This is a genomic window from Metabacillus sp. 22489 (genome assembly GCF_052044855.1).
Classification (GTDB): domain Bacteria; phylum Bacillota; class Bacilli; order Bacillales; family Bacillaceae; genus Metabacillus; species Metabacillus niabensis.
In genome coordinates this window covers 1-46,462 of sequence record NZ_JBQENT010000043.1, presented here as the reverse complement: position 1 = coordinate 46,462, position 46,462 = coordinate 1, and the positions used below count along the sequence as shown (strand labels likewise).

Genomic DNA, 46,462 nt, shown 5'->3' with positions numbered 1-46,462 from the left:
AGAAGTTTCAAGCGTTTTAGAGCAAAGATTTTATTAACACATAAGTATAAAAAAGTGGGTGTTCATGTTGGATAAGGGAGAAGTAAGATTTACTTCACCCCAACATTTGACGTTGAACCCTTTTTTTATGATATCGACTGTAATTTATATGTAATGTCTGTCAATTGAACTAATTCTACTTTATTATTCAAACCTAGCTTTTTAATCTCACACATGCCTGTATTATAAATATAAATCACTTTATACATTTCATTCTTATAATATACTTTTGAACCAATTGTCAAGATCGATCCCTCCGTAATATCATTTCATAACACATATACCCAAAGCAACGAAAGGATAAACATGAAAATTCAAAAAACTTGTATCATTGTTTAAAAAACTCGTTAAACTACATAAATATCTTATTCTAGTTATTGGCTACAAAACAAATTCTCAAACTCTACCTCATTCAATGGTTGCGAGAATAAATACCCTTGTCCAAATTGACAATGAAATTCTTTCAATAAGGATAATTGCTCCTCTGTTTCGATACCTTCTGCAACAACATGAAGATTTAAATTCATCCCGAATTCAATAATCGTTTTTATCATGTATTGATCCTTTTTATCTATAATATTATCAATAAATGATTTATCGATTTTAATTGTATCAATCGGAAGCTCCTTTAACATATACAATGAAGAATAACCTGTGCCAAAATCATCAATGGATGCTTTTACCCCAAGCTCCTTTAGCTTCTTAAGAACTGTTATCGATTGCCCAATATCCTGCATAATGCTTTCTGTTATTTCCAGCTCTAAATAATGAGGGTTTAGCTTTGTTTCCTGTAATATCCCCTTTACAGTTTGACAGAAGTCTCCATGTTGAAATTGTTTAACGGAAACATTGACTGAGATGATTAATGGCGGGAAACCATTCTCATGCCAAATTTCTGCCTGTTTGCAGGCGTTCCTCAGCACCCATTCACCAATCACACCAATTTGCCCAGTTTCCTCAGCAATCGGTATAAACTCTGCTGGTGAAACATTGCCTAAAGTAGGATGCTCCCACCGAAGAAGTGCTTCCATTCCATATATCTCACGAGATTGAAGGATAACCTTTGGATGATAGACAATATGGAGTTCCTTATTTTGAATTGCACCTTTTAACCCGTTTTCAATAAGGATTTTCCGTTCGATCGTTTTACAAAGCTTTTTGTTAAAAAAACGGTAGTTATTCTTCCCTTTTTCCTTTGCTAAGTACATCGCTGCATCCGCATGTTTAAAAAGCGTATAACCATTATCACCGTTATCTGGATACATACTTATACCAATACTCGGGGTTACAGCTATTGAATATTCCTCAATTTGAAACGGTTTTGAAAACAGATGCAAAATCTTCTCTGCAACAATTGCACAATGGGTAGTAGAGGTTCCCGAGAGAGTAACAACAAATTCATCTCCTCCTAGTCGAAAGCATTTGTCCTCTTGATTAAGCGCCTTCATTAGTCGGTTAGCAACCTCAATTAAAAGCTTATCCCCAATGTGATGTCCAAGTGAATCATTAATGTTTTTAAATCGATCTAAATCGATTAAAATAACTCCGACTTGACTGTCTCGTTGCTTTGCATCCTCTAGCATGCTTTTTAAACTAGATTTAAATCTAGTCCGATTGTAAAGTCCTGTTAGTGAGTCAAGATAAGCCAAACCTTTGTACTTTTGCATGAGATGATAATTTTTCTGAAGTAAAAATAACTGTCTACTCACGACTAAAAGATAAATGACGAATAATCCAATAAAAAGACTATTCATTTCCCAGCGATGATAATCAATAAGTAATATCATTAATAACAGACTACTAAGATAAGGAAAGATAGATACATGATGATTCCATTTCTCTTCTGTTTTCCCACTAAACAATTGTGACGATTTTTTCATATCCTCAAAGCTTAAGCCTAACAAGCCGACACCAACGATCCAAAGCGGATCAATATAACCTGCTATTTCATATATCCCTAAGCCCTCTTGAAATAAGTAAATAAAATCTCCAATCGTTTTAATTGTAAACCCGATAAACATATAGTTTATTGAGTGGTTATCCAGTCCATTCGAGTATTTACTTAAATAAACGACACTTATAGCAGCTAACAACGTACTAAGACTTAAAATTGGATAAGCAAGGATAACAAGGGCAATAATGATTGAGTTTTCTGCTAGACTATATATTTTTTGTAATAAATAATGAGTACTAATTGTTACAGCTGATGCCATAAAAATGACAATGTTGAAAATAAACCGATTGGTTACTGCGGAAATCCTACAAATCATTTTCAACTTATAAAGAAGCGCAAAAAGATAGCAGATAAGTGATATATTCCAAACAATATTTACTTCATCTGAATAATAAGCACTCTTTAATACAATGATTTCATATAACCAAATACAGTTGAAAAGAATATAGAAAAACACACCTATATTCAGGATGAGCCAAAAATATCTTTGCGGATTTAAACGATTACAAAATACATGATAAATTCTCGTAAAACTGAAAGCACCGACTATAATCGAAACAACCGAAACCCCTAAAGCCCGCATCCAAGCATTCTCTCCAAATACCAAAATCCATCCATATAACAAAATTGTGATACCTAACAGGAACCATATTGCTAACCGTCTTGTTGTGTACATCCATTTTTCCTCACGTCGTATATATTTTTATTTAACTATTCAGGTATTTTATAGTTCTATATTACCATTACTTTTTATCTATATAAACTACTCTATTTTTCTTTTTTGCAAATTTTCCCCAGACCTCTTTACAGGGTAAAGAGCAATAAATAAAGGTATCCATCACCAAAATGCTTGTAATTTTTAGTAAAAATCACGTACGATTTAGAGGAAGCTCATTTCTCATAGAAAAGAAGGAGGTAAGTTCATGAATACAGTTTATGATTTCAAGGTAAAAATGGCGAATGGTGAAGAAAAGTCATTACAGGAATATGAAGGCAAACCTCTTATCATTGTCAATACAGCTAGCAAATGCGGGTTTACTCCACAATTCAACGGCTTACAGCAGTTATACGAAAAGTACCATGCACAAGGATTAGAAATCTTAGGTTTCCCCTGTGACCAATTCAATCATCAGGAATTTGATAATATTGAAGAAACGATGCAATTTTGTCAGGTAAACTACGGTGTGACATTTCCGATGTTTGCAAAGGTTGATGTCAACGGGGACAATGCGGATCCATTGTTTCAATTTTTAAAGCAACAGAAAAAAGGTGTATTAACGAAAAATATTAAATGGAATTTCACAAAATTCCTCATTGATCGAAATGGCCAAGTCGTTGAGCGATATGCGCCTACAACTGAGCCAGCGCAGCTTGAAAAGGATTTAGAAAAGGTTTTGTAAGCCTTTCTTCAACTAATTTTAATCTGAAAACAAAAAGAGAGCACAACCCTGCTCTCTTTTGTTATAAATTATACTAGTTTCCTACATTTATTAACGAATCGTTTCTAATAAATTGAATGCTTCTTCCTTTGATGCAATCTTTAGCAATTGCTCTCTAAATTCATCATCCATCAATTTTCGAGATAGCATTTGTAAAATTTTAAGATGTGCATCTCCTGCTGCATCCTCAGGTACTGCGATCATAAAAATTAATTTTGCATCAGTTCCGTCTAAGCTTTTCCAATCTACCCCATCACGTTTCATTCCAAAAGCTACAGCTGGACGCTTCACAGCATTTGATTTCCCATGCGGAATTGCGATGTTCATTCCTAAGCCTGTAGAGCTTTCTTCCTCACGTTTTAGAATCGCTTGCTTAAACTCATCTTTAGAATGCAATACACCATTCTGTTCAAATTTAGAAATTAACTCATCAATCACCTTATCGCGCGTCTCACCTTTTAAGTTTGTTTCAATTAAATCGACGTTTGTAATATCCGTTAATTTATTTAAATTTGTGTTAGGTGTTGCTTGCTTGATGATTTCTTCATTTTGTTGTACCTCTTCATTTTTTACAGGTGCTGACTCAACATCCTTCTTCAAAGCAGTTACCATTATTGCTGTCACAATAACCCCAGCAATGACCGCAACAAAGAACATAACGACATTATCTACTGCTCCTAAGACCGCAACAATCGGACCACCATGAGCAACCTTGTCTCCTACATTCGCTATCATCGCAATAACCGAACCAACCATTGATCCTACAACAATACTTGGAATAACACGCAACGGATCCTGAGCGGCAAATGGAATAGCCCCTTCAGTAATACCGAATAATCCCATTGTAAAGGAAGCTTTTCCCGCTTCTCTTTCATTTGGATGGAATTTACGCTTGTTTATAATTGTTGCTAAACCAAGGCCAACTGGCGGAATACAAATTGCAACAGCAATTGGACCCATAATGTAATAATTTCCTTCTGCAATCATTGCTGAACCAAATAGGAAGGCAACCTTGTTAAATGGACCACCCATATCAATCGCAATCATCGCTCCAAGAATTAGCGCTAAAACAATGGAGCTACTACCTTGCATTCCTGCAAGCCAAGTTGTTAATAATTCAAACACACTAGCAACCGGTGAACCAATAATATAAATAAAAGCTAAACCAACAATCACCGATGATAGAATTGGAATAAAAATAATTGGCATAACAGGTTGTACCGCTTTTGGTACTTTCATTTTCTTAATGCCTAATGCAACATAGCCCGCTAAGAAACCAGCGATAATTCCACCGATAAACCCAGCACCTGCATCACTGCCATAAAAGCTACCATTTGCCGCAATGTATCCGCCTATCATACCCGGAACTAATCCTGGACGATCAGCAATACTTACCGCAATAAAACCGGCTAATATTGGCACCATGAACATAAATGCTGTACTACCAAGGCTTTCAATTTGCTTCCAAATAGAGTCCTCGGGGATAACGATACCTCCTGGTGTTTGTACACCGCCAAGGGTTAATGCGAGGGCAATTAATAATCCCCCCACTACAATGAACGGAACCATATAGGAAACACCGTTCATTAAATGCTTATAAATTGGATTTTCCTTCTTCTTACGCTGTTTCTCTCCATTTTCGGAAGCAAGCTCTGGTTTATAAACTGGAACATCTCCAGTTTGAATCTTTTTGATAAGCTCCTCTGGTTTACGAATTCCCTCTTGCACACCAGTAACTAATAGCTTTTTACCGACAAAGCGGTCTTTTGCTACCTCTTTATCTGCTGCAATAATAATTCCATCTGCTTCTGCAATATCCTGCTCTGTAAGCCCATTTTCAATCCCGATAGAGCCTTGAGTTTCTACTTTAATCTCTACCCCTAATGTCTCGCCTGCTTTTTGTAAATTTTCAGCAGCCATATACGTATGTGCGATTCCGACTGGACAAGCAGTAACAGCTAATATCTTTGCCATTTTGTTTTCCTCCTTAGATGTAAGCGTATTAGCAATCGCTTTCTTATATCTTATAATGTGCTTGTCCATCTATTATTTTTTATTTTTACCAGAAGTTACGGTAAAAGCATGTTTATTTTTCATTACTATAAAATTAATTCTCAGAGAAAGTAAAATAGCTGAAAGGGTGTAGGGGAAAAATAGAGCTAGGCTTTACGCAATAACGGAGTGACTAAAGACTATTGATTTACCCGGATACGTTCTAGTTGAAGAATACAAATAATAGGCTATCTCAGGAAGCTTTTATACCTTGCTTTTGAGATAACCTCTTATAATATTTAGTTATAATAACCATTTAAACCATCTACCGTGTCCATCAGTTTCTGCAATAATTTGCTGAGTTTCGATTCCATTTAACATAAAATCAAGATGAAGATAGCGATCCCACATATTGTTATAGAGATGAAAGACATCCCGTGTTTTCCCAATCTTTTTAATTTGATTGATGAGCGTAAGCTTTACATCCTCTTCTAATTGATTTGCAACATGAGTATGAAAAATACAAATTACTGCATCATCTGGAGCTTGCTCAGTTATATTAGTCAGTAACGATATCCCGTCTCCTTCAATCAAGCTGCTATCATTTCGGTTTAAAAGTTCAGCTGCCTTTTCAAAGAGTTCTCGTCGTCCTTGATGCTCCGGCCAAATTAGTGATTTTAACCACATAAAGTCTTCCTCATCACCCAAATCGCTAATATGTAAATCAATCCCCCGACTAAAGGCAACTGGTGGGCTATTCTTTAAAAGAAGTGGTCTTTTCTCACCAATAATTTCCGATTGAATATGGACTGTTGACTGATTATTACCATAGATTTCGTCGCTTCCATATGAATATTTATATTGATCCCATAAAAGTTGAAGCCCTGCACTTGTGCCAATTTCGATTAATGCTAGCGGCTTCTTCACCATTTCATCTATATAGCAAAAGCTTGGGTAAAGATATGCACAGCGTCTTACCTCATTTGTTTGAACAAGCTTTCTAGAAATAAGAGAAATGATGTCCTCCCGATATAGACGGCAAAAATCCTTGAAATGCTCAAAGGACTTTTCCGGCTTTTGAGGATGTTCAACAATACTTTGGTAATATTCTTTTAAACTATGATTCTTGCCACTTAGTAAAAGAAAATGAACAGCACTTAAAAAAAGGTTAGGAACTGGTTGACCTGCTTTCGCATTTAAACATAGTTCGAGCAGTTCGCAGTCATTAGCAATTTTATGAGACAAACATTCATAAAGTTCACTTGAGCCATGACATTCATTGACAGCAAAGCGTTTAAAGCGGTGGGACAATTGAGTTATATCCATATTCATCTCCTTTATTTGGAATAATATGTAACTATTATACCATATTGATGAAGCCCGCTCATTGGTTTTATCCTATTACTATGATAGCTGTTTGAATGTCTAAAGGAACAGGTTTCACATCATAAATATGGGCAAACCGCTAAACGATTTGCCCATTAAAATCATTATTCCATCATACAAGGAACGTCTTATGCTTGAACATCTTCATCATTTTTCAAGTAACTGGAGAAAAATCTGGTAATCCTTTGTACGACTTAGCTCTTCAATTAATAACGGATTTTCACTAAGTGAAGCAATTTTCCCAATTACTTTGCGAATGTCTATTTGATGTTCCTTTGATATTGCTAGCATAAATACGATTGATACTCTTTCATTCTCCCACTCAAGCGATTCCTTTAATAACGCAATTGCTATTGCAGACTTATGAATTAGCTGTGGATTTCCATGTGGAATAGCAATCCCTCCGCCAATTGCTGTTGACGATTTCCGCTCCCGATTTACGGCACTATGAATGAACTCCTTTGTGACATAGCCTTTTTTATAAAGGAGAGTTGCGAGCATTTCAACAATTTCATAACGATGATCCTTTTGAACACCAAAGCAGACAAGTTCCTCTAGCATAAAGGTAGAAAAGAGCTGATAATCAGCTTCTTTCGGTCCCTTTTGTTCAATCATGTTAACAAATTGACTTAGTTTTTTCTTATCCTCTTGACTGAAAAGTGGCGAAATAATGACATTCTCCTTACCTTCACTTTCAAGTGGCACAGTCGAGATAATAAAGTCAATCTGATGGACACTTAAATAGGATGAAATATCTGATTTGCCGATACAAGCAACTATTTCAATATTTTTATATTGCTGCTCGATTTTTGCTTCTAATAAACGCGACATCCCGATTCCCATATGACAAACAATAAGTGCCTTTACCTTGCTTTCCTTCCTATTTTCCATCCGCTCAATCGAGGCTTGAAAATGAAGGACAATATAGGCGACTTCATCCTCGGGGATTTCTAAACGGTACATCTTCTTAATTTCTTCAAATGCTAAAATAACCATGTTAAACATATAAGGATACATTTTTTTAATATTCGATAGCAGTGGATTGGTTATTGGAAAACCAAATTTCACTCGATTAATAACAGAATGCAAATGGAAGATGAGACCGTTTTTTAAAAGTCCGTCAGCATCAAATTGATATAGCGTCAGCTTACTAATTTTCGCAACAAGAGTATCGACAATACTCGTTACTTCATCCTCATTTGTGACGGTATAATCTCTTTCCGTTCCCATTCGCTTACTGCTAATAAGATGCCATGTAAAATAGACCTTTTCCTCTTCTGGAAAGGCTAAACTGAACACAGACTCTAGCTGTTCAAAAAACCAAGTGGCGTATTGGAATTCTATTCTTTCCTGTGCCTGTTCCTTTTCTGCAGCTTGTACATATATCGGTTCTCTTTGTCTTATTCGTTTTATCATAATAAGGGCATGAACGACCAAGCTATCAAGTGCACCCTCTGCAAAAGCAATTGAAAATTTCCGTTGCATCATTTCTAATCCATTTTTTACCGTCATAATCTCGTAAGGTAGGAATAAATCGAGTACAACATTCTTTTCGCTCGAGGTAAACGGAATAATCCCTGATAAATGAGCCAAAGCGTTTCTTTTTTGTAATTCTGTTCCTTGTACGACATTCCCAAGCCGCTGCTTTGATACAAGCTCTAAATCAAAGCGTCCAAGCCATTTCGCAATCGTTTCAATATCCTTTTTGATCGTTGCTTTTGGCACATAGTACTGATGAGATAAATGCTGTAATGTTATTGGCTTATTGCTTGTTAATAGCTGGTATGCGATTTCAATAAGTCGTTCCTCATTTGTCTTAGGCTCATTTGAAAAAAGACTTTGCAAAATTTTCGAGCGTTCCCCTTTATCAATTTGAATCGAAATACCTAATCCAGGCTTTCGGATCAGGCTACCACTATCATAATTAAGGAGAAATTCTTCAATTTTGTCTAAATCATTTCGCACTGTTTTTTCAGCACAATCAAGCTTTTCCGATAGTTCTTTTATTTGTAGTACTCCTTCTACTTGAAGGAGCAATATTCTAAGTAATTCCTTCTGTCTATTATTCATGATGCACCTGCTCAAACTTTTGTATTATGACATCATTTTATGGCAAGATGCTTCCCTCCGCAAACTCACCAAAAAAAGCATTTATGCTAGTTTCACACTTTCCTGTAGCTTTTATCCGTTTCACAAGATGATACTATTGCCTTCCTTTGTTCAATTGTACTTTCATAAGAGAATATTCGTAAAATAATATCCTTCAACAAATAAAAGCTTTAAAGCAATAACTTTTTACCTACTGACATTTTAGCAAAACTTTAAACTATAAACCTTCTCTTTTTAATCAAAAGAAAATAATTTGTAAGAAAAAATAACAAAACCATTGATTTTTAAAGGGTTATTCTCCCGTGTATCGCCACGTCAAAATTACCTAGATAAGGAATAAAATTAGGAAAATATAACCTGTTTTAATTTTCAGAAAATAAAATTATCGAACTATTCATTATATTCATATAAAGATTATAATAGGTATGTAATTATATTATTTTTTAGTAGAAAAATTTTAGAAGATTCCTTCCAAAATTCTTCTATCTAAATGAAGGGGGATTAATGTGAGAAAATCAGGAAAAGGGAAAAAGAGTATGGATTTGATGAAGACCTTAAAGCTAACAACTAGCTCGGTTGTAATTGGCGGGCTCTTATTCGGTCCTTACATTTCGAGTCCTTCTAATGTACAAGCTGCAAGCCCAGTTCTTGAATCAGCTCCTATCGATTGGAACATCATTCCGGAAGAAAGATTAGCTAAATCATTAAAGGAGAAAGGAATCATCTCAAAAAAGGCAACTTCTTCTGAGGTAGAAAATGCTGTTAAGGCGTATGTAGAGGAAAAACAAGGGGACAAGCCTGGTAAGGTTTCGCAAAAGCAAGCAAATGAAATCATGATGGATAAAAAGACGAAGGATTTCCTTACAAAGCAAAAGGACAAGCTCGCAAAACAGCTTAACAAAGGGCATGAACATTATAAAAAAGGTAAACCAAACGGCCCTGTTAAAGTAAACGCTGCAAAGCAAGCTCCTTATAACGGAGAGGTCCGCACCGACAAAGTGCTTGTATTATTAACGGAATTTTCCGATGTAAAGCACAATGAAGTTGAGCAGGAAGAAGGCTACATGTATGCCGATGACTTTAACCGTGAGCATTATGAAAAGCTTATGTTTGGCGATGAGGAATTCACCTTATTTAACGGGGAAAAGGTAAAAACCTTTAAGCAATATTACGAGGAGCAATCTGGCGGAAGCTATACTGTTGATGGTACGGTTAGCGAATGGTTAACAGTACCAGGTACTGCGAAGGAATATGGGGATGACGATCCCGCGGGAGGTCATGATAACTTAAATCCAAAAGGACCGCGTGACCTTGTACAGGATGCGTTAAATGCTGCGGTTGCTTCCGGTATCGACTTAGCTGAATACGATGAATTTGATTTATACGATCTTGATGGTGATGGCAATCAAAATGAACCTGACGGACTTGTCGACCATCTAATGGTCATCCATGCTGGAACAGGACAAGAAGCTGGTGGTGGTGCTTTAGGTGATGATGCGATTTGGTCACACCGTTGGACTTTAAATGGTGTCTATCCTGTCCCAGGATCTGAGGCTGCTGTTGATTACTGGGGTGGTAACGTCGGTGCATTTGACTATACAATCCAGCCTGAAGATGGAGCTGTTGGTGTTTTTGCCCATGAGTTTGGACATGATTTAGGCTTACCTGATGAATATGATACACAATATACAGGTCACGGTGAACCAGTCGCTTCCTGGTCGATTATGAGTGGAGGAAGCTGGAATGGTAATATTGCCGGAACAGCCCCAACAAGCTTTTCTCCACAAAACAAGGAGTACTTCCAAACAGTAATGGGCGGAAACTGGGCTAATATCGTTGAGGTAGATTATGAGGAAATTACGAAAAATGGTGTTGCCTCCTTCATCGATCAAAGTGTAACGAAATCAAACAATCCCGGGATTGTAAAAGTGAACTTACCACAAAAAGATGTTAAAGGATTTATGCCCGCTGACAATGGTGGCGAAAACTATTATTACAGTCAAAAGGGCGATGACCTTCATACAACATTAGAAACACCAGAATTTGATTTAACAAACGCAACATCAGCACAATTTAATGCACTTCAATGGTTCGAGGTTGAAACAGATTATGATTATGTTTACGTAAATGCGGTAACGAGTGATGGAAAGTCAGTTGAGCTTGATATCATTGGCGATGAAAATACTGCAGAGGGTTTGGAAACAACAAACGGACAATGGGTTGAAAAGTCTTATGACTTAAGTCCATTCGCAGGACAAAAGGTTAAGCTTGTGTTTGAATATGTTACGGATGGCGGCTTAGCTCCTAATGGCTTTGCCCTTGATAATCTCTCGGTAACAGCTGACGGTAAAGAAGTTTTCACAGATAATGCTGAGGCAGATCCAAAAGTAACAATGGACGGATTTATTGTAACAAACGGTTATTCAAAAGCAAATAACTACTATTATCTTGAATGGCGGAACTATGCTGGTTCAGACAAAGCGTTAGCCTTCTCACGCGGTGCTAAATATAACACAGGTCTAGTCGTTTGGTACGCGGATGATAGCTTTACAGATAACTGGGTTGGCGTTCACCCAGGAGAAGGCTTCCTAGGTGTTGTTGATTCACACCCTGAAGCAGTCTTCGGACTACTAAATGGACAAAAAACGATTAATCAAAGCACAAACTACCAAGTGGCAGATGCTGCGTTTTCACTTGATAAAACACCGGCATTCTCTGTTTTCTCTCCAACACGAGGAGCATACGAGTTTACTAGTTTAAAAGGCAATAAAGTATTTGATGACTCCATGACATATATCAATAACGATATTCCAGACGCTGGTCGAATTGTCCCAAATCTTGGCTTAAAATTTGAAGTCATCGGTGAAGCTAAGGATAATTCTGCAGGAGCAGTTTGGATTCACAAATAAAAACATTGACAAAGAGCATCACTCAAGGGGATACTTTTCTAACAACATGGGGTAATTAAAAAACTCACTGCTATCCAATTTATGAAAAAAGGATGGCAGTGAGTTTTTCTTTCTTGTTCTCTATTTAACTAGATCATTATCATAGATAATAGCGAGAACTAGATGATGGCGAATAGGTTACATTATATTGATCCTTTAATTCATGCTTTACCTCTTCTGTTAAAAGCAGCCCCACTTGATTAAATTCCTTTTCTAGCTCAAGTCCATTCGCAAGGAGACTACCTTTGTTCCAATCAATCCATTTTCCATATGTTAATGCCCATCTGGATAGTTTGTCTTTTAGCTCAGCTGATACTGGACTTTCATCTAAATCAAGATTACACCCACAGTTCTTACACCAAATTGGATCTGCGCTAACATCACCTTCAATTTTTATTTCAGATGTTTTCCCGCTTTTACAGCAGCAGTCCATAAGCCTACCTCCTCTCCTTTACTCTGCTAACTCCACCAAAATGTGGATTAGCAATGTTATTCATCGTAAGACCACTCCTTTAATAAAGAACCACCTAAATAAACGATTAAGGCAGTGGATTTGTGACAAAAAAAGCCTAACAACTTACATTTAAACTATTAAGTTCAAAACAACTTAACTTATTACTGCCTAAACAAGGAACCTATGTCGGTTAAGAAACTATTAGAAAAGTAAAAGGAACAAGCACCGCTAATGAAATTCATCATTTATATAAAGCTTCATGCAGTCTTGCTATACCTTCTTTTATTTCCTCTTGGTTCAGATGACCATATCCCAAAATAAGTTGATTTTGATGTTTATCTTTTTCAATTGTATGCTCTTCAACTTGATATACCTTTACTCCACATTGTTCAATCTGTTTAAGCTTCTCTTTTGAAAAATGGAAGTTTGTCACTTCAACAATTAAGTGCAATCCTGTCGAATAACCGAAAACTTGTACCTCGTTGGAAAATGTTGTTTTTATACAGTGCATGAGATAATCTCTTCGCTTTTTATAAACCTTCTTCATCCTTGTTATATGTCGTTCCAAATAACCTTCATCAATAAACCGAGCAAGGATAAGCTGTTCTACAGAAGGGGTATGTAAATCGGAAAACCATTTAAGCCTGCGACTTTCTTCAATAAGCTGTAAAGGAAGAACTAAATATCCTATTCTTAGAGCCGGTGATAGAATTTTACTAAACGAGCCAACATATAATACACGTTCAGGCTCCAAGCCCTGTAGCGAACTTACAGGTGGACCTTCATATCGAAACTCACTATCATAATCATCCTCAACAAGATAGCAATTCGTTTTTCTTGAATATTGAATCAATTGAATCCGTCGTTGTATCGGCAACGTTCCACCTAAAGGAAACTGATGAGAAGGAGTAATAAAGATGAGCTTCGGTTTTTTATTTTCTGGTAGCAATGCTGTTTTTATTCCATATTCATCTACAGGTATTGGAAAAATGGTAGCACCCGTAGTTTTAAAAATCGTTTGAATATCGTTTGTAATAGGATCCTCCATTATTACCGTATCGTTCGGTGATAAAAGCAATCTAGATACAAGTGTTAAAGCTTGAGTTGCACCAGAAGTAATGACAATTTGTTCAGGATGACAAGCTACTCCTCGAGTTTTCAGTAAATAACGTGCTAGAGCTTTTCTTAGTTCCGGGCGCCCTTCTGGAAGATCATAACCAAACATTGAATGCGATGTATCATTCCAAATAGCATGAGACAATTTTGCCCATGTTTTGCGTGGAAATAAATCCAGGGCTGGTAACCCCGAACGAAAGTCGATGATGTTCGCATCATCCGTTTTATTCTCACGCCAATTTAAAGCATGATTTGGTACCACCCTTTTCTCTAAAAAGGTTCCTTTTGCAACAAATGTCCCTGAACCTCTACGTGTTACTAAAAACCCTTCGGCTATTAGTTGGTCATACGCTTCTAGAATCACATTCCTAGACACCTTTAACTCAAAAGCAAGTTCGCGTGTCGAAGGAAGCTTTTCTTCAGATTGTAAGTCACCATTTAAAATTCGTTCCCGGATTTGTTGATAGACCTGCCTAATTAATGGTATATCCAATGATCGGTCAATAGGTATCCAAAGCATCCTACATGCTCCCCTTAACATAATTGGTACTAGCAAAAATAACAATAAGTGGTACTAATACAAACTATTTTACCATGATATGGTTACTTCAAATAGGAAAAGGAGATGTATAAAGATGACGAACGATAAAGTTCAATTCACACGAGCTCTTAAAACAATTGCACGAAACGAGCAAATGAAATCCTACATTCAACAATCCAATGAACTGTACCCCTTATTATTAAAGGCAGCAAAACGATTTGTCATAGGAGAACATAGACAGGAGGCAATTGCAGCTGCAAAAGAATTAATCACAAAAGGGTATCTCATTTCATTAGACTACATAGGGGAAAATACAATAGACCTAAAGGAATGTCAAAAAGAAAAAAACGAGTATTTACATCTAATGGAGGAAATGAGTTCACTCTCAATGCAACAAACTGTTTCGCTTGATTTATCACATATTGGATTATCCTTTGATGCAGAAACAGCTCACCTCCATTTGCTTGAAATAGCCAAGGCAGCAAAGTTAAACAAGATGACAGTTATGATCGGTATGGAAGAATCATCGAAAACAGATGAAATCCTCACTATTTATAAAAAGGCAACTTCGCAATACGATAATATCGGAATCACAATCCAAACACATTTACTTCGCTCAAACAATGATATTCAGAATCTAGTACATTTACCTGGAAGGATTCGAATTGTTAAGGGAGCCTATCAGGAATCTTCTAAAGATGCTATACCAAGATCAAACGAATTAAGTAACCGTTATCTTCATTTTGTTGAACAATTAATAGAAGCTAACCACCCAGTATCAGTAGCTACACATGATGAAACTTTAATAAAAGAAATGGAGCAACGTGGGTATTTTCCTCATCAAAATTTAGAAATAGAAATGCTCTACGGAATACGTCCGGATTTGTTAAAGGCTTTAAAAGGCAAAGGGTATAATTGTAAAATATACTTGCCATACGGAAAAGACTGGTACTTGTATTTATGTCATCGAATCGCTGAGCATCCAGAAAATTTATATCGTGCCATAACCGAAATCATTGTTCCAGCTTTAACAGAAAGAAGTAAAGCATATTGAATGAGCATTTCGTTGCAAGTGTTAAAGTGATTCTAGCTATGATTATTGTAGGTAGTTCAGTCGTAGCCGGTAAACTGCTTGCGCAAAGTTTTCCTGTGTTTTTAGCTTCTGAATTACGATTTCTAGTCGCGACCATTATTATGATCCCAATACTCATTCGTATCGAGGGGTTTTCTTCGATTCAGAAGAGGGAAATGCTGATTCTGTTTTTACAAGGATTATTTGGCGTCTTTTTGTATAGTATTTTTATGTTATACGGACTGACCTTCACTACAGCCATTGATGCCGGAATCATTACAAGTACAATTCCAGCCGTTACTGGAGGTCTAGCTTTCCTTTTCTTAAAGGAAAAATTAACTAAAAGTGTTAGTGTCGGTATTCTGCTTGCCGTTTTAGGGACGCTTATCATCAATGTTGTCGGCTCTGCTTCGGATATTGAACGTGGTTCCTCACCTATCTTTGGAAATCTCCTCATTTTCGGTGCTGTGATTTGTGAAGCATTATTTATTATATTAGGGAAGTTTGTTTCACAACGGGTTAGTCCTCTTGCAATTTCAACAATTGTAAGTGTTTTAGGTACTATTTTATTTTTACCGCTTTCCCTTTATGAGGGGGCTAAGTTTAACTTTGAAGGAGTAACAATGGCTGAGTGGGGATTAATATTATATTTCGGTATTGTTGTAACTGTTATTGCTTTTATTCTCATGTACCAAGGGGTGTCTAAAGTTCCAGCAAGTACAGTTGGAGTATTGACAGGGGTACTACCAATTAGCAGTGTCATTCTTTCAGTACTTATTTTAGGTGAAAAAATCTCTTTCTTTCACTTTATAGGAATTAGTTTCACCTTAACAGCTATCCTTTTGAGTAATAAGCAGCCTGCGAAGAAATTAAATAGAACTAATTGTTAGTCTCAAAAACAATTGTTTTTGAGACTTTTTTATAATGGAAATTGAATTCTAAAAACTTAATTTTATTGGCGTTGAAAACTATTCTTTTAGGTAATACGTCAAGTCATGCATACCTTATAGGCTCCCCATGCAGTCCTCCAAAAGACTAATAGGAAGTAAGGAAAAGCAGCCAAGCTATCAGCTGTCACTCGTCCTATCATTTAATAACTTTAATTACTTATCAACAGGTATATCAATTTCATACCCGTATGATTTCATGTAATGAATTCCCTCAATGAATAATGCCTCAGGCCTTGAATCCGTATTAAATAGCAAAGTTCTTTCCTTTCCCTCTGTTCCATCAGGTAATGTCTTATTGACTTCATTTACTGTCGTATTTAAAGGTATCATTTCATTTTTTGTTTTTACTGACACCCCATCTAACATTACATCTTGTTCAGTCACAATCGTTATCTGAACACCTTCAGAGGTCATGCTAAGCTTTTTCATCCAAAGCTTCTTCTTATTTAGTAAATAAGGAGCTTCCTTCATATTATTTAGAGAAAACTCTTTATCCAACCTTTCATAGCCAGCAAACTGTTGCACATTAAGAATCAAAGACTCAACCTGATCCGGTAAAGCATCATATTGAAGCTCAAATTTTTGTCCATTTAAAGATGAATGGCTTCCACTGCTTAACAATTCGATAGGCTTTCCGTTTGCAAATAATTCGACGCCATTTAACGAAAGATCCACTCGATCAAAATTCTCAACATTTAGTCTACCTTCAATTACAGTTATTGTCGGTGATGCAGTAATTTTATTGAAGGTTATCGTACCCTTATCAACCTTTACTGTCTTCTTTATAGGCTGTTTTATTTCTGTTTGCATCGCTTTATTAGGATGAAAAGGAAACGTAACTGAATCCTCTTTCACCTGATTATGCTTTAAACGCTGACTAATATGGAGTGTTAACTTTTTTGCAAAAGGATTAACAGGTTCAAATGACATTGTGCCTTTTATTTCTGTTTTTTCCTCGTTGATAATCGATGTCCCACTTTCAATTTCTGAATTCGTTAAAAACCCAGTAATGCTTTTAGGACTGAAAAGCTCCTCCGATTGATCGAGACCGTTTGGATTAGATAATGTATAATACATAACCAACTGATTCGCATCCGTCATAATCCCATTAATCAAGAGCTCTGTCCCGTCTTCGAGAACAAGTTTTTTTTCGATGATTTGTCCCATTCCATCTTCATTTAATCGTTGTAATGTCCCTGACATGACAGCATCGAACCCGAGAATTTTTTTACTATAGTAGGCGAGAGCATCAAAATGATACCCAATCGTTAGGATAGTAAATAAGCAGACCACCGCTATCATCCAGTTAGTAAGTCTTCGATTAGTATTTTTAGGAGCCGCTGAATGAAGGGCATTTCGTAATCTATCCTCCAATTCCTCTGGCACCTTTAATGAATCCAGCCGTTTTTTTTCAATTTCTAACTGCTTCTCAATTTTTGTCACCCTTCATCACCTCCATAGTAATCTCTCAGTCTTCTAAGTCCCTGAAAAACTCTTGATTTCACAGTACCAACTGATGTATTAGTTAACATAGCTATCGTTTTGTAGTCATAATCATGGAAATATTTTAATTGAATTGCTTCCTTTTGATGTTCATTCAAATGTAGTAGCATCTCTTGGATATCGATTTGCTGTTCATTTTTAATAAACGGTTGACTACTTACCGATTCATTTCCGATGACCTGCCAATTATCAATTAGCACCAGCCTTTTTTGCTTACGAAGCAATTCTTTACAACTATTCACTAATATCGTTTTACTCCAGCTATAAAATGCATCATCCTTTTTTAGCTGGTCAATTTTCTCATAAACCTTTACAATCATATCCTCCAGTGCATCCATCGCATCATGCGAATTACCCATGTAGGTGAAAGCAAGTCTATAATATTCTGCTTTTTCAGCCATAATTAATTCGAGTAATGCATCTTTATTTCCCTTTTTCGCTCTTTTTACAAGTCGTATAACATTCATGCTTTCACCTCTCTTGCTTATAAGAGTAACGATAGGTAAAAAAAGTTCATTTTTTCCCGAAATAAATTTATATAATTCTTTAAAAATAGAAAAAGGAGCCTCAAAACTGATAATCAGCTTTATAGACACCTTTTGTCATAAAATAGAGTGCTATTTTCTATTACGCTCGCAGCTTCATAACCCCATTCACCTTCTCAGCTGCAAATAACATACAAAGTGCAAGTACGAGAATGACGAACGAGAACAGATGAATCGAAATATAGTTTGCAATTAATCCAAATAACGGTGGAAGGAAGGTCGAGCCAACATAAGCGACCGCCATTTGATATCCGATAATTGCTTGAGAGTTTGATCTCCCAAAACGGCTAGGCGTTTCATGAATCATACATGGATAAATCGGGGCACAGCCTAACCCTATTGCGATAAATCCTAGTAACGATACAATATTTGGTAATGGAAGAACTAACAAGATCCCACCAAAGATAATGATACATTGTCCGATGCGAATTAAAAGTGTATTATTTACCTTCATCGTAATAAAGCCCGTTACAAGTCTTCCAATAGTTATTCCAGCATAAAATAAAGAAACCCATTGTGCCGCAACAGCTGCAGACATTCCTTTACTATTAACTAAATAACTACTTCCCCATAGTCCCATTGTTGCTTCCACGCCACAGTAGAATAAAAAAGTTAGAAGCGCAAACTTCACTCCCTTTATTTTCAATGGTTTTGCTGCTTTTGGATTTTCTTCAATCGAAGTGGCAGTTTCTGAGACAGCGGCTGTATTTCCAGTCATTTTCGCTACCTTTGCCCATAATGGCAGGCTCAAAAATAAAATGATTGTTAGTCCAATTTGAAGCATAGAAATTGTAAAATAGCCCTTCTCCCAAGAGCCTTGATGACTAATATAAAAGGACATAATAATCGGTCCAATGCTTGCTCCAACACCCCAAAAGCAATGGAGCCAGCTCATATGACTTGCCTTATAATGGAGAGCTACATAGTTGTTTAATGCTGCATCGACAGCCCCACCACCAAGCCCTAACGGAATTGCACAAATGACAAGCCAAATAAACGAAGGTGCAAACGAAAAGCCTAACAATGCACCAGCGGTTAACAGGACACTAATGACCATAACCTTCCCGGTACCTAGCAGGTCATTTAGCCTTCCTGAAACTAAGCTCGACAAAATTGTTCCTGCTGAGATAATCATATAAAGATACCCTGCTGTATCCAGAGACTTTCCAAAGTCAGACTGCATAACAGGCCATGCCGACCCTAATAAGGAATCTGGCAAACCTAAGCTTATAAACGCTAAATAAATAATGACTAATAATAATGTTGCCAAGCTAGCTTCCCTCTCTCTTATACAAATTTATTGTCTAAGCATTCTTTCAACTGCTAAAAATTTCAAGCCATGCAAATAATCCTCTTTCCAATCACTTGTCTTTAAATCCGGAAGATGCTCCTTTGGCACAAAGCTTGCAGCAAGCATGTTTATTCGTTCAAGCATTGACTGCTCCATCTCTTCCTTATTAAAAATAATTGTGTGCGGATTAATCATCACTGTCATCATTGCAACAAGTCGACTAATTGCTTCTTCCTGTTCCCGCGTTTCACCTTGGAGTGCTTCATAAAAGGTTTTCTCCCCTCCAATCGGTGTAAAGGAAACCTCTCCTGTAAAAAACGATTTGCCTCGGACAACATCGCCATTTACAAACAATCCCGCACCAGGACCGTTATTTCCCGCAAGGATATAAACACTTGATTGCTTCTTCTCCATATCATTTCGATGGTGGTAACCTAGAACAGCAGCATTCATATCATTTTCGACAACGACCGAAAGCGAAAATTCCGCTTCTATGACAGCTTGTAAGTCAACATCGTGAAACCCTGAATAATCGGGAATATAAAAAATCTTCCCATTTTCTACAGCACCTGGTACTCCAAAGGCAATCGAACAAATACTAGGAAACGCACTCAAAATATCTGTGATCAAGCCTTTTAATAAAGACAAATCCTCGCCTAGCACACTCTTATAAGTACCTTGCTTTTTCACCTCACCTAGACAGTTAAACACGGTAAAAACCGTTTCATTACGTTCTAAAAATATCGCTAACCCTAGCATATAATCCGGATTATATAAATAGCGCTGTGCTGGACGTCCTCCACTTGATTCATCAAAGCCTAAATTTGTCACCTCACCTGATTTCTCCATTTGGTCAATTAGCTTTGTAATCGTCGGAAAACTAATGCCAACCTTTTCACATAATTCACCTTTTGTCGCACTTCCTAACGCCAAAAGCGCTACACGAATTTGATGAAGCATTGCGGTTGATTTATGATTTACAGTCAATTTTCCTCACCTTTCTTAAAAAACATTACAACACTTTTTAAACGATTTTAATAAGTCGATATAAATATACCATGTGCAACTCCATTTTAGAAGATCTTAGTAAAAATTATCCTATATTAATAAAAACCTGCCGTCTTTAATAAACTTATTTTCTCTACTAATAACTAAGAGGGTCAAACCCCAAGTCTGACCCTCTTAAAAAATTACTTTATTGAATTAAATTGCAGCTTTAATCTGTTTCGTATAGTAGAAGCGTACAACGAAGAAGTAGATGATTTGGATGAGTAGGAAAACACCCAATACGATAACAGATTCTTTGAATAAATTAAAGGCAAACAAATTCGATAATGCAGTTAATGCAATTGCTCCATGGACAAGCGCTACGATGATTGGAGCGAAAAAGAGAATCGCTGTTTGTCTGTTTAAAACCTTTTTTAGCTCCTTATCCGTTAATCCCATTTTAGAAATGGATGAGAATTTTTGCTTATCTTCATCTAAATCCATGTATAAACGGAAATAAAGGAAGCTTCCTGCTGAAACAAAGAAGACGATACCGATAAATAATCCGATGAATAAAATCGGGCCGTAAAATTTCATAATTTCATACATTTCGTACTCGACAGACGTCATTTCATATCGTTCTAACTTATCATATAGCTTTTCAGATGCAGCCATAATTCCCTCTTCACCATCAGTTACTTGCCAAGCATAAAAGCTCTCTGCATCTATTGGCTTAGGAAGCAGCTCATAATCATGGTCTGAAACAATAAAATACGAACTCATTGCAGGTAACGCTCTCGATGTAATGACCTCATCTTCATTTGGCTTTAATGTAACACCTGATTTCAACTTAATCGTCTCATTTAACATCTGTGTTTGTTGACCAAGATTCGTTCCTTGGAAATCAACAACAATAATCTGTCCATCCTTCACCTTCACTTGCTTTTCCCCAATTAATGAGGCGAAGCGATTAAAATCAGATTCCTTTGTTATCAAAATCGAATCGTTCGCGATTTCATAGTAGGTCATGTTCGTATGCTCAGAATCTGCTTTAATCTTTTCTTCTTGTAATGTTTGATTGATAAACTCTACATTTTGCTTCTCTGCTTCCTTATCAACGGTTTTATAAGAAAATGTCGTTGCATTTACATGTTTAACGCTAGAGGTAAGAACTGTCTGAAATCCAAATAATGATCCAATCGCACAAAATGCTACAGTCGAAACCATTGCAACCATAAAAAATGTCCGGGCATTATCCTTCATTCGAAAGGCTAAATCAGAAAAAAGCAGCATATTTGTTTTGAACCAAAAAATATGTTCCTTCTTTCTCAATCTCCGAATAATGTAAACACTTAATTGGGTAAATAACAAATATGTTCCGATGCTGACAACTATGATAACTGGCAGCATCGCCATCACAACGGTAATTCCTTTCACGATTAACGCTACTGCGTACCCCGATCCAAGTAACAGAACAGCTAGCAATGTTAAGAATAGATTTGCTTTTGGTTCTCCCTTTGAAATTTTATTCGCTTTAATGAGTTCAATAAGCTTTTTACTACGTAGTACATACGTAACAAATAGTGAAATAAAGAAAAACAAGACGATAAATGAAACAAATGTCATCATGATCGCTTGTGTTGGAAAATAAAATGGCAGCGAGCTTTCAATAATCAATACATTTTCGGCAACTAACAAAATTCCTTTTGCAAACACAATACCTAGTAAAATCCCACCAATTGTAGCAAATAAACCGATTAGCATATTTTCTAAAAACACCATTAGGCGGATTTGTTTCATTGACATCCCTTGAATCATCAATAGCCCAAATTCTCTTTTCCGTGATTGTAAAAACGAGCTCATCGAATAAAGAACGAAAAAGAAGGAAAAGACATAGATGATTCCTGCCGAAATATTCATCCCTTGTGTCACATTTGAATTCATATCACTTCCGCTTAATCCCGGATGAAAGGCGAAAATTGAAAATGTAAAGAAAACCATAACGGTAAAAAGGCTACTAAGAAAGTATGCAGCATACAACCTTTTATTTCGAATTACATTATTAAACGCGAACTGACGAAAGGTCATGTGCATCCCCTCCCAGTAAAGAAAGTGTATCAATTATCTTTTGGAAAAAGGCTTGGCGATTATCCCCACGATGGATTTCGGAATAGAACTTTCCATCACGAATAAAGACAACCCTGTTGCAATAGCTTGCAGCTTGCGCATCATGAGTTACAAGCATCATTGTTGTCCGTTCCTTTTTATTAATGTCCTCGAGCATTTCCATAACATCCTTTGAGGATTTTGAGTCAAGATTTCCTGTCGGTTCATCAGCTAATAATAGCTTTGGTCTATGAATCATAGCTCTTGCAACGGCTGCTCTTTGTGCTTGTCCCCCTGAAATTTCGTAGGTACGCTTTTTCATAATTCCGCTAATTCCAAGCTTTTCAGCAATTTCATTTGCCTTTTGCTTCATTTCCTTCACTTTTTTCCCATCCAATGTTAACGGAAGAACGATATTTTCCTCGACGGTTAACGTATGGAGTAAATTAAAGTCCTGGAACACGAAGCCTAGCTCACGCCGTCTAAATTTTGCTAATTCCTCTTTCTTTAATTTATGTGGGTTATTTCCATTAATTAAAATTTGCCCTGTCGTTGGCTCATCAATTGTTGCGATCATATTGAGCAACGTCGTTTTCCCGCTTCCTGACGGCCCCATTATCCCGACAAATTCACCTTCATCAATTGTTAAATCTATATCCGTTAACGCACGATAGGCAATGTTACCTTCATAAACCTTACTTACTTGTTTTACGTTCAGCATCACAAGTTCTCCCTTCAATTCAAGTTTCTTTAACTTGTGACTAGTATATCCTCTATTTGATTAGTGAAAAATCGATTTTTCTTTCACTTTCCTTACACAGATGTAAGGTTTTGTGTAGCAGTAAAAATAATTCTAAATGTTGACCCCTCATCGACCTTTGATTCGAGTTCAATACGATGACCAAGATGCTCTATAGCCTCTTTCGTCAAGTAGAGGCCCATTCCCGTTGATTCTCTGAATTTCCGCCCATTTTCTCCCGTATAAAACGGGTTAAAGACACGACGCTTATCCGTTTCAGGTATACCTACTCCATAATCCTTTACCTCTAAAATAGCTTCTCCAGCTTTTTCATAAATTGAAATATTAATTGTCTTACCTTTTCCTTTCGAATACTTAACAGCATTATTAATAAGCTGTGAAAGGCTAAAAAACAACCATTTCTCATCAGTCTCTACCGTAACCCCATCCTTTTCCTGTGAAAAATTTGGATATACCTGATTTCTGATATAGAAGCGTTTATTTTCACGATTCACTTCACTTACAAGCTTTGTAAGGTTAACGGGTTTAATATGAAAATCCTGTTCAATCGTCCGCAATCTTGCCATATAAAGAATCGTATTTAACCCTGTTTTCATCCGATCCGTTTCCTCGCGAATATTCGATGAATCCGGTTCATCTAAGTTTTGTGCAATTAACTCGATGACAGAGATCGGTGTTTTCATTTGATGGACCCATTGATCCATAAACTTCAAATGCTCAGCCTGTCGTGACTCTAATCTTTTAATTTGCTCCTGATAATGCTTGTATTGATTTTTCAAAAGATGATCAAGCGCCTCAGAAATAGGGGTTTGTTCTGTTTTTTGGAGAGATTGATCCAAGGATTCAAGCTCATTACTGAGCCGTTTGTAAAAAAGCCGCCGGCTATAATAATGATAAATTAAATATCCACCAAGAAAAAAGAAACCGAGAAACACCGCGTAAAGTGCAGGTAATAGACGATCGTAACCATCAAGAAAATAGATTGATAAAATCACAAAAAATTGAATGATTTGAACAACAATAAGAAGAGCATGCTCCTTTAAAAATAGCTTCATTGCTGCTCAGCCTTTGACCAGGAAATATTCAATCGATAGCCTGCTCCTCTAACCGTTTCAACTGCCCCTTTAATTCCTACTGCTTCAAATTTCTTTCGCACTCGGGTAATGTTAACGTTCAAGGTGTTTTCATCAACATACATTTGGTCATCCCATAATTTTTCAAGCAAATCCTCACGTCCCGCAACACGTGGATATCGTTCAATTAAGCTTTCGATAATATCAGACTCCTTTTTTGTGAGTGTAACTGTTTCTTCATGAAACGATAGCTCTAGCCTTTCGGGATATAGCTTTAAGCCTTCTGTTTCTAATACGCGCTCCTCAACATGTGCAGCATATTCCCCATAAGCTCGACGAAGCTGACTGCGAATCTTTGCCATAACTATTTCCGGATGGAAGGGCTTCGTAATAAAATCGTCACCGCCATTTTCCAGCGCCATCACTTGATCCATTTCACCGACACGTGCTGATATGAAAATAACAGGACAAATTGATTCCTTACGAATTTGCCGACACCAATAATAGCCATCAAAGCTTGGTAAATTAATATCTAAAAGAACGAGATCAGGATTAAATGCTTGAAAGTCCTTCATCACATGTTCAAAATTAGTAACAACATTCGCCTCGTATCCATATTTATTTATGTATGATTGTAAATGCTCCGCAATTTTCGGATCATCCTCAATAATTAATATCCTTTGCATCACTCTCACTCCTTTATCTGTCAAAATTATGCCATATAATAGATCATTAAAAAAGGCTATCTCCACAACCTTACAAAATTGTAAGAAAAATGTAAGGCTATTCAATTTCTTAAGACTAAACTGATTTATACAATGAAGTAACAGTCTTTGAAAAAGGAGATTAGCAATGAAAATAGTTATCTTTGGAATGCTCGCCATTGTCATTATTTTAATTGGTGGTTATGCCGTTATTTAAAATTGCACAACTGTTGTAACCAATATTCAATTTAACCACTTACTATGTTAATCTGATTTGGCACTGTATAGACGATTGCAGAAAATGTACTATACGAGTTTTGACGTTTTAAAAGGGAGTTTAAGGTCGTGGTTATCTAAAATTAGTGTAGTAAGAATATTAAGATAAATAAGAAGTATCCAATAAAGGGCTAAAGATAAAGCAAGCGAAAAAAATAGTGCATTTTCTTCGCTTGCTTTTGTATTTTTTTAGATTATTATTTGAAGAGAATCTAATACCTCGTCCAACGTTCATTTGTCAGTTATTTAGACCCTTTACTTTCAATCATAATCTTCGGGCTAGACATATAAAGGGGAGAAAAGTCAATTTTCTGACTTCTTAGACAGCCTTGTCATTATTTAAGCTCACACTAAATTGTTTCGAAGTGCTATATAATGAATTGGATAACCCTTTTAATTGTAAACCAATTTCATGAGTGCTTTCCATTTGCTTTATTTGAATATTACTTGTAGAAAGCATTTGTTCTGTACTGGCAAGGGTTTCTTGTGAGATTGATGCAAAGCTTAATGTTTCTTCTTCTAGGTCCGGCAAAATCTGTTTTAAACTTTGAAGCTCTCCTTGCATTCCTTGAAGCTTTTTACTAACCGTATCAATTTCATTCATTAATTCATCAAAGGATGCTTTTGAATCGTTTGCCGTTTCTAGGTAGCTTCTAATTTTCATAAGCATATCGTCAAATTCATTTGTAGCTCGAATCGTTACATCTTCCATTTCAATAATTGATTTTGAGATATCTACAGTAGCAGACGAGGATTGTTCTGCAAGTTTACGGACCTCGTTCGCAACAACTGCAAATCCTTTTCCCGCTTCTCCTGCTCTTGCTGCTTCGATTGTTGCATTCAGGGCCAATAACTTCGTTTGATCAGCGACACCTTTAATTAAGCCTACAAGATTTGTTATGGAGGATGAATGCTCCTTTACTTGTTGAATCGTTGACGTCATGTGCTCAAACTCTCGCTCAAAACTGTGGATTGTATTAATTAAATATGTATTGTTCTTTTCTCCACGCTCTGCAGATATATTCATATCTTCTGCGCTTTGAAATACCGTATCCATCCCCGAAATTAACAGTTGTATTTTTTGTTTCATTGCTCTGAAGCCCTGCACACTATTATCCGAGCTACTTGCTGTTTGTTCAGCACCATGCTTTACGACATTAATAGCTTCAATTAACTGACGGCTATAAGACAGTGCATCTTCAGAAGAATGACTCAATTTTTCTCCAGTTGTTTCTAGCTCTGTTGTTGTTTCATTTATTTCATTTATAACGTTTCTCATCTGTTCAATCATCATATTAAAGCTCAACTTTAGGGATTGTAGCTCTGGAATCGTTGTTTTAATTAAAGCTTTTTCATTTAAATTCCCCTCACGTACCTTTGTCATAACATTTCTCAGGTCATTGAGAGGTTTTGTTAGACTACGAACAAACAAAATTATAAGAAGAGTTGAAACGATTATGCTAACAGCCATTACAACGATCATAAATTTAGCCATTTCATTTACTGGTCCCAAATAAGATGCTGTCGGAACTACCAATAGGGACTTCCCATCAATTTCCGGCACTTTTAAAACGGAAATTGTATAGTCTTCACCATTAATTTTTTGCTGAAAGACACCTTTATCTTCACTTTGTATCTTTTTTATAAAAGAGTCTGTGAAAGATATGTTTGCTTTATTGCTTACTTTAAATGGTTTGATTTCTTCTTCTGTATAATAGAATATATGTGCTTTAATTCCATCTGTTTCTAACTGGCGTTGCTGATCACGAATGCTAATCTCTAATTGCTGCATAAAATAGGAGTCATCACTTACATATAAAAACTTTAAGTTTTTAGCAACATATGCCATAACCTCTGATTCACGACTTATACGATTTTCAATCGTCTCAATTGTCGTATCTCTTGCCTTTAAATAGGAACTAATTCCTACAATTGTAATGGAAACGACTAATAAAAAAATAAATAAAAATAATAATCGGCTTTGCAAGTTAACGTTTGCAAATACTTTATCCAAAAGCCGATTAGGTGCTGATAGATTTTCCCTTTCAGTTTTCTTTGTCTTTCCAGGCTTTTTCGATTTATGCTTTATCTTATGTATGAGTCTATTTTTTAAGTGGTTCGCCCATTTCTGTTCCAAAACTGAGCCCTCCAAATCTCGTGTAATTTTGACTCATTATAACATTTAAATATTAAGCTAGTGTTAAGAATGAATACCTCGTCAATATGGCAATTTACTTATTTTTCAGAGATCAACAGTAGTTATCTAGAACTATTTGTATGTCTCCAAACTTGAAATCGAGTATAACTTCCTAATGAAATTTTGCGCGGCGGAAAACCTTTATTGTGTTTCCATATGATGACCTTAAGAGGTTAAAATCTTTATATAAAGTGGTTAATTAGGGAGTATGAACCTGATTCATGCTTGTACATCTTTTCTCTATACACTTGTTGTTATAATAACAACTAAAATATTTCTCCAAATTCGTATTTTTATCCTAAAATTCACAAGACTTACTCGAATATATAAAAAGAAAAGGCAACGGAAAACTTCATTATTTTTCCATCACCTTTATTTTTAGATTAAGCAACTATTATTGAGCGATTATTCTTCCGGCTCTTCAACATCAACATACCTGTCATTCATACAATTATCGCAAACACCATAGATGTCATACGCCTCTTCCTCCTGGTGTTCCTCTGTTCTTCCGCAAACCTCACAAATTTTCGGCATACTATCACCTCTTATTGTTTAATTGGTCCTTCTTCATTCCTCACTTCAAAGCCGCTATCAACAATTGCCTGGTGAAAGTCTTGGATGGAGGCTGCCTTTTCATCATAGGAAATCGTTGCTTCACCCTTATCGAGCTGAATCTCGACATTGCGAATTCCCCACACATCATGTAACGTTTCACTTACTCTTTTCGCATCCTCTGGTGTGTTCATATCTTTTAGGGAAATCGTTTTTTTCACTACCATCTTTAACACCCCTTTGTCTACGTTAATGAAACGACTTTTGATTCGTATTAAATTCCTTGCCCATCCCTTGGAGGAAGCCTGTCATGGTTGCGATAGAGGCAAGAACATCCGGATCATTCATTGATTTAATGAGCCTCCATTTGCTTACCTTGCCGTCTTGTTCACCCATTTGGTCTAAGCCGCTCATAACAGCACTCATCAATGTATTTACCTTTTCTGGGTCCATTTCACCAACGAGCTTTACCATGTTAATTGCATTTTTGATCGTGTTGTGCATGTTCGGTTGATTTAATTGTCCCATAGCAAGGACACCAACCTTTTCACGCGTTTTTAATAATCCCTTCACCGCATCTAACACACCTGCGCTATGCAGCTCTTGAAGGATTTCCAGGCTAGTTGTTATTGCCTCGCGATTATTTGCGATTAACGAGATAATTTCACCTATTGCTTCAGCCTGTTCCTCCGCTTTCGTCGGTACCCTTTTTTCAATGTGATGAATAGGCTTGGCCATCATCTGTTCCCTCACTTTCCATCATCTCAGGGATTTGTATGAAATCACGGCGATTCCATTTTTTCTCAACCTCTACACCAATATGTGGCTGACGATTACCAAAGCGATAGTTTTCCTTAATGATCGGTGAAGGACCTTCAGCCTCGAGCACCTCCATCTTGACGTGCATCTCTTTGTAGTTAGGTGTATGTGTAATTTTATCGTGATAGCTACTTGTTAATTTGTTCACTGCCGACTCATCACTTCGTGTATTCATCGGTAAATAAAGTTGTTTTCCTTTTACAAGATCAGTTACCCAAACTCTAATCTTTACTTCACCATACGGAGAAATTAATTTCACCAATGCTCCTGTCTTTATCCCTCTTTCCTTTGCTAGCTCAGGAGACACCTCAAGCCAAGGATCTGGAACCTTTTTCGCAATCCCTTCGACGCGATACGTCATATTGCCTTCATGGAAATGCTCAAGCATCCGTCCGTTATTTAAATGCAAATCATACTCTTCTCCAACCTCAAGCGGCTCCGTCCATTCAACAGGAAAGAGACGCGCTAAGCCATCTGGGAAGCCGAACTTATCTTCATAAAGAAGCGGTGTGTCTGTTCCATCAGCAGCAACTGGCCATACGAGACTATTCCAGTTTTCAAGGCGTTCATAGCTTACTCCTGCAAAGATTGGCGCAAGACTAGCAGCCTCTGCCATAATTTCACCTGGATGTGCATAATTCCAATTTGCCCCTAGTGCATTTGCAATTTCTTGAAAAATCACCCAATCAGGCTTACTATCACCAAGTGGCTCAAATACTTGGTAAAGCCGTTGAATTCGGCGTTCAGTATTTGTAAACGTTCCTTCCTTTTCTAGGCTTGGTGAAGCTGGAAGAACAACATCTGCATACTTCGCCGTTTTTGAAAGGAAGATGTCCTGAACAACGAAGAAATCAAGCTTTTCAAACGCATTTTCTACATAATTAATGTTTGAGTCTACTAGCCCCATTTCTTCACCGAATAAATACATTGCCTTTACCTTTCCATCCATAATTGCCTCTACAATTTGGTGGTTATTTAAGCCAGGCTTTTTCGGGATTTCTGTCCCCCATTTTTTTTCATAACGAGCTCTTACCTTATCATTTTCAACTGGCTCATAGCCTGGCAACCATGCAGGCATTGTTCCAAAGTCACATGCCCCTTGAACATTGTTATGCCCACGCAATGGATAAGCACCACAACCTGGCTTTGCATAATTTCCTGTCACTAATAAAAGATTCGAAATCGCTGTACTTGTATCAGATCCACCCATATGTTGAGTAACACCCATTGCCCAAAGAATACAGACCGTTTTTGCCTCATGAATCATTGTTGCGAGCTGAATAAGCTCTTCCTTGCTAACACCTGTTTTTTCCTCTGCATATTCGAGAGTGAATTTATCTAATGATGAAACATATTCCTCATAGCCTTTTACCCGTTTTTGTAAAAATTCTTGATCCTGCCACCCCTGTTCGATAATATATTTCGTTATCGCATTTAACATGACTAAATCACTACCAGGGTTTGGATGGATTTTAAAATCAGCCATTTGTGCCAGCTCATGCTCACGTATATCAGCAACAACAATTTTTTGTCCATGATGCTTATGAGCGCGCTTCACCCGAGTTGCAAGCACAGGATGTGATTCAGCGGGGTTAGCCCCAATAACAAAGACGAGGTCAGAACTTGCAATATCCTTCATCGTTCCAGAATCACCACCATAGCCAACCGTCCGCATTAAGCCTGTTGTTGCAGGTGATTGACAATACCGTGAGCAATTGTCAACATTATTCGTCTTGAATATTGAACGGGCTAACTTCTGGAAAAGATAGTTTTCTTCATTTGTACATTTTGACGAGGCAATAAACCCTAATGATTCAGGACCATGCTCATCCATTGTCGTTTTAAGCTTTGATGCAACAAGAGCAATTGCTTCCTCCCAAGTAGCTTCAACAAACATATCTCCCTGACGGATAAGCGGCTTCGTCAGACGGTCCTCACTATTAACAAAGTCCCAGCCGAATTTCCCCTTCACACACGTAGAAATTCCATTCACTGGTGCTTCAGCTTGTGGCTGTATTTTTAAAATATCCCGATCCTTTGTCCAAACCTCAAAGCTGCAGCCAACTCCACAGTAGGTACAAACAGTTTTAGTTCGTTTAACCCTATCCTCCCGCATCGTTGCTTCAATATTTGATATTGTAAATATCTCTTTGTAGCCTGGCTCTACCTCTTTTGTAAGGTCAATCATCGGTTCAAGAATATCCTTTGGAATCCCTGTCATATAGCCTGCTTTTCCAAGCATCGATTTTTCCATTAATGCATTACAAGGGCAAACCGTTACACAATGGCCACATGATACACATGATGATTCGTTTATCGGGACATCATTATCCCAAATCACCCTTGGGCGTTCCCGTTCCCAATCAATACTTAACACTTCACTCACTTGAACATCCTGACATGCTTCCACACACATTCCACATAAAATACATTGGTCCGGTTCATAGCGATACATTGGATGTGAGTTGTCTGCAGGGTATGGTTTTGGTTCAAATGGATATTTTTGATGCTCTATGCCGAGATGCTCTGCGGTATTATGTACTTCACAATTCCCATTGTTATTATCACAAACCGTACAATAAAGCTCGTGATTTTTTAAAATTCGCGACATCGCTTCATGCTGCGCAGCTTGTGTTTTTTGTGAATTTGTATTAACCTTCATTTCTGGCTCTGCCTTTGTTGCACAAGCTCTTTTTAACTCTCCATTTATCTCAACCATACAGGTATCACATGTTTGCAATACACCAACTCCAACCTGTGGCTGATATGAACAAATTCCAGGTATGTATAAGTCACTATGATTTTTCGCAATTTCAAAGATCGATTGCTCAGAGCTGGCCTCATATGTCTTCCCGTTTATTTCAATCGAGAATGTTTTCAAAGATTCATGCCTCCTTCTAATGTTTATTTTCTAATACTATTTTTCACTATTTTTTAACTGATATACTCAAATTCTCCTTGTCTCTCTGTCTTTATACTCATTAATACAAAATAAATGGAATCCATGATATAACGAATGACTTATTTCTAAGCTCTGTTGCTTTTTATTAGCGGTTGTTTTATTAATGATGCAGTGCTCACTTTCTGCACCAATCACCCTTTAAAAAGCAATAACAAAAAGACCTTCCGACTAGGAAGGCCTTTCACATGAACTATTTCGCTTTTGCCAGCACCATAAAGCGATGCTGTGTAAAATCAATATAACCCTTTTGCTCAACTTTCTGATGAATCTTATATAAACTAGGTAGGAAGGCTTCAACATCAAAATTAGGGACTTGCCAAGGAATGGCTTTTAAATAATAAACCAATGCGCCAACATCATAAAACCGCTGTGTTGGATAATCCTCACAAGCTTTTATCACTTCAAAATTATATGTCTTTAACTCTTTTAAAGCTGCTTTTAAGCTCCAATCAGCATATTCATGGTTAATCGAGACACCTAACATCTCATTTATCCCTTTACAGTCAAGACCACCAACCTGTTGCGTTAAAAACATTCCATCGTTTTTGAGAATCCTTCTTACTTCCTTCGCTGAAAAGGATTCATGTTGATTCAGAATAAGGTCAAACTGTCCTGTCTGAAATGGAAGCCTATTATCCTCTTCTATCTGAACCACCTTTACTCCTAATGGTGTTAAACGAGCTTTTGCAATTGTTACATTAGGCAAATAGCTTTCTGTTGCATAAACGGAAGGTGGAAAAGGTCTTAACGATTCTAAAAACTCTCCACCACCTGTTCCCATATCTAACATAGATGATGCCTGTTGAATCGCTCGAATAGCCATACTTCCATATGACCATGGCAATGGCTCACTTCTCATTCTGCCTGAATCTGTAATATACGAAAAATCCCAGCCGACAAATGGTTCATCAGCCTGTTTAATAAAAGCACGAAATGAATGTTCCATTATGATTCCCTCCAAATTTATTGTTAACGTTATAAAAATTTGTCTATTTGGAGGACCTCTTTGTGATACGAAAAATTGTTATGTATCATGTTCTTTTCTGTTCATTTTTCATCTTCGTTTAACATATTTTCATTAAATTTAGTAAAGTGGGGTTTTATAAATTTGGTTGCTGCAACATAACTAAGCATTGCCAAGCCAAGTAGTAAAAAGCAATAGTGGAAGCTTTTTAATCCTACTGTTGGCGAATTTGCTATTACAGAACTCCCACAAAGAAGAAGCAGCCCAAGACTAGTTAAAAGCACCGTGAACATGCCATTACGCCTGAATAGTATAGAGCTTAATAAAACGATAATGTACATACCACTAAAAAACATCATGAGCGGGAATAGCGGTAGAAACTTTGCTGCGTATACAACATGATCAATAGGTAATATATCATTTGCTTGTTCCACCGAACCGTTCATCATCCGAGAAAATATTGCTGAATATTTCCATTCCCATGGATTATCTAAAATCTGACTACCTTCATACCAAGCTGCAGCAGTTGAGATAAGGAATAAAAGAAAAGCTGTTCCTAATTGAGTCCATTTACTTAACAACACGCTCAAATCCCTCGATTCTATTTGCATTTATATTCTTCTTAATAAGACGAATCCCATCGAACAAAGTTCCTTTTTCTAACAATTTTATTTGTACCATTTCTGTAATATTATTACAATTATTTTATCATCTAAGTCTATAAAACTTAAGTTTTATCCTATACAATCGTTCGAACTGTCTAAGGTGAGCATAAATTGACAGGATGGATTTCATTTATGCTGCTACAATTTTGTTAGGAGTTGAGAAGCATGGCACTAGTTGAATCATTACAAAAGGCAATCGATTATATGGAGGACCATTTATTAGAAGATATCAAAATTGAAGATATCGCAAAGGAAGCTAATATTTCGCCGTTCCATTTCCAGCGTACGTTTATGATTCTGACAGATATATCAATCGGAGAATATATACGCCGGCGCCGTTTGACATTAGCTGCTCAAGAATTAATAAGTACAAACAGAAAAGTTATCGATCTTGCCTACCGCTACGGCTATGAAACTCCCGAGGCTTTTTCAAAGGCTTTTCGAAAGCAGCATAAGATTACTCCAACTGAAGCGCGAAAAGGGTTTGGAAGGCTGCAAGCTTATAATCGCCTAACAATACAGGTTAGTCTGAAAGGAGCAGATCCCATGAATTATCGAATGATTGAAAGAAACGCCTTTCAAGTGGTCGGTGTCAAGCGTACATGTACTACAGAGACAACAAATGAAGGTTTACCAGGTATTACAGATTTTTGGGCTGATATGCATCAACAAGGTGTAATCAAACAATTACTTGAGCAAAATGACGGGCAAATAAAAGGATTATTAGGTATTAATGACTGCTACAATGATGAACAAAATACGCTTGATTATTGGATTGCAACGGAACATAAAGGAAGCGTACCAGAAGGCATGAGTGCGTTTCATTTTCCAGCTTCAAAATGGGTCGTGTTTGAGGTACGCGGCCCCGTACCAGATGCTTTTATTCAAACATGGCGCAGCATTTATTCAGAATGGTTCCCGTCGAATAGGTATGAGCCAGCAGACATCGCAGGATTTGAGCTTTATATAAGCGAGGATGTTAATCAACCAGATTCGATAAATGAGATTTGGATTGCAATTAAATAAGCTGTAAATTGCTAAGGGCAGGTTTTGTTAACCTGCCTTTAGTTCGTCCTTATCTTTCGTATTACTGTTGATTTTGCTCTCCTTAAAATCCTACTCCTACCAAACTAAACTATTTCTGACAAGAAATTTACCATCGAATCGGATCGGGACTCCCTTACCATCCTTTTCTGCGTGAATATGTAAATGTGGTTCGGTTGTATTACCCGAATTGCCGACAAGACCAATCGGTTGACCTCTCTTTACAGCATCACCTGCTTCCACAAGAATACTCCTTTTTTTCATATGAGCAATAAGGATAGTTGTATTCTCATTTTTACAGTTGATTTTGACATAATTCCCTTCCGGATTTTCGGATCAGCCTTCGGTGGAGCTAAATCCGGTAAATCATTTCTTGCTTCGATAATTTCACCAGTACAAGGACTATATAATGTATCCTCATAAATTTCATATTTAGATAGCTGCTCAGGGTATATGCCCGTTGCTCTCATCCCAAATTGATTCAGTTTCAAAACATCTAGTGCATACTTTTGCTCTGGATATGATTGATGATAGTTCAATTGCACATGATTCCCACCTTGACCAACATAATACCACCCATCCTTTAATGGGAAGTCAAGTTCGATCGCTTGCTCATTTGTTGAAAATCCGCTAAATACCCACACATTATACATACCGAAGATACCGATTAACAAAACACTAATTCCAAGTGAAAGCTTTTGCTTACCAGTATCATTCAGCATAAATGATAACTCGCGAGCCTTTCTCCATGAAATAATGAAGACAACAATAAATAAAAGAACCCAAACAAACCGCAGGTAATAACTAAACCAGCTCCATGGCGATGAAAAAAATCCCCAGCTTATTACTAAAAGTGCCAGTAACCCATGCAATATCCATTCAAGCCTACTTTGATATTTTCCTCTCCATAATGAATAAATAAAATAAGCTGGCAGGATAAACTGGACGACAATTAATTGTAATATAGCAACTATCATTTTTTATCTCCTTTATATAAGAACAAATGTTATTAATGCATACGAGTGAAAAACCGATAAGTTCCTTTTAAATCTCATCCTTATTTCATTTTAGCTTCATGAAAATGAATGAATTCATCGTCTCAGGATACATTAACAAAGAGGTTATTAAAGGAGGATTCACATGGAAAACACACATGAATTTGTAGAAAAATTACACGAAGATCAAACTAAGGCAAGACAAAACGAAAAACGCCAAAGCAAAGCACAGGCTAATCGTAAATTACCAAATAAACAGCATAGCACGAATAAGTAATGTCCATTTGGCTGCTAATCTGCAGCCTATTTTCTTATCTTACATTTTAAGAATCATATGATTTCAACTTTCCATTCTTCCAATAAATCGATTATGAGAGGTGAAGACAATGAAAAAGCATTTTCTACTCATCATTTGTCTGATTTATTGCCTAGTCATTGTAGCTAATTCTGCTTATGCTCAAAGACCGAGCAATCTTTACGAGGTAAAGCCTGATGATACGTTATCTAAAATCGCACAAAAATATCATACCTCTATAGCAGATCTTAAATTATACAATGGTTTGCAAGCAAATACCGTTACAGAAGGACAAAAGCTACTTGTTCCAATTACGTATACGGTTCGCTCTGGAGATACGTTAAAACATTTGTCTTCAACCTTTCAGCTATCAAGTGAGACAATAAAAAAGGCAAACCGACTTTCTTCAGACCAACTACAAAAAGGGCAACAATTAAGGATTGTTCCTAAAAAGCTAAGCATGCATGGTCAGCATATTGTTATGACAAGGGAACAATTTAAAACGTGGCTAGAAAACAACACATTTAATCGCAAAATCACACTCATTCAGCATCATCACACATGGCTGCCATCATACAAGGATTTTACTGGAAATAACCATTTTGCAATGCTCGAGGGAATGGAAAATTTCCATAGAAAAAAAATGAACTGGAAAACGATCGCTCAAAATCTTACAACATTTCCCGATGGGACTATTGCCGTCTCAAGGCCATTTAATATTGCCCCGGAAGGTTCAATTGGAAATAAAGCGAACGATGCCGGACTAATGATTGAAAATATCGGTAATTTCGATATCGGACATGACGTCATGACAAAGGAGCAAAAGGATACAATCGTCTACATGACAGCACTACTTTGTCTCAAATTTGGATTAACCCCATCAATTGATAGCATTACCTACCATCATTGGTGGAATTTAAAAACCGGTGAAAGAGTATTAGACAACGCCAAAAGCTTTGACGTTAAAACATGTCCAGGGACCGGTTTTTTTGGTGGAAACACAACCACCAGTGCAAAAAAATACTTTTACCCACTCATCCAAAAGCAAATGAATGAAATCTCCTCTACTTTTGAATAAAATTAGGAAAGGGACAGTCCCCAGTGGGGACTGTCCCTAATAGATCCTTCTTAACCTGCCACTTGTTGCTCGGAAAATTGGCTATTGTATAGGTCAGCATAAAAGCCTTTTTTCTCTAATAACTCTTCATGTGAGCCTTGTTCAATAACCTTTCCTTGGTTCATAACGAGAATTAGGTCAGCATCTCGGATTGTTGAAAGACGATGAGCGATGACAAAGCTCGTTCTTCCTTCCAACAAACGATTCATAGCTTGCTGAATAAAAATCTCTGTTCGAGTATCAACACTTGATGTCGCCTCATCTAAAATCATCATTGGCGGGTTAGCTAAAACAGCTCTGGCAATCGTTAATAATTGTTTTTGACCTTGGGAAATATTCGATGCCTCTTCATTTAAGACCGTGTCATAGCCATCAGGCAATGTTCTAATAAAATGGTCGGCATGAGCAATTCGTGCTGCCTCAAATATTTCCTCATCCGTTGCCCCTTCCTTGCCATAAGCTAAATTCTCTTTAATCGTTCCATTAAAGAGCCAAGTATCCTGAAGAACCATCCCGAAGCTTTTTCTTAACTCACTTCGCGAAATTTCCCTCGTATCAATTCCATCAATTTTAATTTTTCCGCCGTTCACCTCATAGAAGCGCATCAATAAATTAATCATTGTCGTTTTCCCAGCACCAGTTGGCCCAACAATTGCAACCGTTTGACCAGGTGATACATGAAGATTCATATCGGTAATTAATAAATCATCACCATAACCAAAATCAACATGCTCAAAATCAACCTCACCTTTTGCATTTGTAAGAGTTGCTGTTGTAACTTCCTTCACTTCTTCCTCTTCATCTAAAAGCTCAAAGACACGTTCAGCAGCTGCAACTGTTGCTTGAACAATATTTGCAATGTTTGCCGTTTGCGTAAGCGGTTGGGTAAACTGCTTTGAATACGTAATAAATGCCTGAATATCCCCGATTGTAATCGCACGTTGGGTAACTAAAATCCCACCTACAACACTAATAACAACATAGCTGAGATTTCCGATAAAAAACATGAGCGGCATGATAATCCCTGAAACAAATTGTGCTTTGCTTCCCGCTTCATATAATTCTTCGTTAACGGTATCAAACTTAGCCCCTGCTTTTTTCTCATAGCCAAACGCTTTAACAACCTGATGACCGGTATACATTTCTTCAATATGACCATTTAGCACACCAAGTGTCCGTTGCTGATCAGAAAAATGCTTTTGCGACCGTTTAAGAATTGGTCCAATCACAAAGAGTGAGATTGGCAATGTAATAACAGTAATTAATGTTAACAATGGACTGATTGTAAGCATCATAATGATAATCCCAACAATCGTAACAATCGACGTTATAAATTGTGTTAAGCTTTGCTGAAGCGTGCTACCGATTGTATCGATATCATTTGTTACCCGGCTAAGGATTTCACCATTTGTTCGTCCATCAAAATACTTCAACGGCAATCTTTCAAGCTTTTCATTCACATCTTCCCGTAAATCATAGACTGTTTTCTGAGCAACACTAGACATAATATATTGTTGAACATAAGTAAATAAACTACTAAACACATATAATCCAGCTAAAAATAACAAAATCCGCCCAATCTCTGGAAAATCAATTGCCGCTCCTGGAACTCCCTGAAACTTCGCATAGGCTCCTTCAAACAGTAAGGTAATCGCGTCACCCATGATTTTCGGACCAACAATCGTAAAGACCGTACTTAAAATTGCCGCGATAAATACTGCAGTTAATTGGTTTCTTCTAGGTTTTAGATAGGTTAGAAGCCGACCAAGTGTCCCTTTGAAATTTTTCGGCTTTTGTCCCATCACCATCATGCCACCACCTGGACCATGACCAGGATGTCCGCCTTGAGGCTTTTTATGCTTACTCATGCAATCTCCTCCTCTGACAGCTGGGACTCGACAATCTCTCGGTAAACATCATTTGTTTCAAGCAGCTCTTGATGTGTTCCCATTCCTGCAATTTTCCCATTATCTAAAACAATAATTCGATCTGCATCAACAACTGTACTTACACGCTGAGCAACTAATAGCATCGTCGCATCACGTATCTCATCCTTCAATGCAGCTCGCAGCTTTGCATCTGTTTTAAAGTCTAGCGCAGAGAAGCTATCATCAAAGATATAAATATCCGGTTTACGGACAAGAGCTCTTGCAATCGATAGTCTTTGCTTTTGGCCTCCAGATAAATTCGAGCCACCTTGTTCAATCTCAGAATGATAGCCATCAGGCATTTTTTGAATGAAATCATCAGCTTGAGCAATTTTTGCTGCATGAATAATCTCATCCTCTGTTGCATCCTCTTTCCCGAACCGGATATTATCTGCAATCGTCCCTGTAAATAACACGGCTTTTTGTGGGACAAAGCCAATCTTTGAACGGATTTCTGCTTGAGAGGCATCGCGAATATCAACACCATTGACACGAATAACACCACTTGATACCTCATAAAATCGGGGAACTAGATTAACTAGCGTCGATTTTCCTGAACCCGTACCACCGATAATAGCAGTCACCTCACCTTGCTCAGCAGTAAAGCTAATGTTCGATAATGCAGGCTCCTCCGCTCCTGGATAACTGAATGACACGTTTTCAAATTCAAGCGTACCTTGCTTCTTATTTGCGTGCGATGTTCCATTATCTTGGAAGGATGGCTTCATTTCAAGAACATCATTAATTCGCTTCGCTGATACAGCAGTTCTCGGAATCATGACAAACATCATCGATGCCATAACAAGCGCAAACATAATTTGCATCACATATTGGATAAATGCCATCAAATCACCAATTTGCATTGCACCGTTATCGATGCGAATTCCACCAAACCAAATGATAGCAACAACTGTTAAATTCATCACAAGCATCATTACAGGCATCATAAACGCCATTACTTTATTCACCTTGATCGAAACATCTGTTAAATCTCGATTTGCCCGCTTAAGACGTTGCTTTTCTTGCGTTTCCTTATTAAATGCACGAATTACGCGAATCCCTGTTAAATTTTCTCTAAAAACAAGATTCAATTGATCGAGTCGCTTTTGTACAAGCTGAAACAGCGGCATCCCGATCTTGAATATCAAAAGTATCGCACCAATTAACACAGGCATTGTAACAAGTACAATTAGAGAAAGCTTCGGATCCTTTGATACCGCCATAATGATGCCTCCAATTAACATAATTGGAGCACTAACGACCATACGCAGCATCATGATGACGACCTGCTGAACTTGGGTAATATCATTTGTCGTCCGTGTAATGAGTGAAGCTGTACCAACCTCATCAAATTCCTGTAAAGAAAAATTCTCGACATGATAAAAAACCTTTTTTCGAACATCTCTACCAAATCCCATTGCTGCACGGGACGAATAATAGCTTGCAACGACTGATGCCAACGCACCAATCGCTGAAACACCAAGCATCAAACCACCGATTTTCCAAATGTATGCCGTATCACCTGATACAACTCCTTTATCAACGATATCGGCCATAAGTGTCGGTAAATATAGCTCAGCCATCGATTGCAAAAAGATCAAACCTAATACAGCTAAAATCATCCATTTATATGCTGTTAACTTCTTTAATAATTTGAACAATTTCAGTTTCCCCCCTTTTCATTACCTTGCCGCTCCAAAAAATCAGCTAGTTGACGATGTGCTTCAAGAAGACCTTCATACTGCTTATCTGATAAAGTTTGGATTGCAGATTGAAAAATCTTAAACAATCCATCCTCACGATTATGAACTGATTTTAAAAACGCTACACCCTCATCTGTGATCATTAACTGTATTTCACGGCGATTCCCTTCCATCTGCGCTCGGCTTAAGTAATTCGCACGAACGAGTCCATCAACAGCTTGACTTAATGTACTTTTCGGAAAAAAGGTTACCTCTCCTACCTTTTTCTGTGACATTTTCACGTTTTGAGCAACCGTCGTCAAAATTGTATACTGTGGGACGGTTAATCCACTCTCAACAGCAGCTTTTTGAACGTATCGCATAATGTTTTTTTGGACATGATAAAAGGATTGCAAAAGTTCGATTGCTCGCGGTAATTCTGAAGTTTCCTTTTCCATCATTATCACCATCTTCCATTTTCAAATAGTTCCATTCCGAACTGTTTATATATGAACTTTAAACCTTTTTAACTAATTAGTCAATCGATTCTCACTAAATTCTTCCTATCTATTAACCTTAAACTTATATGTCTAAAATCCTATTAAACAAAGGCTTTCAATCCTTCATTTCTTATTATGGCATTTTCATCCAGGAAAAACCTTTTGTAAAACGCTTGCAATACAAATTATTTTAGATATAATACTTGTATACAAGTATACTTGAATAATAAGCAGGTGAAATACATGTCAGAATTAAAGGAATTACTTTATCCTTCAAAATGGCTTGCAAAGGCTTCCGCTGGCGACCGTGTTGCATATGAGCTAAGAATGCGAATTATTTCTGGCTTGATTGAAAGCGGTACCGTTCTATCTGAAAATAAATTAGCTGCTGATTTTGCGGTGAGTAGGTCTCCTATTCGGGATGCGCTAAAAATTCTTGCCTCTGAAAATATCATTCGTTTAGAAAGAATGGGTGCAGTAGTTATTGGTCTAACCGAAAAGGAAATTGAAGAAATTTATGATGTTCGCTTACTTATTGAAACATTTGTATTTGAACGACTTGTCAAAATTGACACAACAGAGCTCGTTATCGAGCTTAGTAAAATATTAGAAATGATGAAGGTTGCCATTAAATATCACGATGCTGACGAATTTTCCTATCAGGATATCCTGTTTCACGAAACGATTATTCGCTCAGTTAACCACTCATACATCCTTATGATTTGGGACAATTTAAAGCCAGTTATGGAAAGCTTTATTCTCATTTCAATGCGAACTCGTTTCAAAGAGAAGTATGAGGATTTCACTAGAATTATTAACAATCATGAGCTCTATCTGGAAGCGATTAAAACTCGAAATCGAGACCTCATGATTAAATCTTTACATGAAAACTTTGATGATGTTCAAGGAAAAGTTGAAGACCTATGGATGTCACAACAAATGTATTCCAAAGGAGTCGAACAAAATAATGACTAGCTATATGTTAGGTATTGATATTGGTACGACAAGTACAAAAGCTGTTTTATTTACTGAAGAGGGTAAAGTCATTGCAAATGAAAATATCGGTTACCCGCTTCATACCCCGGATATTTCGACAGCAGAACAAAATCCAGATGAAATTTTTCAAGCTGTTTTACAAGCGATTACATCGATCACGAAAAAACATTCTGAGAAAAAGATTGGCTTTGTTTCTTTCAGTAGTGCCATGCACAGTTTGATTGCAATTGGTCAGGATGATAAGCCGCTCACACCATGTATTACATGGGCTGATAATCGGAGTGAAGCATGGGCACATAAAATCAAGGATGAGTTAAACGGTCATCAAGTGTATAAGCGAACTGGTACACCAATTCATCCAATGTCACCTTTAACGAAAATTACTTGGATTGAGAATGACCGACGTGAAATCGCTAACAAGGTGAAAAAGTATATCGGCATTAAGGAATATATTTTCTTCAAGTTCTTTGACCAATATGTTGTTGATTATTCCCTTGCCTCTGCTATGGGAATGATGAATCTGAAAACGTTAGATTGGGATGAAGAAGCATTAAGTATTGCGGGAATCACAAGCGATAAATTATCTGAGCTCGTACCAACTACAAAAATCTTTAGCAACTGCAAACCTGAGTTAGCAAAGCAAATCGGAATAGACCCTGAAACACCATTTGTCATTGGTGCAAGTGACGGTGTTTTATCAAACCTTGGTGTAAATGCAATTCGAAAAGGTGAAGTGGCCATTACGATTGGAACGAGCGGAGCGATTCGAACAATTATTGATAAGCCGCAGACAGATGATAAAGAACGAATTTTTTGTTACGCCTTAACTGAAAACCATTGGGTCATCGGTGGACCTGTTAACAATGGTGGAATGGTGCTTCGCTGGATACGAGATGAGCTTGCATCCTCTGAGGTGGAAACAGCGAAAAGATTAGGTATTGACCCATATGAGGTATTAACAAAAATCGCCGAGAGAGTTAGACCAGGCTCAGATGGGCTGCTATTTCACCCATACCTTGCCGGTGAACGTGCCCCATTATGGAATCCAGATGTCCGCGGTTCATTTTTCGGATTAACGATGTCACATAAAAAGGAGCATATGATTCGAGCTGCCTTAGAAGGTGTCATTTACAATTTATACACTGTGTTTCTTGCCTTAACAGAATGTATGGACGGTCCTGTAACACGGATTCAAGCAACAGGAGGCTTCGCAAGATCAGAGGTATGGCGCCAAATGATGGCCGATATTTTTGAATCTGAAGTTGTCGTACCTGAAAGCTTTGAAAGCTCATGTCTTGGTGCTTGTATTTTAGGACTTTATGCAACTGGAAAGATTGACAATTTTGAAATCGTTTCAGAAATGATTGGCAGCACGTACAAGCACTCTCCACAGGAGGAGGCTGCAAAGGAATACCGAGAATTGATGCCAATTTTCATTAATTTATCAAGAGTATTAACAGAAGATTATACGCGCATTGCGAATTATCAAAGAAGTTTACTCAACTAGAATAGACAATAGGAGGATTTATCATGCCATTAGTTATCGTAGCTATCGGAATCGTAGCATTACTCATTTTAATTATGGGATTGAAACTAAATACGTTTATTTCATTAATCATTGTTTCCTTCGGTGTTGCTTTAGCGCTTGGAATGCCACTTGATCAAATCGTTAAAACGATAGAGGCTGGATTAGGCGGAACACTCGGACATTTAGCATTAATCTTCGGACTTGGCGCGATGCTCGGAAGATTAATTGCTGACGCTGGTGGTGCACAACGAATTGCGATGACCCTTGTTAATAAATTCGGTGAAAAAAATATTCAATGGGCTGTCGTAGTAGCTTCATTCATTATTGGTGTTGCCTTATTCTTTGAAGTAGGACTAGTATTATTAATTCCAATTGTTTTTGCAATCTCGAAAGAATTAAAGGTTTCAGTCTTGTTCCTCGGAATTCCGATGGCAGCAGCATTGTCAGTCACACACGGATTTTTACCACCACACCCAGGTCCAACCGTAATTGCTGGTGAATATGGAGCAAACCTTGGTGAGGTATTACTTTACGGCTTTATTGTTGCTGTTCCTACTGTCATTTTAGCAGGTCCAGTATTTACAAAAATTGCGAAAAAGCTCGTTCCAAACTCTTTCACAAAAACAGGTAGTATTGCATCTTTAGGTGAACAAAAAACATTTAAATTAGAAGAAACACCTGGATTTGGTATTAGTGTATTTACAGCAATGCTTCCGGTTATCTTAATGTCAATTGCAACAATTATTAATTTACTTCAAAAAACAATGGGCTTTGAGGATAATAGTTTACTTGCTGCAATACGTTTTATTGGAGATGCTTCCACATCTATGCTAATCTCATTATTAGTTGCTGTTTATACAATGGGCTTAGCAAGAAAAATTCCAATCAAAACAGTAATGGAATCTTGTACAACCGCAATTACACATATCGGAATGATGCTATTAATTATCGGTGGTGGCGGTGCCTTCAAACAAGTGTTAATTGATGGCGGTGTTGGTGACTATGTTGCAGAGCTATTTAGCACAACAAATTTATCACCAATCTTGCTTGCATGGTTAATTGCTGCAATCCTTCGTATTTCATTAGGTTCAGCAACCGTTGCAGCATTAACAACTGCAGGACTTGTTATTCCAATGTTAGGTCAATCTGACGTGAATCTTGCTTTAGTTGTTCTGGCAACAGGAGCTGGTAGTGTCATCGCATCACATGTTAATGACGCGGGCTTCTGGATGTTTAAGGAATACTTCGGATTAAGCATGAAAGAAACATTTGCCACATGGACATTACTAGAAACAATCATTGCTGTAGCAGGATTAGGATTTACTTTATTACTAAGTTTATTTGTATAAGTCCATACTACTTATAGGTAAGGCAGTAAACCCCATTTTTTATATGAGGGTTTACTGCCTATTCATCTGAGAGAAAGGGAGTTATAAAATGGGAAATACAATTGGTGTTATCGGTCTAGGAGTTATGGGAAGTAATATCGCACTAAATATGGCGAATCATGGTGAAAAGGTTGCTGTCTATAATTACACGAGAGATTTAACTGACAAGCTCATGGAAAAAAGTGAGGCACAAGCACTTCATCCATATTATGAAGTTCAAGATTTTGTTCAATCTTTAGAGGTTCCACGTAAAATCTTTGTCATGGTTACTGCTGGAAAAGCAATTGATTCTGTTATTAGCTCTGTCGTTCCGTTCCTTGAGGAAGGCGATGTCATTATGGATGGCGGTAACTCCCACTATAAAGATACTGAGCGTCGCTATGATGAATTAAAAGCAAAAGGAATCGGCTATTTAGGCATCGGAATTTCCGGTGGTGAGGTCGGTGCATTAACTGGCCCTTCGATTATGCCTGGCGGAGATAAAGACGTTTACGATAAAGTAGCACCTATTTTAACAAAAATCGCTGCACAAGTTGATGGAGATCCTTGCTGTGTTTATATCGGTCCAAAGGGTGCCGGTCATTTTGTAAAAATGGTACATAACGGAATTGAATATGCTGATATGCAATTAATTGCTGAAGCATACACATTTTTACGAAACAGACTACATTTACAGGTTGATGAAATTGCTGAAATTTTTGAAACATGGAATAAAGGTGAGCTTAAAAGCTATTTAATCGAAATTACAGCTGAAATTTTAAGAAAAAAGGACGAATTAACAGGCCTTCCATTAATTGATGTCATCCTTGATAAAACTGGTCAAAAGGGGACAGGAAAATGGACAAGCATGCAGGCGATTGATAATGGAATTCCATCTTCCATCATTACTGAATCATTATTCGCCCGCTATATATCCTCGTTAAAAGAAGAACGTGTTCAAGCAGAGGACGTTTTAGCAGGTCCAGAAGTAGAGCTACAAGAGCTTGATAAGGAGCAGTGGATTGAATATATTCGCCAAGCATTATACATGGGAAAAGTTTGTGCCTACACTCAAGGCTTTGCCCAATATAAAATGAGCTCTGACCTTTATAACTGGAATTTACCATTAAAGGATATCGCTCTTATCTTCCGTGGTGGATGTATCATTCGTGCAGACTTTTTGAATGTTATTAGCCAATCATTCAGTAAGCAGGAAAATTTATCGAATTTACTTCTTGCTCCATTCTTTGCTGAAAAGGTTAAGGAATACCAAATGGGATTACGTAAGGTTGTTAGCGATGGAGTTCTGTCTGGTATCTCGTTCCCATGCTTTAGCTCCTCACTTACTTACTATGATAGCTATCGCAATGGTCGCTCAAATGCTAGTCTGCTTCAGGCTCAACGCGATTACTTCGGCGCTCATACTTATGAGAGAATTGATCGTGAAGGTGTTTTCCATACAAACTGGCAATAAGAAGATTGATAAAAAAAGAGGCTGGGACATAACTAGCTCTAAATAGTGAGAAAGGTGAATTTGAGGGTACTCAAATTCACCTTTCTCTATTTTTTTGTGTGAAATACTCCATTACACTACTTGTTTGGCAGT

Annotated in this window: 38 protein-coding genes; 11 read left to right on the top strand and 27 right to left on the bottom strand. The window is 37.2% G+C overall.

Features of this window, described 5'->3' with window-relative positions:
• Positions 1-125: 125 nt before the first annotated feature.
• Positions 126-284, bottom strand: coding sequence for a hypothetical protein (locus ACTJJ9_RS20545; protein WP_170944281.1), 159 nt, complete (start codon positions 282-284; stop codon positions 126-128).
• Positions 285-413: 129 nt separating this feature from the next.
• Entirely contained in the window at positions 414-2,669 is a 2,256-nt protein-coding gene (locus ACTJJ9_RS20540) for an EAL domain-containing protein (protein ID WP_145585386.1), read from the bottom strand.
• Positions 2,670-2,916: 247 nt separating this feature from the next.
• Between ACTJJ9_RS20540 and ACTJJ9_RS20535 the strand changes: the two genes are divergently transcribed.
• Positions 2,917-3,393, top strand: a complete 477-nt coding sequence (locus ACTJJ9_RS20535) for a glutathione peroxidase (protein ID WP_145585387.1) — start codon at positions 2,917-2,919, stop codon at positions 3,391-3,393.
• Positions 3,394-3,483: 90 nt separating this feature from the next.
• On the opposite strand, the gene ACTJJ9_RS20530 is transcribed toward ACTJJ9_RS20535, so the two are convergent.
• The 3 genes from ACTJJ9_RS20530 to ACTJJ9_RS20520 form a co-directional block, all read right to left on the bottom strand.
• Positions 3,484-5,406, bottom strand: coding sequence for a fructose-specific PTS transporter subunit EIIC (locus ACTJJ9_RS20530; protein ID WP_145581715.1), 1,923 nt, complete (start codon positions 5,404-5,406; stop codon positions 3,484-3,486).
• A 321-nt stretch (positions 5,407-5,727) separates the two neighbouring features.
• A complete protein-coding gene (locus tag ACTJJ9_RS20525; RefSeq protein WP_145581714.1) occupies positions 5,728-6,750 on the bottom strand; it encodes a DUF2332 domain-containing protein in 1,023 nt (340 codons plus the stop codon).
• A 207-nt stretch (positions 6,751-6,957) separates the two neighbouring features.
• Positions 6,958-8,880: a BglG family transcription antiterminator gene (locus tag ACTJJ9_RS20520; RefSeq protein ID WP_255451865.1), complete on the bottom strand. Its 1,923-nt coding sequence runs from the start codon at positions 8,878-8,880 to the stop codon at positions 6,958-6,960.
• A gap of 575 nt (positions 8,881-9,455) precedes the next feature.
• On the opposite strand from ACTJJ9_RS20520, the gene ACTJJ9_RS20515 reads away from it, so the two are divergent.
• Positions 9,456-11,828: an immune inhibitor A domain-containing protein gene (locus ACTJJ9_RS20515; protein WP_145581724.1), complete on the top strand. Its 2,373-nt coding sequence runs from the start codon at positions 9,456-9,458 to the stop codon at positions 11,826-11,828.
• A gap of 139 nt (positions 11,829-11,967) precedes the next feature.
• Here the strand turns inward: ACTJJ9_RS20515 and ACTJJ9_RS20510 are convergent, their stop codons facing one another.
• The gene (locus tag ACTJJ9_RS20510) at positions 11,968-12,300 is read right to left on the bottom strand and encodes a hypothetical protein (protein WP_095299429.1); all 333 of its coding nucleotides are present in this window, start codon (positions 12,298-12,300) and stop codon (positions 11,968-11,970) included.
• 262 nt (positions 12,301-12,562) lie between these two features.
• Positions 12,563-13,957 carry a MocR-like pyridoxine biosynthesis transcription factor PdxR gene (pdxR, locus tag ACTJJ9_RS20505; protein WP_145581712.1) on the bottom strand — a complete coding sequence of 465 codons (1,395 nt, stop codon included), beginning with the start codon at positions 13,955-13,957 and terminating at the stop codon, positions 12,563-12,565.
• 115 nt (positions 13,958-14,072) lie between these two features.
• Between pdxR and ACTJJ9_RS20500 the strand changes: the two genes are divergently transcribed.
• Both ACTJJ9_RS20500 and ACTJJ9_RS20495 read left to right on the top strand, forming a co-directional pair.
• Positions 14,073-15,032 carry a proline dehydrogenase family protein gene (locus ACTJJ9_RS20500; protein WP_145581711.1) on the top strand — a complete coding sequence of 320 codons (960 nt, stop codon included), beginning with the start codon at positions 14,073-14,075 and terminating at the stop codon, positions 15,030-15,032.
• On the top strand, positions 15,029-15,940 hold the full coding sequence (locus ACTJJ9_RS20495) for a DMT family transporter (protein WP_145581710.1): 912 nt from the start codon (positions 15,029-15,031) through the stop codon (positions 15,938-15,940). Before ACTJJ9_RS20500 ends, ACTJJ9_RS20495 begins: the two co-directional genes overlap by 4 nt.
• Before the next feature lie 213 nt (positions 15,941-16,153).
• Here ACTJJ9_RS20495 and ACTJJ9_RS20490 read toward each other — a convergent pair whose 3' ends face one another.
• The 15 genes from ACTJJ9_RS20490 to ACTJJ9_RS20420 form a co-directional block, all read right to left on the bottom strand.
• Positions 16,154-17,443 (bottom strand): DUF4179 domain-containing protein, encoded by a 1,290-nt coding sequence (locus ACTJJ9_RS20490; protein ID WP_145581709.1) that lies wholly within the window; start codon positions 17,441-17,443, stop codon positions 16,154-16,156.
• Positions 17,440-17,970 (bottom strand): sigma-70 family RNA polymerase sigma factor, encoded by a 531-nt coding sequence (locus ACTJJ9_RS20485; RefSeq protein WP_145581708.1) that lies wholly within the window; start codon positions 17,968-17,970, stop codon positions 17,440-17,442. The genes ACTJJ9_RS20490 and ACTJJ9_RS20485 overlap by 4 nt, the downstream gene beginning before the upstream one ends.
• A gap of 160 nt (positions 17,971-18,130) precedes the next feature.
• Positions 18,131-19,318 carry an MFS transporter gene (locus ACTJJ9_RS20480; RefSeq protein ID WP_145581707.1) on the bottom strand — a complete coding sequence of 396 codons (1,188 nt, stop codon included), beginning with the start codon at positions 19,316-19,318 and terminating at the stop codon, positions 18,131-18,133.
• A 27-nt stretch (positions 19,319-19,345) separates the two neighbouring features.
• Positions 19,346-20,299, bottom strand: a complete 954-nt coding sequence (locus ACTJJ9_RS20475; protein ID WP_145581723.1) for an ROK family protein — start codon at positions 20,297-20,299, stop codon at positions 19,346-19,348.
• A gap of 243 nt (positions 20,300-20,542) precedes the next feature.
• Positions 20,543-22,414, bottom strand: a complete 1,872-nt coding sequence (locus ACTJJ9_RS20470) for an ABC transporter permease (protein WP_145581706.1) — start codon at positions 22,412-22,414, stop codon at positions 20,543-20,545.
• Positions 22,389-23,153, bottom strand: coding sequence for an ABC transporter ATP-binding protein (locus ACTJJ9_RS20465; RefSeq protein ID WP_095299421.1), 765 nt, complete (start codon positions 23,151-23,153; stop codon positions 22,389-22,391). The genes ACTJJ9_RS20470 and ACTJJ9_RS20465 overlap by 26 nt, the downstream gene beginning before the upstream one ends.
• Before the next feature lie 92 nt (positions 23,154-23,245).
• Entirely contained in the window at positions 23,246-24,247 is a 1,002-nt protein-coding gene (locus tag ACTJJ9_RS20460) for a sensor histidine kinase (RefSeq protein ID WP_145581705.1), read from the bottom strand.
• Positions 24,244-24,951 (bottom strand): response regulator transcription factor, encoded by a 708-nt coding sequence (locus ACTJJ9_RS20455; protein WP_145581704.1) that lies wholly within the window; start codon positions 24,949-24,951, stop codon positions 24,244-24,246. The genes ACTJJ9_RS20460 and ACTJJ9_RS20455 overlap by 4 nt, the downstream gene beginning before the upstream one ends.
• 613 nt (positions 24,952-25,564) lie before the next feature.
• Positions 25,565-27,382 carry a methyl-accepting chemotaxis protein gene (locus tag ACTJJ9_RS20450; protein WP_255451864.1) on the bottom strand — a complete coding sequence of 606 codons (1,818 nt, stop codon included), beginning with the start codon at positions 27,380-27,382 and terminating at the stop codon, positions 25,565-25,567.
• A gap of 465 nt (positions 27,383-27,847) precedes the next feature.
• A complete protein-coding gene (locus ACTJJ9_RS20445; RefSeq protein WP_255451863.1) occupies positions 27,848-27,976 on the bottom strand; it encodes a hypothetical protein in 129 nt (42 codons plus the stop codon).
• Between the two features lie 11 nt (positions 27,977-27,987).
• A complete protein-coding gene (locus tag ACTJJ9_RS20440) occupies positions 27,988-28,221 on the bottom strand; it encodes a heavy-metal-associated domain-containing protein (RefSeq protein WP_095299417.1) in 234 nt (77 codons plus the stop codon).
• 22 nt (positions 28,222-28,243) lie between these two features.
• On the bottom strand, positions 28,244-28,735 hold the full coding sequence (locus ACTJJ9_RS20435) for a DUF1641 domain-containing protein (RefSeq protein WP_145581703.1): 492 nt from the start codon (positions 28,733-28,735) through the stop codon (positions 28,244-28,246).
• Entirely contained in the window at positions 28,707-31,694 is a 2,988-nt protein-coding gene (gene fdhF / locus ACTJJ9_RS20430) for a formate dehydrogenase subunit alpha (RefSeq protein ID WP_145581702.1), read from the bottom strand. The genes ACTJJ9_RS20435 and fdhF overlap by 29 nt, the downstream gene beginning before the upstream one ends.
• A 271-nt stretch (positions 31,695-31,965) precedes the next feature.
• Positions 31,966-32,721 carry a class I SAM-dependent methyltransferase gene (locus ACTJJ9_RS20425; protein WP_186324187.1) on the bottom strand — a complete coding sequence of 252 codons (756 nt, stop codon included), beginning with the start codon at positions 32,719-32,721 and terminating at the stop codon, positions 31,966-31,968.
• A gap of 101 nt (positions 32,722-32,822) precedes the next feature.
• A complete protein-coding gene (locus ACTJJ9_RS20420) occupies positions 32,823-33,323 on the bottom strand; it encodes a YjdJ family protein (protein WP_186324186.1) in 501 nt (166 codons plus the stop codon).
• 246 nt (positions 33,324-33,569) lie between these two features.
• On the opposite strand from ACTJJ9_RS20420, the gene ACTJJ9_RS20415 reads away from it, so the two are divergent.
• On the top strand, positions 33,570-34,430 hold the full coding sequence (locus ACTJJ9_RS20415) for an effector binding domain-containing protein (protein WP_145581700.1): 861 nt from the start codon (positions 33,570-33,572) through the stop codon (positions 34,428-34,430).
• Between the two features lie 96 nt (positions 34,431-34,526).
• Here the strand turns inward: ACTJJ9_RS20415 and ACTJJ9_RS20410 are convergent, their stop codons facing one another.
• Together ACTJJ9_RS20410 and ACTJJ9_RS20405 are read right to left on the bottom strand one after the other, a co-directional pair.
• The gene (locus ACTJJ9_RS20410; RefSeq protein WP_255451862.1) at positions 34,527-34,712 is read right to left on the bottom strand and encodes a M23 family metallopeptidase; all 186 of its coding nucleotides are present in this window, start codon (positions 34,710-34,712) and stop codon (positions 34,527-34,529) included.
• On the bottom strand, positions 34,709-35,425 hold the full coding sequence (locus ACTJJ9_RS20405) for a M23 family peptidase (RefSeq protein WP_255451861.1): 717 nt from the start codon (positions 35,423-35,425) through the stop codon (positions 34,709-34,711). Before ACTJJ9_RS20405 ends, ACTJJ9_RS20410 begins: the two co-directional genes overlap by 4 nt.
• A gap of 163 nt (positions 35,426-35,588) precedes the next feature.
• Between ACTJJ9_RS20405 and ACTJJ9_RS20400 the strand changes: the two genes are divergently transcribed.
• Together ACTJJ9_RS20400 and ACTJJ9_RS20395 are read left to right on the top strand one after the other, a co-directional pair.
• Positions 35,589-35,720 carry a DUF4023 family protein gene (locus ACTJJ9_RS20400; RefSeq protein ID WP_145581699.1) on the top strand — a complete coding sequence of 44 codons (132 nt, stop codon included), beginning with the start codon at positions 35,589-35,591 and terminating at the stop codon, positions 35,718-35,720.
• Between the two features lie 109 nt (positions 35,721-35,829).
• Entirely contained in the window at positions 35,830-36,816 is a 987-nt protein-coding gene (locus tag ACTJJ9_RS20395) for a LysM peptidoglycan-binding domain-containing protein (protein ID WP_145581698.1), read from the top strand.
• A gap of 50 nt (positions 36,817-36,866) precedes the next feature.
• On the opposite strand, the gene ACTJJ9_RS20390 is transcribed toward ACTJJ9_RS20395, so the two are convergent.
• The 3 genes from ACTJJ9_RS20390 to ACTJJ9_RS20380 are packed head-to-tail and all read right to left on the bottom strand — an operon-like array spanning position 36,867 to position 40,926.
• On the bottom strand, positions 36,867-38,723 hold the full coding sequence (locus ACTJJ9_RS20390; protein WP_145581697.1) for an ABC transporter ATP-binding protein: 1,857 nt from the start codon (positions 38,721-38,723) through the stop codon (positions 36,867-36,869).
• Complete coding sequence (locus ACTJJ9_RS20385; RefSeq protein WP_145581696.1) at positions 38,720-40,444, bottom strand: ABC transporter ATP-binding protein; 1,725 nt, start codon at positions 40,442-40,444, stop codon at positions 38,720-38,722. Before ACTJJ9_RS20385 ends, ACTJJ9_RS20390 begins: the two co-directional genes overlap by 4 nt.
• Positions 40,445-40,446: 2 nt before the next feature.
• Positions 40,447-40,926, bottom strand: a complete 480-nt coding sequence (locus ACTJJ9_RS20380) for a MarR family transcriptional regulator (protein WP_255451860.1) — start codon at positions 40,924-40,926, stop codon at positions 40,447-40,449.
• Between the two features lie 282 nt (positions 40,927-41,208).
• Here ACTJJ9_RS20380 and ACTJJ9_RS20375 point away from each other — a divergent pair, with 282 nt between their 5' ends.
• The 4 genes from ACTJJ9_RS20375 to gnd all read left to right on the top strand — a co-directional run bounded on the left by ACTJJ9_RS20375 (position 41,209) and on the right by gnd (position 46,330).
• Positions 41,209-41,940: a GntR family transcriptional regulator gene (locus tag ACTJJ9_RS20375; RefSeq protein ID WP_145581694.1), complete on the top strand. Its 732-nt coding sequence runs from the start codon at positions 41,209-41,211 to the stop codon at positions 41,938-41,940.
• Positions 41,933-43,468: a gluconokinase gene (gene gntK, locus ACTJJ9_RS20370; protein ID WP_145581693.1), complete on the top strand. Its 1,536-nt coding sequence runs from the start codon at positions 41,933-41,935 to the stop codon at positions 43,466-43,468. The genes ACTJJ9_RS20375 and gntK overlap by 8 nt, the downstream gene beginning before the upstream one ends.
• Positions 43,469-43,491: 23 nt before the next feature.
• On the top strand, positions 43,492-44,838 hold the full coding sequence (locus ACTJJ9_RS20365; protein ID WP_095299382.1) for a GntP family permease: 1,347 nt from the start codon (positions 43,492-43,494) through the stop codon (positions 44,836-44,838).
• A gap of 88 nt (positions 44,839-44,926) precedes the next feature.
• Positions 44,927-46,330: a decarboxylating NADP(+)-dependent phosphogluconate dehydrogenase gene (gene gnd / locus ACTJJ9_RS20360; RefSeq protein ID WP_145581692.1), complete on the top strand. Its 1,404-nt coding sequence runs from the start codon at positions 44,927-44,929 to the stop codon at positions 46,328-46,330.
• Positions 46,331-46,462: the final 132 nt, after the last annotated feature.

Coding starts and splice junctions, on each gene's coding strand:
- ACTJJ9_RS20540 (WP_145585386.1), bottom strand. CDS start 2,669: ATGTACACAACAAGACGGTTAGCAATATGGTTCCTGTTAGGTATCACA.
- ACTJJ9_RS20535 (WP_145585387.1), top strand. CDS start 2,917: ATGAATACAGTTTATGATTTCAAGGTAAAAATGGCGAATGGTGAAGAA.
- ACTJJ9_RS20530 (WP_145581715.1), bottom strand. CDS start 5,406: ATGGCAAAGATATTAGCTGTTACTGCTTGTCCAGTCGGAATCGCACAT.
- ACTJJ9_RS20525 (WP_145581714.1), bottom strand. CDS start 6,750: ATGGATATAACTCAATTGTCCCACCGCTTTAAACGCTTTGCTGTCAAT.
- ACTJJ9_RS20520 (WP_255451865.1), bottom strand. CDS start 8,880: ATGAATAATAGACAGAAGGAATTACTTAGAATATTGCTCCTTCAAGTA.
- ACTJJ9_RS20515 (WP_145581724.1), top strand. CDS start 9,456: ATGGATTTGATGAAGACCTTAAAGCTAACAACTAGCTCGGTTGTAATT.
- ACTJJ9_RS20510 (WP_095299429.1), bottom strand. CDS start 12,300: ATGGACTGCTGCTGTAAAAGCGGGAAAACATCTGAAATAAAAATTGAA.
- pdxR (WP_145581712.1), bottom strand. CDS start 13,957: ATGCTTTGGATACCTATTGACCGATCATTGGATATACCATTAATTAGG.
- ACTJJ9_RS20500 (WP_145581711.1), top strand. CDS start 14,073: ATGACGAACGATAAAGTTCAATTCACACGAGCTCTTAAAACAATTGCA.
- ACTJJ9_RS20485 (WP_145581708.1), bottom strand. CDS start 17,970: ATGAATGTTATACGACTTGTAAAAAGAGCGAAAAAGGGAAATAAAGAT.
- ACTJJ9_RS20475 (WP_145581723.1), bottom strand. CDS start 20,299: ATGCTTCATCAAATTCGTGTAGCGCTTTTGGCGTTAGGAAGTGCGACA.
- ACTJJ9_RS20470 (WP_145581706.1), bottom strand. CDS start 22,414: ATGACCTTTCGTCAGTTCGCGTTTAATAATGTAATTCGAAATAAAAGG.
- ACTJJ9_RS20465 (WP_095299421.1), bottom strand. CDS start 23,153: ATGCTGAACGTAAAACAAGTAAGTAAGGTTTATGAAGGTAACATTGCC.
- ACTJJ9_RS20460 (WP_145581705.1), bottom strand. CDS start 24,247: ATGAAGCTATTTTTAAAGGAGCATGCTCTTCTTATTGTTGTTCAAATC.
- ACTJJ9_RS20455 (WP_145581704.1), bottom strand. CDS start 24,951: ATGCAAAGGATATTAATTATTGAGGATGATCCGAAAATTGCGGAGCAT.
- ACTJJ9_RS20445 (WP_255451863.1), bottom strand. CDS start 27,976: ATGCCGAAAATTTGTGAGGTTTGCGGAAGAACAGAGGAACACCAGGAG.
- ACTJJ9_RS20440 (WP_095299417.1), bottom strand. CDS start 28,221: ATGGTAGTGAAAAAAACGATTTCCCTAAAAGATATGAACACACCAGAG.
- ACTJJ9_RS20435 (WP_145581703.1), bottom strand. CDS start 28,735: ATGATGGCCAAGCCTATTCATCACATTGAAAAAAGGGTACCGACGAAA.
- ACTJJ9_RS20425 (WP_186324187.1), bottom strand. CDS start 32,721: ATGGAACATTCATTTCGTGCTTTTATTAAACAGGCTGATGAACCATTT.
- ACTJJ9_RS20415 (WP_145581700.1), top strand. CDS start 33,570: ATGGCACTAGTTGAATCATTACAAAAGGCAATCGATTATATGGAGGAC.
- ACTJJ9_RS20410 (WP_255451862.1), bottom strand. CDS start 34,712: ATGAAAAAAAGGAGTATTCTTGTGGAAGCAGGTGATGCTGTAAAGAGA.
- ACTJJ9_RS20405 (WP_255451861.1), bottom strand. CDS start 35,425: ATGATAGTTGCTATATTACAATTAATTGTCGTCCAGTTTATCCTGCCA.
- ACTJJ9_RS20400 (WP_145581699.1), top strand. CDS start 35,589: ATGGAAAACACACATGAATTTGTAGAAAAATTACACGAAGATCAAACT.
- ACTJJ9_RS20395 (WP_145581698.1), top strand. CDS start 35,830: ATGAAAAAGCATTTTCTACTCATCATTTGTCTGATTTATTGCCTAGTC.
- ACTJJ9_RS20390 (WP_145581697.1), bottom strand. CDS start 38,723: ATGAGTAAGCATAAAAAGCCTCAAGGCGGACATCCTGGTCATGGTCCA.
- ACTJJ9_RS20380 (WP_255451860.1), bottom strand. CDS start 40,926: ATGATGGAAAAGGAAACTTCAGAATTACCGCGAGCAATCGAACTTTTG.
- ACTJJ9_RS20375 (WP_145581694.1), top strand. CDS start 41,209: ATGTCAGAATTAAAGGAATTACTTTATCCTTCAAAATGGCTTGCAAAG.
- gntK (WP_145581693.1), top strand. CDS start 41,933: ATGACTAGCTATATGTTAGGTATTGATATTGGTACGACAAGTACAAAA.
- ACTJJ9_RS20365 (WP_095299382.1), top strand. CDS start 43,492: ATGCCATTAGTTATCGTAGCTATCGGAATCGTAGCATTACTCATTTTA.
- gnd (WP_145581692.1), top strand. CDS start 44,927: ATGGGAAATACAATTGGTGTTATCGGTCTAGGAGTTATGGGAAGTAAT.